The organism is Klebsiella sp. MPUS7, from assembly GCF_009905335.1.
Classification (GTDB): domain Bacteria; phylum Pseudomonadota; class Gammaproteobacteria; order Enterobacterales; family Enterobacteriaceae; genus Klebsiella; species Klebsiella grimontii.
On the sequence record NZ_CP047604.1, the window covers coordinates 3,272,963 to 3,330,148 of the forward strand.

54 protein-coding genes and 1 pseudogene (2 of these 55 only partly in view) are annotated in these 57,186 nt (G+C 56.8%); 26 read left to right on the forward strand and 29 right to left on the reverse strand.

The window, feature by feature from the left end; all coding sequences use genetic code 11:
- Positions 1-227, forward strand: partial view of a YmjA family protein gene (locus tag GUC22_RS15240; RefSeq protein WP_004139568.1) — the 3' portion only. It extends 19 nt beyond the left edge of the window; only the last 227 of its 246 coding nucleotides appear in the window; the start codon falls outside the window, past its left edge; the stop codon is at positions 225-227.
- 97 nt (positions 228-324) lie between these two features.
- Here GUC22_RS15240 and ompW read toward each other — a convergent pair whose 3' ends face one another.
- Positions 325-963 carry an outer membrane protein OmpW gene (gene ompW, locus GUC22_RS15245; RefSeq protein ID WP_160183610.1) on the reverse strand — a complete coding sequence of 213 codons (639 nt, stop codon included), beginning with the start codon at positions 961-963 and terminating at the stop codon, positions 325-327.
- Between the two features lie 313 nt (positions 964-1,276).
- Here ompW and GUC22_RS15250 point away from each other — a divergent pair, with 313 nt between their 5' ends.
- The 4 genes from GUC22_RS15250 to yciA all read left to right on the forward strand — a co-directional run bounded on the left by GUC22_RS15250 (position 1,277) and on the right by yciA (position 5,521).
- Positions 1,277-2,020 carry a YciC family protein gene (locus GUC22_RS15250; protein WP_004121298.1) on the forward strand — a complete coding sequence of 248 codons (744 nt, stop codon included), beginning with the start codon at positions 1,277-1,279 and terminating at the stop codon, positions 2,018-2,020.
- Between the two features lie 52 nt (positions 2,021-2,072).
- On the forward strand, positions 2,073-2,612 hold the full coding sequence (locus tag GUC22_RS15255) for a septation protein A (protein ID WP_004101360.1): 540 nt from the start codon (positions 2,073-2,075) through the stop codon (positions 2,610-2,612).
- 230 nt (positions 2,613-2,842) lie between these two features.
- A complete protein-coding gene (locus tag GUC22_RS15260; protein WP_160183611.1) occupies positions 2,843-5,023 on the forward strand; it encodes a TonB-dependent siderophore receptor in 2,181 nt (726 codons plus the stop codon).
- Positions 5,024-5,122: 99 nt separating this feature from the next.
- Positions 5,123-5,521, forward strand: coding sequence for an acyl-CoA thioester hydrolase YciA (gene yciA, locus GUC22_RS15265; protein ID WP_004121302.1), 399 nt, complete (start codon positions 5,123-5,125; stop codon positions 5,519-5,521).
- Positions 5,522-5,553: 32 nt separating this feature from the next.
- On the opposite strand, the gene GUC22_RS15270 is transcribed toward yciA, so the two are convergent.
- Complete coding sequence (locus GUC22_RS15270; RefSeq protein ID WP_004138185.1) at positions 5,554-6,090, reverse strand: YniB family protein; 537 nt, start codon at positions 6,088-6,090, stop codon at positions 5,554-5,556.
- Positions 6,091-6,220: 130 nt separating this feature from the next.
- Here GUC22_RS15270 and hxpB point away from each other — a divergent pair, with 130 nt between their 5' ends.
- From hxpB to GUC22_RS15290, 4 genes are all read left to right on the forward strand, one after another.
- Entirely contained in the window at positions 6,221-6,889 is a 669-nt protein-coding gene (gene hxpB / locus GUC22_RS15275) for a hexitol phosphatase HxpB (protein WP_024359438.1), read from the forward strand.
- Positions 6,890-7,037: 148 nt separating this feature from the next.
- Positions 7,038-7,799, forward strand: coding sequence for a 2-dehydro-3-deoxy-D-gluconate 5-dehydrogenase KduD (gene kduD / locus GUC22_RS15280; RefSeq protein WP_154929937.1), 762 nt, complete (start codon positions 7,038-7,040; stop codon positions 7,797-7,799).
- 91 nt (positions 7,800-7,890) lie between these two features.
- Positions 7,891-8,481, forward strand: a complete 591-nt coding sequence (locus GUC22_RS15285; RefSeq protein WP_004138197.1) for a metal-dependent hydrolase — start codon at positions 7,891-7,893, stop codon at positions 8,479-8,481.
- Positions 8,482-8,615: 134 nt separating this feature from the next.
- The gene (locus tag GUC22_RS15290) at positions 8,616-10,007 is read left to right on the forward strand and encodes an L-cystine transporter (protein WP_004138198.1); all 1,392 of its coding nucleotides are present in this window, start codon (positions 8,616-8,618) and stop codon (positions 10,005-10,007) included.
- 74 nt (positions 10,008-10,081) lie between these two features.
- Here GUC22_RS15290 and cedA read toward each other — a convergent pair whose 3' ends face one another.
- Positions 10,082-10,321: a cell division activator CedA gene (cedA, locus tag GUC22_RS15295; RefSeq protein WP_251883762.1), complete on the reverse strand. Its 240-nt coding sequence runs from the start codon at positions 10,319-10,321 to the stop codon at positions 10,082-10,084.
- Between the two features lie 196 nt (positions 10,322-10,517).
- On the opposite strand from cedA, the gene katE reads away from it, so the two are divergent.
- Complete coding sequence (gene katE, locus GUC22_RS15300; RefSeq protein ID WP_024359441.1) at positions 10,518-12,776, forward strand: catalase HPII; 2,259 nt, start codon at positions 10,518-10,520, stop codon at positions 12,774-12,776.
- Between the two features lie 40 nt (positions 12,777-12,816).
- Here katE and chbG read toward each other — a convergent pair whose 3' ends face one another.
- The 7 genes from chbG to osmE form a co-directional block, all read right to left on the reverse strand.
- Positions 12,817-13,575, reverse strand: coding sequence for a chitin disaccharide deacetylase (chbG, locus tag GUC22_RS15305; protein WP_004138201.1), 759 nt, complete (start codon positions 13,573-13,575; stop codon positions 12,817-12,819).
- 12 nt (positions 13,576-13,587) lie between these two features.
- Positions 13,588-14,934: a 6-phospho-beta-glucosidase gene (locus tag GUC22_RS15310; protein WP_004138202.1), complete on the reverse strand. Its 1,347-nt coding sequence runs from the start codon at positions 14,932-14,934 to the stop codon at positions 13,588-13,590.
- Positions 14,935-15,036: 102 nt separating this feature from the next.
- Positions 15,037-15,861, reverse strand: coding sequence for a transcriptional regulator ChbR (gene chbR, locus GUC22_RS15315; RefSeq protein WP_004138205.1), 825 nt, complete (start codon positions 15,859-15,861; stop codon positions 15,037-15,039).
- 27 nt (positions 15,862-15,888) lie between these two features.
- Positions 15,889-16,236: a PTS N,N'-diacetylchitobiose transporter subunit IIA gene (gene chbA, locus GUC22_RS15320; protein ID WP_004138207.1), complete on the reverse strand. Its 348-nt coding sequence runs from the start codon at positions 16,234-16,236 to the stop codon at positions 15,889-15,891.
- Between the two features lie 53 nt (positions 16,237-16,289).
- Positions 16,290-17,648 (reverse strand): PTS N,N'-diacetylchitobiose transporter subunit IIC, encoded by a 1,359-nt coding sequence (chbC, locus tag GUC22_RS15325; RefSeq protein WP_004121341.1) that lies wholly within the window; start codon positions 17,646-17,648, stop codon positions 16,290-16,292.
- Between the two features lie 168 nt (positions 17,649-17,816).
- The gene (gene chbB, locus GUC22_RS15330) at positions 17,817-18,137 is read right to left on the reverse strand and encodes a PTS N,N'-diacetylchitobiose transporter subunit IIB (protein WP_004101340.1); all 321 of its coding nucleotides are present in this window, start codon (positions 18,135-18,137) and stop codon (positions 17,817-17,819) included.
- Positions 18,138-18,422: 285 nt separating this feature from the next.
- The gene (gene osmE / locus GUC22_RS15335) at positions 18,423-18,761 is read right to left on the reverse strand and encodes an osmotically-inducible lipoprotein OsmE (protein ID WP_004121344.1); all 339 of its coding nucleotides are present in this window, start codon (positions 18,759-18,761) and stop codon (positions 18,423-18,425) included.
- A gap of 230 nt (positions 18,762-18,991) precedes the next feature.
- Here osmE and nadE point away from each other — a divergent pair, with 230 nt between their 5' ends.
- Positions 18,992-19,819 (forward strand): ammonia-dependent NAD(+) synthetase, encoded by an 828-nt coding sequence (gene nadE, locus GUC22_RS15340; protein ID WP_024359442.1) that lies wholly within the window; start codon positions 18,992-18,994, stop codon positions 19,817-19,819.
- A gap of 102 nt (positions 19,820-19,921) precedes the next feature.
- A pseudogene (cho, locus tag GUC22_RS15345) lies at positions 19,922-20,781 on the forward strand (excinuclease Cho).
- 34 nt (positions 20,782-20,815) lie between these two features.
- On the opposite strand, the gene GUC22_RS15350 reads toward cho, so the two are convergent.
- The 8 genes from GUC22_RS15350 to GUC22_RS15385 all read right to left on the reverse strand — a co-directional run bounded on the left by GUC22_RS15350 (position 20,816) and on the right by GUC22_RS15385 (position 30,472).
- On the reverse strand, positions 20,816-22,858 hold the full coding sequence (locus tag GUC22_RS15350; protein WP_160183613.1) for a DUF2207 domain-containing protein: 2,043 nt from the start codon (positions 22,856-22,858) through the stop codon (positions 20,816-20,818).
- A 4-nt stretch (positions 22,859-22,862) separates the two neighbouring features.
- Positions 22,863-23,405 (reverse strand): LemA family protein, encoded by a 543-nt coding sequence (locus GUC22_RS15355; RefSeq protein WP_004138218.1) that lies wholly within the window; start codon positions 23,403-23,405, stop codon positions 22,863-22,865.
- Between the two features lie 208 nt (positions 23,406-23,613).
- Complete coding sequence (gene spy / locus GUC22_RS15360; protein ID WP_004138219.1) at positions 23,614-24,096, reverse strand: ATP-independent periplasmic protein-refolding chaperone Spy; 483 nt, start codon at positions 24,094-24,096, stop codon at positions 23,614-23,616.
- A gap of 349 nt (positions 24,097-24,445) precedes the next feature.
- The gene (gene astE, locus GUC22_RS15365; RefSeq protein WP_131930792.1) at positions 24,446-25,411 is read right to left on the reverse strand and encodes a succinylglutamate desuccinylase; all 966 of its coding nucleotides are present in this window, start codon (positions 25,409-25,411) and stop codon (positions 24,446-24,448) included.
- Positions 25,412-25,423: 12 nt separating this feature from the next.
- Positions 25,424-26,749, reverse strand: coding sequence for an N-succinylarginine dihydrolase (astB, locus tag GUC22_RS15370; RefSeq protein WP_049090001.1), 1,326 nt, complete (start codon positions 26,747-26,749; stop codon positions 25,424-25,426).
- Positions 26,746-28,224 carry a succinylglutamate-semialdehyde dehydrogenase gene (gene astD / locus GUC22_RS15375; RefSeq protein WP_049131825.1) on the reverse strand — a complete coding sequence of 493 codons (1,479 nt, stop codon included), beginning with the start codon at positions 28,222-28,224 and terminating at the stop codon, positions 26,746-26,748. The genes astB and astD overlap by 4 nt, the downstream gene beginning before the upstream one ends.
- Positions 28,221-29,255: an arginine N-succinyltransferase gene (gene astA, locus GUC22_RS15380; RefSeq protein WP_024359447.1), complete on the reverse strand. Its 1,035-nt coding sequence runs from the start codon at positions 29,253-29,255 to the stop codon at positions 28,221-28,223. Before astA ends, astD begins: the two co-directional genes overlap by 4 nt.
- The gene (locus GUC22_RS15385) at positions 29,252-30,472 is read right to left on the reverse strand and encodes an aspartate aminotransferase family protein (protein ID WP_160183614.1); all 1,221 of its coding nucleotides are present in this window, start codon (positions 30,470-30,472) and stop codon (positions 29,252-29,254) included. Before GUC22_RS15385 ends, astA begins: the two co-directional genes overlap by 4 nt.
- A 444-nt stretch (positions 30,473-30,916) precedes the next feature.
- Between GUC22_RS15385 and xthA the strand changes: the two genes are divergently transcribed.
- The 8 genes from xthA to GUC22_RS15425 all read left to right on the forward strand — a co-directional run bounded on the left by xthA (position 30,917) and on the right by GUC22_RS15425 (position 38,500).
- The gene (gene xthA / locus GUC22_RS15390) at positions 30,917-31,723 is read left to right on the forward strand and encodes an exodeoxyribonuclease III (RefSeq protein WP_024359449.1); all 807 of its coding nucleotides are present in this window, start codon (positions 30,917-30,919) and stop codon (positions 31,721-31,723) included.
- Between the two features lie 191 nt (positions 31,724-31,914).
- A complete protein-coding gene (locus GUC22_RS15395) occupies positions 31,915-32,568 on the forward strand; it encodes a TVP38/TMEM64 family protein (RefSeq protein ID WP_024359450.1) in 654 nt (217 codons plus the stop codon).
- The gene (locus tag GUC22_RS15400; protein ID WP_004138228.1) at positions 32,558-33,256 is read left to right on the forward strand and encodes a TVP38/TMEM64 family protein; all 699 of its coding nucleotides are present in this window, start codon (positions 32,558-32,560) and stop codon (positions 33,254-33,256) included. Before GUC22_RS15395 ends, GUC22_RS15400 begins: the two co-directional genes overlap by 11 nt.
- Positions 33,253-33,804, forward strand: coding sequence for a carboxymuconolactone decarboxylase family protein (locus tag GUC22_RS15405; protein WP_049131827.1), 552 nt, complete (start codon positions 33,253-33,255; stop codon positions 33,802-33,804). The genes GUC22_RS15400 and GUC22_RS15405 overlap by 4 nt, the downstream gene beginning before the upstream one ends.
- 9 nt (positions 33,805-33,813) lie before the next feature.
- Positions 33,814-34,974 (forward strand): ABC transporter substrate-binding protein, encoded by a 1,161-nt coding sequence (locus GUC22_RS15410; RefSeq protein ID WP_160183615.1) that lies wholly within the window; start codon positions 33,814-33,816, stop codon positions 34,972-34,974.
- Positions 34,947-36,482 carry an ABC transporter permease subunit gene (locus tag GUC22_RS15415; RefSeq protein ID WP_024359453.1) on the forward strand — a complete coding sequence of 512 codons (1,536 nt, stop codon included), beginning with the start codon at positions 34,947-34,949 and terminating at the stop codon, positions 36,480-36,482. The genes GUC22_RS15410 and GUC22_RS15415 overlap by 28 nt, the downstream gene beginning before the upstream one ends.
- Positions 36,482-37,114, forward strand: coding sequence for an ATP-binding cassette domain-containing protein (locus GUC22_RS15420; RefSeq protein WP_049087347.1), 633 nt, complete (start codon positions 36,482-36,484; stop codon positions 37,112-37,114). Before GUC22_RS15415 ends, GUC22_RS15420 begins: the two co-directional genes overlap by 1 nt.
- Before the next feature lie 78 nt (positions 37,115-37,192).
- Positions 37,193-38,500 (forward strand): sulfurtransferase, encoded by a 1,308-nt coding sequence (locus GUC22_RS15425; protein ID WP_160183616.1) that lies wholly within the window; start codon positions 37,193-37,195, stop codon positions 38,498-38,500.
- 143 nt (positions 38,501-38,643) lie between these two features.
- Here the strand turns inward: GUC22_RS15425 and GUC22_RS15430 are convergent, their stop codons facing one another.
- Positions 38,644-39,261, reverse strand: coding sequence for a CDP-alcohol phosphatidyltransferase family protein (locus tag GUC22_RS15430; RefSeq protein ID WP_160183617.1), 618 nt, complete (start codon positions 39,259-39,261; stop codon positions 38,644-38,646).
- A gap of 86 nt (positions 39,262-39,347) precedes the next feature.
- Here GUC22_RS15430 and GUC22_RS15435 point away from each other — a divergent pair, with 86 nt between their 5' ends.
- Both GUC22_RS15435 and gdhA read left to right on the forward strand, forming a co-directional pair.
- The gene (locus tag GUC22_RS15435; RefSeq protein WP_024359456.1) at positions 39,348-39,758 is read left to right on the forward strand and encodes a pyrimidine (deoxy)nucleoside triphosphate diphosphatase; all 411 of its coding nucleotides are present in this window, start codon (positions 39,348-39,350) and stop codon (positions 39,756-39,758) included.
- A gap of 182 nt (positions 39,759-39,940) precedes the next feature.
- Positions 39,941-41,284 carry an NADP-specific glutamate dehydrogenase gene (gene gdhA, locus GUC22_RS15440; RefSeq protein WP_004138255.1) on the forward strand — a complete coding sequence of 448 codons (1,344 nt, stop codon included), beginning with the start codon at positions 39,941-39,943 and terminating at the stop codon, positions 41,282-41,284.
- Between the two features lie 70 nt (positions 41,285-41,354).
- Here gdhA and GUC22_RS15445 read toward each other — a convergent pair whose 3' ends face one another.
- Both GUC22_RS15445 and selD read right to left on the reverse strand, forming a co-directional pair.
- Positions 41,355-43,310 carry a DNA topoisomerase III gene (locus tag GUC22_RS15445; RefSeq protein WP_004121401.1) on the reverse strand — a complete coding sequence of 652 codons (1,956 nt, stop codon included), beginning with the start codon at positions 43,308-43,310 and terminating at the stop codon, positions 41,355-41,357.
- A gap of 4 nt (positions 43,311-43,314) precedes the next feature.
- Positions 43,315-44,358: a selenide, water dikinase SelD gene (gene selD, locus GUC22_RS15450; protein WP_024359457.1), complete on the reverse strand. Its 1,044-nt coding sequence runs from the start codon at positions 44,356-44,358 to the stop codon at positions 43,315-43,317.
- A 227-nt stretch (positions 44,359-44,585) separates the two neighbouring features.
- On the opposite strand from selD, the gene phoC reads away from it, so the two are divergent.
- Positions 44,586-45,332: an acid phosphatase PhoC gene (gene phoC / locus GUC22_RS15455; protein ID WP_004138262.1), complete on the forward strand. Its 747-nt coding sequence runs from the start codon at positions 44,586-44,588 to the stop codon at positions 45,330-45,332.
- Positions 45,333-45,496: 164 nt separating this feature from the next.
- Here phoC and GUC22_RS15460 read toward each other — a convergent pair whose 3' ends face one another.
- Positions 45,497-46,048, reverse strand: a complete 552-nt coding sequence (locus tag GUC22_RS15460) for an NAD(P)H nitroreductase (protein WP_049087343.1) — start codon at positions 46,046-46,048, stop codon at positions 45,497-45,499.
- Between the two features lie 166 nt (positions 46,049-46,214).
- On the opposite strand from GUC22_RS15460, the gene sppA reads away from it, so the two are divergent.
- From sppA to pncA, 3 genes are all read left to right on the forward strand, one after another.
- Positions 46,215-48,068, forward strand: coding sequence for a signal peptide peptidase SppA (gene sppA, locus GUC22_RS15465; RefSeq protein WP_064371693.1), 1,854 nt, complete (start codon positions 46,215-46,217; stop codon positions 48,066-48,068).
- Positions 48,069-48,162: 94 nt separating this feature from the next.
- Positions 48,163-49,179 carry an asparaginase gene (ansA, locus tag GUC22_RS15470; RefSeq protein WP_004138269.1) on the forward strand — a complete coding sequence of 339 codons (1,017 nt, stop codon included), beginning with the start codon at positions 48,163-48,165 and terminating at the stop codon, positions 49,177-49,179.
- Between the two features lie 10 nt (positions 49,180-49,189).
- Entirely contained in the window at positions 49,190-49,831 is a 642-nt protein-coding gene (gene pncA / locus GUC22_RS15475) for a bifunctional nicotinamidase/pyrazinamidase (RefSeq protein WP_004138271.1), read from the forward strand.
- A gap of 130 nt (positions 49,832-49,961) precedes the next feature.
- Here the strand turns inward: pncA and GUC22_RS15480 are convergent, their stop codons facing one another.
- The 7 genes from GUC22_RS15480 to GUC22_RS15510 all read right to left on the reverse strand — a co-directional run.
- On the reverse strand, positions 49,962-51,317 hold the full coding sequence (locus GUC22_RS15480) for an MFS transporter (protein ID WP_131930785.1): 1,356 nt from the start codon (positions 51,315-51,317) through the stop codon (positions 49,962-49,964).
- 142 nt (positions 51,318-51,459) lie between these two features.
- Complete coding sequence (locus GUC22_RS15485) at positions 51,460-52,218, reverse strand: DeoR/GlpR family DNA-binding transcription regulator (protein ID WP_160183618.1); 759 nt, start codon at positions 52,216-52,218, stop codon at positions 51,460-51,462.
- A gap of 136 nt (positions 52,219-52,354) precedes the next feature.
- On the reverse strand, positions 52,355-53,338 hold the full coding sequence (locus GUC22_RS15490) for an aldo/keto reductase (protein WP_004138276.1): 984 nt from the start codon (positions 53,336-53,338) through the stop codon (positions 52,355-52,357).
- 9 nt (positions 53,339-53,347) lie between these two features.
- Entirely contained in the window at positions 53,348-54,295 is a 948-nt protein-coding gene (locus tag GUC22_RS15495) for a carbohydrate kinase family protein (RefSeq protein WP_049099750.1), read from the reverse strand.
- Between the two features lie 4 nt (positions 54,296-54,299).
- Complete coding sequence (locus tag GUC22_RS15500) at positions 54,300-55,136, reverse strand: ketose-bisphosphate aldolase (protein ID WP_101868093.1); 837 nt, start codon at positions 55,134-55,136, stop codon at positions 54,300-54,302.
- Positions 55,137-55,160: 24 nt separating this feature from the next.
- Complete coding sequence (locus GUC22_RS15505; protein WP_024359461.1) at positions 55,161-56,204, reverse strand: NAD(P)-dependent alcohol dehydrogenase; 1,044 nt, start codon at positions 56,202-56,204, stop codon at positions 55,161-55,163.
- Positions 56,205-56,221: 17 nt separating this feature from the next.
- On the reverse strand, positions 56,222-57,186 hold the 3' portion of the coding sequence (locus GUC22_RS15510) for an MFS transporter (protein WP_004138283.1). Its footprint extends 415 nt past the window's final position; the window shows 965 of its 1,380 coding nt (coding positions 416-1,380); its start codon lies off the right edge, out of view; its stop codon occupies positions 56,222-56,224.

Here is a 57,186-nt window from a genome sequence, read left to right on the forward strand (position 1 = left end):
TGAAATATTACGACATTGCGGATGAGTATTCGACCGAGTCCGCTGAGCCCGTCAGCGAGTCGGAACGCGATCCTCTGGCGCGCTATTTCCAGCTGTTGATTACTCGCCTGATGAATAACGAAGAAATCAGCGAGCAAGCGCAGGGAGAGATGGCCGTACAAGCGGGCATCGATCGCCAGCGCATTGATGATATCGCGGTATTTCTGAATAAATGGGGTAATGAGTAGCCGTTACTGCAGCCGCTCCGGGGGAGGCTTAAGCAAATCCGCCACGCGTCAGAAAGCGTAATAAAGCTGGTCATTGCGACCAGCTTTATCCGGGACTTTAGAACCGGTATCCCGCGGAGAACATAAACACCCACGGATCCAGACGAATACTGTCGTGCTGCTGCGCGCCCGCCAGCTTATAGTTGGCGGTGGTGTCGATATCCATGTACCACACCGACATGTTAATCAGCCAGTCGCGGTTAATCAGATAGTCCATCCCCACCTGCCCTGCCGCTCCCCAGGAGTCTTTCAGGCTCAGGTCAGAGATACCGGTTTTTTTACCCGTATCGTTCATGCTCTCATCGAAGAAGGTCGTGTAGTTGATACCCGCGCCAATGTAAGGACGCAGTTTGCTGCTCGAATCGCCAAAGTACCACTGCGCCATTAACGTCGGCGGTAAATGGTGAACGGTCGCAATATTGCCGGTTGCCGCGGTCCCGACTTTATGCCGGAACGGCGTGGCGGCCAGCAGTTCAACGCCTATGTTATCGGTTGCCATATAGGTGAATGTCAGACCCAGTTGCGTATTGTTGCTGACGTTAAAGCCCCCCAGGCTGCCTAACGTACCGCCCGCGCCTTCGGTCGGCCTGACCGTGGCCGAACCCGCGCGAATAAAAAATTCACCGGCTTCATGCGCCCAGACGCTGCTGCCGGAAAGACTGCTCAGAATAACAACCGCCGCTGCTAACTTTTTCATACCCACTTCCTCATTATGGTTATTCAGCGCAAGAATATACATACAAAGAGGTATGTTTGATCCAACATAGATCACATTAAGTCGGCAAATTTAACATTTATTGATCCAGATTAATTTTCACTTTCTCAATACAATCAGTGATAAGCGTGTGGTATCAAGTTTCTTCCATTATGGTCCTCCAGACAGCGCTTCGCTGATTTCCTCTTCTATTTACAAAGATATACTTAGCGCGCAGCAGCAGAGACTGCTACCCAGCCGCGATTTGCGGTACAATCGCCGGCTAGTTAACACCTGCAATACTCAAGGAGAATGCATGTCTATCACGGCAAAGTCCGTCTACCGTGACACCGGGAACTTTTTCCGCAATCAGTTCGTTACTATCCTACTGATTGCGCTGCTATGCGCGTTCATTACGGTAGTACTTGGCCATGCCTTTTCACCCAGTGAAGAACAGCTGTCGATATTAAGCCAGGGCGATAGCCTGGCGGGTAGCGGCGGGCTGTTTGAACTGGTTCAGAGCATGACGCCTGAGCAGCAGCAAATCCTGCTGCGAGCCTCCGCGGCCTCCACTTTCTCCGGTCTTGTAGGCAACGCCATCCTTGCCGGCGGCGTTCTGCTCATGATTCAAATGATCTCCGCCGGTCAGCGGGTCAGCGCCCTTCGCGCGATCGGCGCTTCCGCGCCGGTGCTGCCAAAGCTGCTGCTGCTGATCCTGCTGACGACGTTTATCGTGCAGATGGGGATGATGCTGGTGGTGGTGCCTGGCGTCCTGCTGGCTATCGTGCTCTCTTTCGCACCGGTTATGCTGGTGCAGGATAAAATCGGCATTTTCAGCGCCATGCGTGGCAGTATGCGTCTGGCCTGGGCCAACGTGCGTCTGGTGGCGCCGGCGATTATCGGCTGGCTGCTGGCGAAAACGCTGCTGCTGCTGTTTGCATCGAGCTTCGCGGTCCTGACGCCGAACGTTGGCGCGGTGGTAATAAATACCCTCAGTAATCTGATCTCTGCATTGTTGCTGATCTATTTATTCCGCTTGTATATGCTTATTCGCAACTAACTTAATCCGGGGCGGGCTATTTCTGCCCCGATCTGAACGACGGAATCGATGTATGAAGCAGTTTCTGGATTTTTTACCGCTAGTAGTCTTCTTCGCATTCTACAAGCTATATGATATTTACGCCGCCACAACCGCGCTGATTATCGCCACCGCCATCGTGCTGATCTACAGCTGGGTACGCTATCGCAAAGTCGAAAAAATGGCGCTCATTACCTTCGTCCTGGTCGCCGTATTCGGCGGATTGACTATCTTCTTCCATAACGACGAGTTTATTAAATGGAAGGTAACGGTTATCTACGTGCTGTTCGCCAGCGCGCTGCTGTTTAGCCAGTGGGTGATGAAAAAACCGCTGATCCAGCGCATGCTGGGGAAAGAGCTGACGCTGCCGCAGCAGGTGTGGTCGCGGCTCAATCTGGCCTGGGCGGTATTTTTTATTCTTTGCGGGCTGGCGAATATCTACATCGCTTTCTGGCTGCCGCAGAATATCTGGGTCAACTTCAAGGTCTTCGGCCTGACCGCGCTGACGCTGGTCTTCACCCTGCTGAGCGGCGTTTATATCTATCGCCATATGCCGCAGGACGACAATCATTAAGCTGCCATTCTCCCGGCACGCAGCTCTGCGTGCCGTCTTCCCCCTTGATCTACTGTTATGCTCTCTGAACAGGATTAAAAAACCGTTTTCTTCATGATATCTGCCGGATCACGGAAAGTTGCGGCAAATGTGAGGATTTTGTGGAGATTAACGCAGTGTTATTGTAATGATAATTATTATCATTGATATTCTCGATCTCAATTTCACCCGCTTTTATAGGGATATTTATCATGAGACCGCAGAAACAGCACATAACCACTCCCCTCACTCTGGCCATCGCAGGCTTGTTCAGTCCGGCTGGCTTTGCCGAAGAAGTGGAGCAGGATACCGAAACCATGGTGGTACGGGGAACCGCCGAAGAGGCGCTGAAGCAGCAGCCGGGCGTCTCGATCATCACCGCGGAAGATATCGCCAAAGATCCGCCGGTTAACGACCTCTCAGAAATTATTCGTAAAATGCCCGGCGTAAACCTGACCGGCAACAGCGCCAGCGGCAGCCGCGGCAACAATCGTCAAATAGATATTCGCGGTATGGGGCCGGAAAACACGCTGATCCTTATTGATGGCGTGCCCGTCACTTCCCGCAATTCTGTGCGCTATAGCTGGCGCGGCGAGCGCGATACCCGCGGCGACAGCAACTGGGTGCCGCCGGAAATGGTGGAACGCATTGAAGTTCTGCGCGGCCCTGCCGCAGCGCGCTACGGCTCAGGCGCCGCGGGCGGCGTGGTCAATATCATCACCAAACGCCCCACCAACGACTGGCACGGCTCGCTCTCGCTCTATACCAATCAGCCGGAAAATAACAAAGAAGGCTCCACTAACCGGGCTAATTTCAACCTCAACGGACCGCTGGCCGGGGATGCCCTGACCATGCGTTTATACGGCAACATTAACAAAACCGAACCCGACGCCTGGGATATTAACCGCGCGCAAAATGGATCTTATGCCGCGGGCCGCGAAGGTGTGCGCAACAAAGATATTAACGCCCTGCTGTCGTGGAAAGTCACGCCGCAGCAGATTATCGATTTTAGCTACGCCTATAGCCGGCAGGGCAATATCTATGCCGGCGATACCCAGTATAGCAACAGTAATATGAGCCCCAATGGCCTGGTGGATACCCTCTACGGTCAGGAAACAAACCGGATGTATCGACAGACCTGGGGGCTGACCTATAACGGGATCTGGGACTGGGGCCAGTCGAAGGCGGGCGTCTACTACGAAAAAACCAACAATACCCGCCTGCAGGAGGGTACTACCGGTCGCGTGGAAGGGATGATCAATAGCGATGTTTATGACACCAGCCGCCTGGAGTCGTGGCGCTCAACCGCCGAGGTGAATCTCCCCTTCAACTGGCTCGCTGAACAGACCCTGACGCTGGGCATGGAGTGGAATCGCGATGAGCTGAACGATCCGGCGTCCATGCAGGCCACCACCACCACGGATGCGCTCCCCGGGGTGTCCGGCGATCCTTCACAACGCAGCCCCAAGAACAGCGCCACGCTGACCGGTATCTATCTCGAAGACAATATTGAGGCAACGCCGGGCACCAATATTATCCCGGGTCTGCGCTTCGACTACCATAACGACTTCGGCAGCAACTGGAGCCCGAGTCTGAACCTGTCGCAGGATCTGGGGGATATGTTTAAGGTCAAAGCAGGTATTGCCCGCGAGTTTAAAGCGCCGAATCTGTATCAGTCGAGCGAAGGCTACCTGCTTTCTACGCGCGGAAACGGCTGCCCGATAAGTATTGCCGATGGCAACTGCTATCTTTTGGGTAACCCGGATCTCGACCCGGAAATCAGTATCAATAAAGAGATTGGTCTTGAGTTTAATCTCAACGGTTACAACGCTGGCGTCACCTGGTTCCGCAACGATTACAAAAACAAGATTGTCTCCGGCACCGAGGTGCTGGGTAATACCGCCAGCGGAGCGAATATCCTGCAGTGGGAGAACGGCGGGAAAGCGGTCGTCGAAGGCCTTGAAGGCACGCTGCTGGTTCCGGTTATTGCCGATACGCTCAGCTGGCGCACCAACGCCACTTATATGATCAAATCGGAAAACAAAGATACCGGAAACCCGCTGTCCGTAATTCCGAAATACACCATCAATACCCTGCTTGACTGGCAGGTGACCAGTAAGTTTTCGGCGAACGTCAACTGGACCCTGTACGGTCGGCAGAAACCGCGCGAATATGCGGAAATTCGTAATGAAAACGGGGTGCTGGCCACCAATGAAGTCGGATCTTATTCCGTGGTGGGTATCGGCGGCAACTATCAGCTAATGAAAGACCTGCGCCTGAACGCCGGGATTAGCAACCTGTTCGATAAGCAAATTTATCGTGAAAACGAAGGGGCTTCGACCTATAACGAACCAGGCCGCGCCTACTACGCTGGCGTCACGATCTCCTTCTGACCCTTCACGCCCGCTATCGCGGGCGTATTCCCTATTCTCTCGACGCCATTTTCATAGTAGCATCGCGCCTGATCATCTTTGACTAGTACAGAGTATAGAATGACAACAACAGATCTTGCGCCGAAGGGCGAATTGGTTTTACGCACCCTGGCGATGCCGGCGGACACCAACGCTAACGGCGATATTTTCGGCGGCTGGCTGATGTCGCAGATGGATATTGGCGGCGCCATTATGGCCAAAGAGATTGCCCACGGCCGCGTCGTGACCGTCCGGGTCGACGGCATGACCTTTTTACGCCCGGTGGCGGTTGGCGATGTCGTATGCTGCTACGCCAACTGCGTGAAACGCGGCAACACGTCGATAACCATTAATATGGAAGTGTGGGTCAAGAAAGTATCGTCTGAGCCTATCGGCCAGCGCTATAAAGCGACCGAAGCGCTGTTTATCTACGTCGCGGTGGATAATCAGGGCAAGCCTCGCGCCCTGCCCGCCCTGTAATGCAGCCGGCCCGGCACAACCGGGCCGATCGTTTACAGAAAACCGAGTAAAGAGAAGAAGAAGTAGCCCAGTACAATAATGACCACCGGCAAAACGTAAAGCGGAAAATACTGCACCAGGATGGTATGACGCGGCACCACCACGCGTTCGGAGATTTGCTCACGCGTCAGCCCTTCGGCCCCTTTCGCCTGCTCCAGAATCAGCTGATCCTCCACGCCTTCGCGCAGAAATTTCGCCTGGCGCCCCATCCGCGCCCCGGACGCCTGCAGCGCCATGCCGACAAACACCAGAATATAGATGATCCAGAAGCCAATGTTCATACCGTGCTTAAAGTCCGGCAGCGGCGAGTTGTACCAGAAGAAATTGAGGAACGGCGTATTAAAACGCATCATCTCAATCATCACATGAGCGAAGTCCATCATCACCGCGTCAATGCCCGGTTTTTTCTCACTGTGCTCGTACATAAACTTCAGCACGGAAATCAGCGTCGAGATAACCGCCGGGATAAATACCACCCACCCCAAAATACGTTTAAGTACTGCAACGCGTCCAGCTTGTTGATACGTCATGGGTTCCCCTTGTTAAGACGCCTATCCACTCTAAGTCTACCTTCGTCGGCGAATTTCGCCCAATAATGCGCGGTATGATATACCATGAGTGCCGATTCGTTATCTATTTACGCTACAAGGAGAGGGACTTATGTCAGCCAGGCGCCAGATTCACGCCGCGATTTTTGATATGGATGGTTTACTGATTGATTCCGAGCCGCTGTGGGATAAAGCAGAGCTGGAGGTGATGGCAAGCCTGGGGGTGGATATCAGCCGCCGCCATGAAATGCCGGATATTCTGGGGCTGCGCATCGATTTAGTCGTCGACCTGTGGTTTGCCCAGCAGCCGTGGAAAGGCCCGGATCGCGCGGAAGTCACCGCGCGGATCATCAATCGCGCCATCCAGCTGGTGGAAGAAGCGCGTCCGCTTCTTCCCGGCGCGCGCCAGGCGGTAGCATTGTGCAAAGCCCAGGGGCTAAAAATCGGCCTCGCGTCGGCATCGCCGCTGCGGATGCTGGAAAAAGTCCTCACCATGTTTGAACTGCGCGACCAGTTTGACGCCCTCGCTTCCGCCGAAATGCTGCCGTTCAGCAAACCGCATCCGCAGGTGTATCTGAACTGCGCCGCCAGTCTTGGCGTCAGCCCAATGAACTGCGTGGCGCTGGAAGACTCGGTCAACGGTATGATTGCCAGCAAAGCAGCGCGGATGCGGTCTATCGTGGTACCGGAAGCGGAAAACAGCCGCGACCCGCGCTTCGTGCTGGCTGACGTGAAGCTTGCTACGCTTGAGTCCCTCACGCCGGGCGACCTGCTCGGTTAATCCTGCCGGTGATGATGGGAGAGCGGCATCATCCCATCACCACAAAAATAAAACACCGTTTCATTTTTAATTGTTTTTTCCTCTTCCGCCCTCTATGCTTATCTCAACGGCGTTATTTGACGCATGAAATCAGCATACAGAGGTGCATATGGTACTGAACGCCTTTGACCTTGCGGGCAAGGTCGCCATCGTGACGGGTTGTGATACCGGGCTGGGCCAGGGAATGACGTTAGGCCTTGCGCAGGCCGGGTGCGATATCGTCGGCGTGAATCGCCGGATCCCCCATGAAACCGCAGAAAAGGTGCAGACGCTGGGCCGCCGCTTTACCGCTATCCAGGCCGATCTGAGCCGGCAGGATGAGATTGAAGACATAGTGACTCAGGCCGTGGCCGTCATGGGCCGGGTCGATATTCTGGTCAACAATGCGGGAACCATCCGTCGCGCCGATGCGCTCTCCTTTAGCGAAAAGGACTGGGACGACGTGATGAATCTGAATCTGAAGTCGGTGTTCTTCCTTTCGCAGGCGGTCGCCCGGCAGTTTATCCAGCAGGGTGACGGCGGGAAAATCGTGAACATTGCCTCAATGCTCTCGTTTCAGGGCGGTATTCGGGTGCCATCCTACACTGCGTCAAAAAGCGGCGTACTGGGCATCACCCGCCTGATGGCCAACGAATGGGCCGGGCATCGCATCAACGTTAACGCGATTGCGCCGGGGTATATGGCGACCAATAATACCCAACAGCTGCGCGATGACGCCGAGCGTAGCAAAGCGATCCTCGACCGTATTCCGGCCGGGCGCTGGGGGGTTGCGGATGATCTCCAGGGGCCGGTCGTCTTCCTCGCCTCCAGGGCGGCGGATTACATCAGCGGCTATACCCTGGCGGTGGATGGCGGCTGGCTGGCGCGCTGATGATTTTGTGACAAAGAGTTACACCGTCACCTCTTTCGCACACTGTATAAAAACCCTATACTGTATGAATTGACAGTTTAGGGTTTTTATCATGACGGCGGAAGGCCACCTCCTCTTTTCTATCGCCTGCGCGGTATTTGCGAAAAATGCGGAATTAACGCCCGTGCTGGCCCAGGGCGACTGGTGGCATATTGTTCCTTCCGCCATCCTGACCTGTCTGCTGCCGGATATCGATCACCCGAAGTCATTTCTCGGCCAGCGCTTAAGCTGGATATCAAAACCGATAGCGCGCGCCTTCGGCCATCGCGGCTTCACCCATAGCCTGCTGGTGGTTTTTGGCGCGGTCGCGATTTTCTCATTGAAAGTGCCGGAAAGCTGGATAGTTCCGGCAGATGCGGTTCAGGGTCTGGTTCTGGGCTATCTCAGCCATATTCTCGCCGACATGCTCACCCCAGCGGGCGTTCCGCTGCTCTGGCCCTGCCGCTGGCGTTTTCGTCTGCCCCTCCTCGCGCCGCGCAAGGGCAACCAGCTGGAGCGCGCGCTGTGCATGGCGCTGTTCATCTATGCCGTGTGGATGCCGCAAAACGTTGCCGAAAACAGCGCCGTTCGCTGGTCATCGGATATGATTAATTCGCTGCAAACTACCTTTAATCGCTTTATTAGCCACCAGTCTGGGCGATAAACCAGCGAATTAATCAATTAGTTATAATCAATTCCATTTGAATATAAGTAACGAATTACGCCTTCTGCTACCCTTGCCGTCATAAGAGTTGGTTATTGACCAACCTGGTTATAAAAGTTATCAGGAGAACGGGGATGAACTTTCCATTAATAGCGAACGTTGTCGTGTTCGCGGTTTTACTGTTGGCGCTGGCCCAAACCCGGCATAAACAGTGGAGCCTCGCTAAAAAAGTGCTGGTCGGTCTGGTTATCGGCGTGGTTTTCGGCCTGGCGCTACAGCTTATCTATGGTTCCGACAGCCAGGTGCTGAAGGACTCTATCCAGTGGTTCAATATCGTCGGTAACGGCTATGTTCAGCTGCTACAGATGATCGTCATGCCGCTGGTTTTCGCCTCGATTTTGAGCGCGGTGGCCCGTCTGCACAATGCTTCGCAGCTGGGTAAAATCAGCTTCCTCAGCATCGGTACCCTGCTGTTCACTACGCTGATTGCGGCGCTGGTCGGGGTACTGGTGACCAATATGTTTGGCCTCACCGCCGAAGGTCTGGTTCAGGGCAGCGCGGAAACCGCCCGCCTCAACGCCATTCAGAGCAACTACGCCGGTAAAGTCGCGGACCTGAGCGTCCCGCAGCTGATCCTCTCTTTTGTGCCGAAAAACCCGTTTGCCGATCTGACCGGCGCGAACCCGACATCGATTATCAGCGTCGTTATCTTCGCTGCGTTCCTCGGCGTCGCGGCGCTGAAGCTGCTGAAAGATGACGTAGCGAAAGGCCAGCGCGTACTCACCGCCATCGACACGCTGCAGAGCTGGGTGATGAAGCTGGTACGCCTGGTGATGCAGTTAACGCCGTACGGCGTACTAGCGCTGATGACCAAGGTGGTTGCGGGCTCTAACCTGCAGGACATCATCAAGCTCGGCAGCTTCGTTATCGCCTCTTATATTGGTCTGGGCATCATGTTCGTGGTGCACGGTCTGCTGCTGGCGGTGAACGGCGTGAGCCCGCTGAAGTACTTCCGTAAAGTCTGGCCGGTGCTGACCTTCGCCTTTACCAGCCGCTCCAGCGCCGCGTCGATTCCGCTGAACGTGGAAGCGCAAACGCGTCGTCTGGGCGTGCCGGAGTCTATCGCCAGCTTCTCCGCCTCGTTCGGCGCCACCATCGGCCAGAACGGCTGCGCGGGTCTTTATCCGGCGATGCTGGCGGTAATGGTCGCGCCAACCGTCGGTATCAACCCGCTCGATCCGCTGTGGATTGCAACGCTGGTAGGCATCGTGACCGTCAGCTCCGCCGGCGTCGCGGGCGTAGGCGGCGGCGCGACCTTTGCCGCCCTGATCGTCCTGCCAGCGATGGGCCTGCCTGTCACGCTGGTGGCGCTGCTGATCTCGGTGGAGCCGCTCATCGATATGGGCCGTACCGCGCTGAACGTGAGCGGGTCTATGACCGCCGGTACCCTGACCAGCCAGTGGCTGCGTCAAACCGATAAAACTATTCTCGATAGCGAAGAAGATGCCGAGCTGGCGCACCGCTAAGCTGATGCCATCTTCAGGTTATCAAAACAAAAAACCGCTGAAATATCAGCGGTTTTTTTATTTCCCCTGCAGCCTCAGTCGTCAATTTCGCCTTCCTGCCTCATTTGCGTCGCCCAGCGCTGCGCCGCTTCCGGCACGTTAAACGGTGGGGAACGGCGAAAGTGTTCATCGATCAGCACAAAGGCAACGTACTTACCCCGCAGAGCCCAGACGTCGCGAAAACCATCCATTTTGACGGCGTGTTCCGGCGGCGCAGGCTCCACTCGAGGCACGTAGCTAATGACCTGACGATTTTGTTGGCGAAGTGGTTTCATCACAAATAGATTCACTAAACACAGCGGGAAACGGAAACCCTTATCATAGCCGAAAGCGCCCCCCTTCGTCGCCCCCTGCTTGCGGCCCTTTAGTAGCAAAACTCTCATAAAAATATGTTCTTGAAATGATGTTCTACAATTAGAAGGGTTTTGGTTTAGCAATGACCATTTTCAGTAATGAAAGCAGGAGCACGCAATGTCTGATAAACACCCTAACCCACAACCCCATCAATCACCGGTTCACGATGACCGGGAAGCAAAACCTGGTCTGGATGCCCTGGCCCCCGAAGACCAGAACTGGCGGCCCACGCCGCATCCCACTGCTCCAGGCGAAGAGCCGACCGCGCCGGGCAGTATGAAAGCCCCGGATACGCACAGCGAAAAGCTTGATGCCCTCGAAAAACATCGCAAAGGCGGTGAGGATTTTGCCCTCACCACCAACCAGGGCGTTCGCATCGCTGACGATCAAAACTCGCTGCGCGCGGGTAAACGCGGCCCCACGCTGCTGGAAGATTTTATCCTGCGTGAAAAAATCACCCACTTCGACCACGAGCGCATTCCGGAAAGGATCGTCCATGCCCGCGGCTCCGCTGCGCACGGCTATTTCCAGGCGTACAGCGATTTAAGCGACATCACCAAAGCCGATTTCCTCTCCAGCCCGGAGAAAAAAACGCCGGTCTTCGTCCGCTTTTCAACCGTTCAGGGCGGCGCAGGCTCCGCCGATACGGTCCGCGACATCCGCGGTTTTGCCACCAAGTTTTATACCGACGAAGGGATTTTCGACCTGGTCGGCAACAATACGCCGATCTTTTTTATCCAGGATGCGCTCAAATTCCCTGATTTTGTTCATGCGGTGAAACCTGAGCCACACTGGGCCGTCCCGCAGGGGCAAAGCGCGCACGACACATTCTGGGATTATGTCTCGCTACAGCCGGAAACGCTGCATAACGTGATGTGGGCGATGTCCGACCGCGGACTGCCCCGCAGCTACCGCACGATGGAGGGCTTCGGCATCCACACCTTCCGCCTGATTAACGCGCAAGGCAAAGCCACCTTCGTACGTTTTCACTGGAAGCCCGTGGCAGGCAAAGCGTCTCTGGTTTGGGACGAGTCGCAAAAGCTGACCGGTCGCGATCCTGATTTCCACCGCCGTGATTTATGGGAAGCAATTGAAGCCGGCGATTATCCTGAGTACGAACTGGGCTTACAGCTGATCCCGGAAGAGGACGAGTTTGCTTTTGATTTCGATCTGCTGGATCCCACCAAGCTGATTCCGGAAGCGCTGGTCCCGGTGCAGCGCGTCGGTAAGATGGTCCTCAATCGCAACCCGGATAACTTTTTTGCCGAAAACGAACAGGCGGCGTTCCATCCTGGGCATATCGTTCCGGGGATAGACTTCAGCAACGACCCGCTGCTTCAGGGCCGACTCTTCTCCTATACCGATACGCAGATTAGTCGCCTCGGCGGGCCGAATTTCCATGAAATCCCGATCAATAAGCCCACCTGCCCGTACCATAACTTCCAGCGCGACGGCATGCACCGGATGGATATTGATACCAACCCGGCAAACTACGAGCCCAACTCCATTAACGATAACTGGCCGCGGGAGACGCCGCCGGCCGCCAAACGCGGCGGCTTTGAATCCTATGCCGAGCGGGTTGACGGAGAAAAAATTCGCCAGCGCAGCCCCTCGTTTGGCGAGTACTACTCTCATCCCCTGCTGTTCTGGCGTAGCCAGACGCCTATTGAGCAGCAGCATATTATCGACGGCTTTAGTTTCGAACTGAGCAAGGTCGTCAGGGAGTGGATCCGCGAGCGGGTGGTCGATCAGCTGGCGCATATCGACCTGCAGCTGGCTCAGGCGGTGGGCAAAAATCTGGGGATTGAGCTCACCGACGAGCAGCGCAGCATCACCCCGCCGCCGGATGTTAACGGCCTGAAGAAAGATCCGACCTTAAGCCTGTACGCCATTCCCAGCGGCGACGTTAAAGGCCGGGTGGTAGCGGTACTGCTTAACGATCGGCCGGTCGCGAAAGAGCTGCTGGCGCTGCTGAAGACGCTGAAGGCGCACGGAGTACATGCCAAACTGCTCTATTCCCGAATGGGTAAAGTGAAGGCCGATGACGGTAGCGAGCTTCCGGTGGCCGGAACCTTTGCCGGGTCGCCCTCGTTAACCGTCGATGCGGTTATCGTTCCCGGCGGCGATCTGCAAAGCCTGAGCAACAACGGCGATTTCCACTATTACCTGCTGGAAGCCTACAAACACCTGAAACCGATTCTTCTGGCAGGCGATGCCCGGCAGTGTAAAGCGCCACTGCAGATTGCCAGCCAGGGTGAAGAAGGCGTTGTTGAGACGGATGCCATTGATAGCCAGGCGCTGGATGAGCTGATTACCCTGATGGCGGCGCATCGGGTGTGGTCAAGAAGCGCCAAAATCGCCGCGATCCCGGCATAAAAAAGATGCCCGGCAGAAATGCCGGGCTTTTGACTTGCCTTTATACATCGCGATAGGTTCCGAGCCGGTAACCGCGCTCGGTAATCGCCGATTTTAGCGACTCGCTCGTCAGCACATCCAGCTCGGTCAGACGCGGATAGCAATAGGCGCTGCCCATAATCGTGTTATCCACGAACGCCGGATGGCACATTACCTCCAGCGACGTCTCACCGCGGCGGATAGAGGCATCCAGGGTTTGCAGAAACAGCGCTTCCGAAACCCCTTCCCCGTAAAACTCGCTGGCGAACCCTTCGCTGCTGCGCGCCGCATCCTGCGCCAGGCCTGACAGCGTCGCCAGCTGACGGTCGATCCGCAGCGCCACGCCCTTCTCGCGGGCGAACGCCGCGACGATGGGGTAGATCTGCGCGATCATATGCACATGGTGATGGCTGTCGATATGCGTCGGTTCATGGCCAAACAGCTCGACAAAGCGCTGATACTGCTGCTCCAGTTCGTGGGCGATTTCGTCCAGCGGCAGGCTGTCCTCTTCCGCCATCTGCCAAATCCACTTACCGAGGCGCCCTTCGCGGGTTAGCCCCGGCATCGCCGATAGCGGTTCGCCCAGCGTCAGGACAAAATGCATCCCCACCGCCAGTTCGGGGACGCAGCGGCTAAGCTGGGCAGCGTGGCTAATCGCCGCGCCGTTGACCAGCGCCGTCGTGGAGGTGACCACACCGTTCTTGCAAGCTTCGATAATGCCGTAGTTTTGCCCCCTGCTGAGGCCAAAATCATCAGCATTGACGATTAACACGCGTTCCATGAGCCGCTCCCGTTACTGTTTCAGTTTTTCGATAGTCGCCGCAAAGTTTGGCAGCCACTGCTCGTGCGCGAGGATCATCTCCCGCGCCAGCTTTTCAGCATCGCGATCGGAGTGGATCAGCGGGCTTAGATTAAGCGCCAGCAGCACATCGTCCAGTTTACCGCTGATAGCCGCTTCGCTTGCCGCGACTTCAAAACCTTTAATGGTGTAAATCAGACCCAGCACCTTCTCATCGAAGTGCGTAATGCGCGGCGTCGGTTTGGCGCCATCGCGACCCAGCGTACAGGTCATCTCTACCGCCCAGTCGGCCGGGATATTATCGACGTGGCCGTGATGCGGCACGTTAACGTAATGCTCGGCCTGCTTATCATTGTAAATGGCGTTAATCACTTCACAGGCGGCGTCGGAGTAATAGGCCCCGCCGCGCTGCTCCAGCTCTTTCGGTTTCACGTTAAGATCCGGATCCTTATAGAGCTCGAAAAGCTGTTTCTCAACTTTCTGCACTACCTGCGCGCGCGCGCCGCCTTTGTAGTACTCGCCCATTTCAATCGCCAGCATCTCTTTTGGCTTAAAGTAGTAGAGCAGATAGGAGCAAGGGATCAGGCGCAGCGACCGGAGCAGCCCTTCGCTAAACGGCAAATCAAAGATATTTTTCACCGAGTTTGCGCTCAATCGACCCGACGCTACGCCGTCAAGCAGCTCGTCAAAGCGTGAAACGCCGTTGACCAGCACATCGCGAACAAACACCAGATGGTTCAGACCAAACAGATCGATATTGAGCTCATCGCTCGGAGCCAGCTTCAGCACGTCGGTGATAAACATCTTCATGCCGATAGGAATATTGCACACGCCGATAAAGCGCTTAAAGCCAGTATGACGATACACCGCTTCGGTTACCATGCCCGCCGGGTTGGTAAAGTTAATCACCCAGGCGTTCGGACAGACTTCCTGAACATCTTTCACAATGTCAAAAATGACCGGAATGGTGCGCAGACCTTTAAACAATCCGCCCGCGCCGTTGGTTTCCTGGCCTAAATAGCCGTGGCTCAGCGGGATACGCTCGTCCTTCTCGCGCGCCTTAAGCTGGCCAACGCGCAGCTGGGTGGTGACGAAATCGGCGCCTTCCAGCGCCGCGCGGCGATCCAGGGTCTTATAGACTTTCATCGGAACGCCGGCTTTTTCCACCATGCGCTGGCACAGCGCGTGGATAATATCGAGCTTTTCCTGCCCTTCCGCGACATCCACCAGCCACAGTTCGCTAATTGGCAGTTCATGATAACGCTTCAGGAATCCTTCCAGTAATTCCGGGGTATAGCTGCTGCCGCCGCCGATTGTCACTACTTTCAATTTCTGGCTCATTATTTTCTCCCTTGCGGATAGCGCATATGCGGCACCCGCTCTCCGCGTAAATACGGACAGTTAATTTGAATATTTAGACCGCGCGGACTATTCCGCGCCCGGTTAATTAATACTGGTGAGGTGTTTCCGATAGCTGCTGGGGGTAAAGGAAGTCAGCTTCTTGAATGTTTTAATAAACAGACTTGGGCTACTGTACCCCGACTCATAGGCGATATCGGTCACCGAGTAGTTGGTTATCTCTAACTGTTTCTTCGCGAAGTTGATGCGAATATCGTTAATCATCTGCATCGGCGTTTTGCCATAATATCGCTGGGTTGCGCGGGTTAAGTACTCCTGCGTTTTACCGGAAAGCTCAACCATATTTTCCAGCGCCCCCTCGCCAAATTTAAGCTTATCGTGCATACCCTCGACGGTATTTTTCAACCACTGCGGAATAACATCTTCGGTAGGCTCTTCACGATAGTGCCGCAAACGATTCAGGGTGTAAAAAGACACCAGTTCGATAAATTCGTCAAATTCAGTTTCGCGAAAATTCAGTGATGCAATAACCGACTCAATATAACTGAGAAAAGTACTTTTAACGGCATAGACCTGAGAGGCGACGAGACCAAACGGCAGCAGCGGCAGATAGTGTTTCTCAAAGAAACTTTTGCTGATACCGACGTTAAGAATGCGCGTCGCGCCAAATTCATAAAAACTCTGGTGATGCGACCCCATTGGGATAAAGACAAAATCCCCGCGCTCCAGCAGCACCCGCTTGCCATTAATAACCTGATAATAGCGCCCGGTTAAAACGATGGTGTATTCGTAGTAATCATGCTGGTGAAGCCCGCTTACGCTCTCCGTTTTGTTGTAGATGACCACATGAAAGTTCTTGCCGTTAAAGAGTTGTTGCTCCCGGGCGGTACTGATTTCAGTGGTCATCATCTTTGGCTGCCTCATCGTGTCGATGACCTATTGTACCTTCTCGTGCAGCTCAATCAATTCGGCAACCAGCTCACGAGCCAGCATTGAGGTCATCAGATGATCCTGCGCATGAACCAGCACCAGACTCACCTTCATTTTGCCCTCGCCCTCATCGCTCTCAATCAGCTGCGTCTGCACAAGGTGCGCTTCGCTCAGCGCCATGCGCGACTGTTCCATCATCGCTTTGGCCGCCGCGAAATCTCCCTGCTTTGCCTGCTTCAGCGCGGCATAAGCCAGGCTACGCGCTTGTCCGGAGTTGATAATCAGCCCCATCACCACCTCTTCGAGGTCGTTTACCGCGCTCTCTTCTGCTGCGATGTTATCCAGATCAAACATAATGACTCCCTTATTTCCTGGACGGTACGGGAAACCTCCCGTACCGCTTAATATTAGAATTTCAGTGCGTTAGCGATATCTTCTTCGCTCTCTTCCTGCTCAATAACGCCCTGCGCTTTGTTAGAAATCACCACAAACGGCAGGTAGACCAGGGTGGATACGGCAAGGTTGAACAGGGCCAGCAGCAGGGCCGCGACGCTACCGTTGGTGTTAAAGAAGGCGCCTAAACCGGTCGGCATGGTCCACGGCGCGATATTGGTAATCGGCGGGATGATGCCCAGGGTGTAAGCCGTCATGGTGATAGCCGCCAGCAGAGGCTGAATCAGAATGAACGGGATAAACATCACCGGGTTCATAATAATCGGCAGGCCGAACAGGATGGGTTCGTTAATCTGGAAGATGCCTGACGGCAGCGCCAGTTTGGCCACCTGACGATGATCCTCACGACGTGAAGCGATAAAGATGGCGATGATTAAGCCCAGAGTCGCGCCGGTACCACCAAGGAAGATGTAGGAATCAAGCATCGGCTTGGCCCACATATGGAAGCTCTTACCCGCGGCCAGCGCGGCCTCGACGGAACCGTACTGCTGGTAGGTTGCGATGTTTTCCAGCGCCCACGGCGTCATGATCCCGCTATCCAGCGCCGACAGCGCCAGCGACCCGTGTACGCCGAAGAACCACAGCAGCGAGGTGAAAATAACGTATGCCCAGCCTACGACGGCGCCCATTGAGGCCAGCGGCGTGGAGATCGTGTCCATGATGATCTGGTGGAAGTTAGTCCCCCAGTGGGTCAACGCCCAGGAGATAATCCCCATTATCGAGAGGATAATGAATGCCGGGATAACCGCCGAGAATGAACGGGAAACCGAAGCCGGCACGCTGGACGGCAGCGTAATCACCCAATTGCGATGTACGATAAAGGTGAACATCTCGGCAACGACCAGACCGATCACAATACCGGAAATAATATTGGCGCCGCCTAACCAGTTAGCGCCAACGGCGTAGGCTTCACCGACGCTATAAGGCGTGACGGTCATAAATGCCGCCACGGCCAATAAACCGGCGGCCATCGGGTCCACTTTACGCTCTTCAGCTAACGCGGAACCGATGAAGAAAGGCGCCATTAGCGACATAATGCCGAGCGTACCGTTATAAACGTTACCGCCAATAGCTTTAAAACCGTTGAGCGTTTCTATGGTGGAGGCATCCAGACGGATACCCATTGAATAAAAGAAGGAGCCGTCGCCGAAACTCAAAAATACGTTGTTAATTAAAACAAACATTGCCCCAGCTAGCGTCAATGGCATTAACTTAATAAAGCCGTTTTTAATTGCGTTGACGTGGGGCTGCCTTCCTATTTTGACGGCAAAAGGAAGGAGTACCTTTTCAAGCGAGTCAATCACTTTACTCATAATAAATACCCTTTAAGGCCGCAATATAATCATTGCGGCAATGATAGATGAAATTACTCTTTGACGGGAAAATAAACTCTGGGTATTTCGGACAGCAAACAGCTAAAACACACCCTCACGAAATTTTAACCGCTGCTATCCGAAATATGTCGAGTTTTAAAATAAAAATTATTGTGCAGCAGCTTTCTTAATGGCCGCAACGGCCGCTTTCAGAACACCTAATCCATCGATCTTACCGTACAAAACAGAATCAATGACTTCTACGGGTTTATTGGGTAGTAAACGCTGAATATCCGGCAACATATAGGAAATTTGTGGGCCTAATAATACGACATCGGCATCAGGACCTTTTTCACCGGCCAGGGTCTCCGGAAATGCTTCAATAATCACCGGCACTTCATACTTCTCGGCCTGGGCGCGCATTTTCGATACCAGCAGTGATGTCGACATCCCAGCAGAACAGAACAGGTAGATATGTTTCTTTTCCATGAACGCTTCCTCAATTTGTGTGACCCGGTCCTCCCGGCATCATGGATGCCTGAGAGGCGGTAAGAGATGTTTCTTTGAATTAGTATTGTTTATGCATTGAGTATACGGCATCGTTCAGCGCCAGGATAATTCCTCCTTGAACAGAATTGTCTCTCATTGACCTCGCGTTTTGACTGCCTTCACATTTCCCTCAAATAATTCGCGCAATTAAATAAGCATCAGAGTTCACAAAAAAGCCCGACCAATGGTCGGGCTTACGTAGAAATCAGCGTTACGGCTGGGGTATTACTTACTGTTGCGCGGATCGGTATCGTACTCGGCGCAGGTCTGATAACCGGAATTTATCACGTGGCCAGTATCGTCCAGGGCGACAAAGTAGGTTTCAATTTTACCATCGCGTTGACCCAGGATGTATGTCTGGCAGGTACCGCGCGCGTGGATCATGGTAACTTCTGATGAAGGTTTACCAGCAATCTGCGCAACCTGGGCGCGGCTCATGCCTTTTTTAACGTCTTTGACCACCGGCTGAGTGAACTGATCTTTGGTACGGTCATAGGCCGTACAGCCTGCCAGCATGGTCAATACAGCTGCTGCGCCCAGAAATCCTGCAAAATGCTTGTTCATGTTCCGTCCTCTTTTTTTTGGCGTGTTAATAAGCCTGGAATAAATATCGTTATTTTTCAAGCCGAAGGTGGAAATGAAACGAAATTAAGAGCTTTCCAATAATAAATCCCCTCTTGTTGCGGTTGCCTGCTTTTGCTTCACTCAAAATTGTGATCCTTGTCGTTTTACCGGCAAAGAGGTAGGTTAAACCTCTGCTGATTGGCAAACAGATTTACTTCCCGGAGGGCGCAATGACGCTACAACAAGAGATTATTCAGGCGCTGGGCGCAAAACCCCAGATCGATGTCGAAGCCGAGATACGCCGCAGCGTAGATTTTTTGAAGTCCTACCTGCAAAAATACCCCTTTATTAAATCGCTGGTCCTCGGCATCAGCGGCGGCCAGGACTCTACGCTCACCGGTAAATTGTGTCAGTTGGCCATCAACGAACTGCGCGCCGAAACCGGCGACAGCAGCCTGCAGTTTATTGCCGTGCGCCTCCCGTACGGCGTGCAGGCGGATGAACAGGACTGCCAGGACGCTATCGCATTTATTCAGCCGGATCGCGTATTAACGGTCAATATTAAGGGCGCCGTGCTGGCCAGCGAGCAGGCGCTGCGCGAGGCCGGGATCGAACTTAGCGACTTTGTTCGCGGTAATGAAAAAGCCCGCGAACGCATGAAGGCGCAGTACAGCATCGCCGGAATGACCCACGGCGTAGTGGTAGGCACCGACCATGCGGCGGAAGCGATCACCGGGTTCTTCACCAAATACGGCGACGGCGGTACCGATATTAACCCCATCTTTCGCCTCAACAAACGCCAGGGCAAACAGCTGCTGGCCCATTTAGGCTGTCCGGAGCATCTGTATAAAAAGCTGCCGACCGCCGATCTGGAGGACGACCGCCCTTCACTGCCCGACGAAGTGGCGCTGGGCGTGACCTACGAAAATATCGATGACTATCTGGAAGGCAAAACGCTGGACGAGAAAATCGCGAAAACGATTGAGGGCTGGTATCTGAAAACCGAACATAAACGCAGACCGCCGATTACCGTCTTCGACGACTTCTGGAAAAAGTAATCCCCTTCTCCCCTCGCCCCGACGCCTCGGGGCGATTTTTTATCCTTTTCGCCTCTCCCTCCGGCTGCTATACTGGATAAATAAACAGCATCAGGAGCAAAAGTGGCAAGAAGGCAATCCGCCCCGCGTCTCGAATTTGAAGCGGCGGCAATTTATGCGTATCCCGAACATCTGCGTCCGTGGCTTGAGGCGCTGCCTAAACAGCCGGGCGTCTATCTCTTCCACGGCGAAAGCGACACCCTGCCGCTGTATATTGGTAAAAGCGTGAACATCCGCAGCCGGGTGCTGTCGCATCTGCGCACGCCCGACGAAGCGGCCATGCTGCGCCAGGCGCGGCGTATTACCTGGCAGCGGACGGCTGGCGAACTCGGCGCGCTGTTATTAGAAGCGCAGCTGATTAAAGAACAGCAGCCGCTATTCAATAAACGACTGCGGCAAAACAGGCAGCTGTGCTCATTACGCCTTGCTGACGACCGTCCTCAGGTGGTTTACGCCAGCGAGCTGGATTTCTCACAGCAAAGCGATCTCTATGGCCTGTTTGCAAATCGCCGCGCGGCGCTGCAGGCGCTGCAAAAAATCGCCGATGAGCATCGCCTTTGTTACGGATTAATGGGCCTTGAACCGCTCAACCGCGGGCGCGCCTGCTTTCGCTCCGCCCTGGGCCGCTGCGCGGGGGCCTGTTGCGGGAAAGAGAGCGTTGAAACGCACCATCAGCGGCTGCGCGAGAACATGCAAAAGATGCAGCTGGTGTGCTGGCCGTGGGCCGGAGCGATCGCGCTGGAAGAGAGCAGCGATGATATGACGCAATACCACATTATTCAAAACTGGCTGTGGCTCGGCGCGGTAGCGTCCCTGTCACAGGCATCATCGCTCACGCGCCTGTCGGCCAAATTTGACCATGACGGTTATAAAATATTGTGCAAGCCGCGCTCAGCGGCCGCTATAAGCTCCATCCCCTGTGAAGCGAATGTAAGCCCCGATTCGCTATCGGGGCAATTACCAGCCGCCCCCGCCGCCCCCGCCCGAGCCGCCTCCGGATGAACCACCTCCAGAGGAACCGGATCCGCTATAACCTGAACCTGATGATGAACCGCTCCCTGAACCGCTATCCGGCGTTGACATAGAGGCGGTTCGGCAGGCTTCGCTGAAGTGTTCGACGCTTCCCCAGTCGGCGGCGGCAAACGCATGCGACATGGCGCCTGTACTACTCAGGTAGTGGGCAAAGGTATTTGCCCATGTTTTCCCTACGTCCAGCGCCAGGGCAACCGGCAGCAGCGCTTCAAAATGGGAAATCATCTGCTCAGGCGGATAGATAATCTGATAACGATGCTTTTCGGCGGTGCCCAGATAGAGCATCAATCCTTTCGCGATAGCCAGTTCATCAAGCCCGTGCTGCGTATAGCGAGGCGTTTTCAAGGCAACGAAAACGCACAGCGCGAACGCAGCCATAAGCGCGCCAATGTATCCTGACGGAAGCTGGGTGATGGGCAGTATACCAAAGAGAAAAATCCCGCCACCCAGCGTCGCGAAGGGGCCGAAGAACGCCAATAAAAAGAGCGGTACCGGCCCCCAGGCACGCCACATTTCCCGCGGGCGGCATATAAAGCGCAGCAAACAGGTGAGCATCGCTCCGCCAATCAGCATAAAAACCGCGGCCGGTATCGTCAGCAGCGCGGCCTGCGTATTAACCCAAATGCCGCAGACCACCGGCACCAGCAGTGCGATATAGATGCAGCGCCGCAGCGGCTGCCCCCACTTGCGAAACACCTTAGTCCGCTGCGCCACACAACGTTTCTCCAGCTGTTCACGCGCGTTTTGCATGGGGCGTTGATGGGCCTTGCTGAGATCGATATTCTTTTGTTTATCTTTAAAAAGCGTGCTTAACAGCTTCAGGTCATCACTGTTTAATCGCCTGTTTCCCTCAACGGGCAAACGGGTTAACCGCTGTTTTACGCCGGAGTCAGCAAGCCACGGGTTATGAGTGTGATGACTGTCCCCGCTGACCGCCATTCCGCGTTTAGCCACCAGCGCTAATAAATCGCTACTAAAAGCCACATCATCATATTTACGCCGGGTGATAAAACGCAGGTATCCCGGAGACATGCCGGGGGGCAGCGAATAAAGCGCAACGACCGGCGGCATTTTTAGCCCGGCTTTGGTTACGTTTTTTCGCCACCACATCAGGTAATAAGCGGCCATAAGCAGCAAGGGTAGCCAGACCACGCCGGTTTTTAAGGTGGGGATAAGGAGATGCACCAGCGGCAAAGCGGCCTCCGGCGCCGGAGCGTCGGCAAGGATCGACCGAGGCCAGGTATAGACCACGGTCAGTCCCTCCCCCCGCGCCAGAGGCCGCAGGGTGCGGACGCTACCGTCAGGAAGAACTTGCGCATTGTGTTCTTTCGCCCCTGCGACACCGGTATAAACATCAAGCGATCGCAGTCTGGCGTCCTTAGCGTCAGCGTTGAGATTTCCAACGGCGTCCGGGAGTTCAAGATGAAAGCTGGCCTTGCTGATAGGCCACGCCCAGTCGTTGCCCGTCACGTTCCAGTAAAGCTCATCCCACTCGGGGAAGCGGCTGAAATGGTTGCTGATTTGATAGCGAATTTCGTAGTTATAGATCCCGGGTTTCAGGACCCGTTCGCCGCTGCCAATGCGTACCGTCAGTTTTTTTTCTGCTTCGTCAAGGCTAAAAGGCTCAGGCACGCCATCGCGCGACACCGACTCGATCGCGTAATACACGCGAAAGATCTTGCCGTCCTGACGGTTCCAGATCAGCGGCAGCGTACGGAAAATCCCCCGCCGAATCTGCCTGCCCAGAGAAAGTACTTTGATATTTTCTCGCATCTCCATACTACCGTCCGGGTTAAAGCGCGCCCGGGCATCGAAAGAGAGGATATGTTCATACGCTGGAATAGCGTCAGCGGGAAGCTGGGAGGCATCCTTGATGATGATCATGTCGTCGGCGGCAAAAGCCGCACTGATGTTCAAAAGCAGCAGCAGGACGAGGGTGCGCCCCCCCTGAAAAAGTAAATTCGCCATTTAATCACGCCATCCGTGGTGATTTAGCTTCTTCCGGTGAGTCCAGTTCAAAGAAGGCTTCTGCTTTAAAATTAAATAACCGCGCCAGCAGCAGGCTAGGGAAAGACTCGACCAGAATATTGAAATCGCGCACCGTGCCGTTGAAGTAGCGGCGAGCCATCTGCAGCTGCTCTTCTATTTCATTGAGCGATTGTTGTAAGGCAAGGTAGTTTTCGCTGGCTTTAAGTTCCGGGTACGCTTCGCCAAGCGCGAAAACGCGCCCTAGCGTGCCAGAGTACTGGCGCTCGTTGTCGGCGATCTGTCGGGTACTGCCGACCAGTTCGCCACGCTGGCGGGAAATCTCTTCCAGCAGTTCTTTTTCATGCTGCGCGTAGCGTTTCACCAGGCTCAGCAGATTCGGCGCCAGGTCGTGGCGACGCTTAAGCTGTACGGCAATGCCGCTCCAGGCTTCGTCTTTGAAACGTCGCAGGGAGATAAAGCGGTTATAGGTCATTACGACCCAGATGAGGACGACAACGAGGACGGCGAGGCCGATATACATTTCCATATGCAAGATCCATGAGCAGAATAGGCTTTACACCAGGACACTTGAGTCCGTGGCGATCGTTAAGGCATTCATACTGGCACATTCGCCCCTGCCGGGTAAATCAGGTTTCACGATGGATTTTTAGCAGACAAAGAAAAAACCGCCGGCCCTGCCCAAAGCCTGTTGGCGTTATTGGGCAAGACCGGCGGTCTTAAGTCAGCGCGCTGAGTTATTCAGCTGGTGCAGGCATTTTACCTTCCGGCGCTTTACGATCTGTCAGATGCTTCTCAAAATTCGCATTGAACTGTTTTTTCTGTTCCGGCGTCAGGATGTTGTAAATCTTGTTCTGGGTTTCCAGACGCGCCAGCGCCATCTCTTTATGCTGGGCCTCCATCTTATCAATCTGCGCTTCCGCTTTCGCCTTATCGAAGGTATCGCTGGCTACCAGTTCATGCATCGCGCGGCGCTCATCCAGGGATGGACGTTTCATATTGTCGCGCTGGCTCTTCATGATGTCGCGGATTTGCGTTTTCTGCGCCTCGGTCAGGTTCAGACCTTTAAACATCATTTCGTGTGGGCCGCCAGGTCCGCGCTTATGATGCATCATCGGAGCGTTATCGGTTGGGGTAGCCGTAGCATCAGCCGCGTGGGCCAGGTTAGCCGCGCCCAGAGCCAGAGTAGAGGCAACAAACAGTGCTGTAATCTTCTTCATCGTTCAATCCTTACTTTGCGTTATTCTTACGGCGCGTTGCCGTGTTGACGAGATTAACTTTACGACGTTTATCGTCAATTAATCAGAGCAAGCGTAAAACATTGAAAGTGTAAAAAACAATTTCTCGCCAATTATGGAGAAAATAAGGAAAATGAGAAGATAAATGCAAGGAAAAATAAATAAGCAACTGTTTTAGCGGGAAATTATGAAGATTATAAATCAGCAGAGATTAAAAACAAAGCATTTAACCAGGAATAATCTGCAATCAAAGAACAGAGCACGAAAAAATAAGATGGCAGCGGAAAAATAAACGCCGAAATAAACGCCGCCGCCCGGACGGGCGACGGATTCACTGGAAGCGCTGCAGCATCAGCCCGGCGCGCTGGCCGAAAGCGACGCTGGGATTGGGAAACAAAACGTACTCTTGCTCCCCTTCCACCACGTAGCGGGTGTCGCCATCCTCGGCAAGCAACGTTCCGGACGAAAACGGCGTAAAGTTCAGCGTCTGCGCCGACATATGCAGCTGGAACCTGTCGCTGCTGCGGGTGATTTGCTGTACCACCCTGTAGCGCAGCGGCGTGTGCTCATCCTCCAGCGTCAACTCCCCCGCCAGCAGCAGCGACAGCGCGCGTTGGGTGGCCGCAAACAGGCGCAGATCGTTATCGCCAAAAGGTAGCGCCTTGCCGAGCTCCAGCGTGCAGGAGAGCGCGCCGAAACGTTCGCTGCTGAAATGGGTAAAGGTCCCGCCAGGCTGCTGATGAAACACCAGCGCTTCCAGCCCTGCCGCCCCCAGCCAACGCAAAAAACCTTCATCCCATGGTTTTTCTCTCGCCGGAAGAACACCAAAGCGGGTATGCAGCGAACCGCGTATGGCGGTATGTAAATCCAGGTGCCAGCGCTCGCCAGCCGTCGCGGCATAAAACCGCGCCAGGGCATGCTCCAGCTGCCGGGCGCGAACGGTTTCATCGCTGGCGCTAAAGGCCCGCCAGCGCTCGCCAAACATCCGGTTGATATCGCTATGCAGATAACGCTTGTTGGCCCTTAACGCCTGAGGGTTACCGAAGATAACCAGCAGCCGCCAGCGGAGCGGCGTTTCCCCACGAAACAGCTGACGCAGCAGGAGATCGGTGATTTCGACCGGCGCGGTTTCATTGCCGTGAAGCCCGGATGACAAAACCAGCGACCGATCGCAGGGCTCATGGGGAACGAGCTGCAGAATGCCGCAGTCAATCCAGTGCCAGCGGAACTGCGCGTTTTGGCCATGAAAATGGTGGGGCAAACGCCCCGCCAGAGTGAGTGCCAGAAAGTCGTCCACGACGCCTCCTTATTATTGCTGGAACGGATACACTGAGCCCAGGCGCAAGATCTGCGTTAAACGGTCGAGCGCTTCGCGGCCTTCGCGCAGCAGCTGCGGATCCGCGAGATCGGCCTGGGTCAGACGATCGCGGTAGTAGCGGTCCACCCAGTCATTCAGGGTGGCGAACAGCGCATCGTTCATCATTACCGCCGGGTTCACCGCCCGTCGCTCATTTTCATTCAGCACCACCCGCAGACGCAGGCAGGCCGGTCCGCCACCGTTGGCCATGCTTTCGCGCAGATCGTAAACCTGCAGCTCATCGATCGGGTTATCGCCTTCCACCAGCCGGTTCAGGTAGCGCCAGACGCCCGGATGCTCCTGCGCCTCCAGCGGCAGAATCAGCCGCATCCCGCCCTCCCGTTTGCTCAACAGCTGACTGTTGAACAGATAGGTCGCCACCGCGTCTTCTACCGAAACCTGGCTTGCCGGTACGACGAGCGGCGTAAATCCGGGAACCTGCTGCGCCAGCTGCTGCAGGAGCTGCGGCTGGTCAACAAACGCCTGCTCGTGACAAAACAGCACCTGCTGATTACTTACCGCAATGACATCGTTATGAAACACGCCTTTATCAATCACCGCCGGGTTTTGACGGGCGAAAATCACCTGCCGGGGATTGACCTGATTTAGCCGGGCGACCGCCTGGCTGGCCTCCAGCGTCTGCCGCGCCGGGTAGCGCTGCGGGTTATCCTCGCCTCCCTGCTGGCGACCGTAAATAAACAGCTGCACGCCAGGGGCGCCGTAGTCGCCGCCGAGACGGTTATGGTTTGCCGCCCCTTCGTCGCCGAACAGCGATACCTGGGGCAGCGCGCCGTGGACGGCAAACCGCTGCGCATCGGGGAAAATCGCCTTCAGCAGCGCTTCAGTGGTCGGCGCTTCGCTGGCGCGGTGGAATTTATCGTTCAGGTTGGCGACGGTCAGATGCACCCGGCCGTCCAGCGAATCCGCCGATGGCGAGACCGTAGCGGCGTTGGCCACCCACATTGATGAGGCTGAACTGGCCGCCGAGAGGAGCTCCGGCGCCTGGCGCGCCGCCTTTTCCAGTACCTGCTCATCGCTGCCGTCAAAACCAATCTGGCGCAACAGCGGAATGTTTGGCCGCTCCTGCGGCGGGATCAGCGCCTGCGGATAGCCCGCATCCGCCAGGGCTTTCATTTTCTTCAGCCCCTGCTTTGCCGCCAGCTGCGGGTTCGACACCCGATAGCGGTGTTTTGTCGAGGCTTCGTTGCCGAAGGATAATCCCGCATAGTGGTGGGTCAGGCCCGGCAGCCCGTCAAAGTTCACTTCCCAGGCTTTCATTGGGATGTCTCCTGACGAAAATTCAGCCCCGGGCTGAGGGTAGCCGGTAGCGACAGCTCCGGCGATTCCAGGCTGGCCATCGGCCAGGCGCAATAGTCCGCGGCGTACCAGGCCCCCGGGCGATGGTTGCCGGAAGCGCCGGTACCGCCGAACGGCGCGGTGCTGGCGGCGCCGGTCAACGGTTTATTCCAGTTAACGATACCGGCCCGCGCCTCCAGCAGCAGCTGGTCGAACTTATCGCGTTCGGCGGAGATCAGCCCGCAGGACAGCCCGAAACGGGTCGCGTTAGCGAGGGCAATCGCCTCATCGAAATGGTCATAGCGCCAGACGCAGAGCAGCGGGCCGAAGACCTCTTCGTCAGCCACCTGCGCCACCGCGCTCATCTCGATAATGCCCGGCGTCAGCAGCGAGGTTCCGGCCTGCAGCAGGCGCGGCTCCAGCAGCGTTTTGCCGCCGCTGGCCACGTGGGCCAGCCAGGCCTGATGCACCTTTTGCGCGGCCTGCGCTGAAATTAACCCACCGATGAACGGCTGAGGCTCAGCGTCCCACGCCGCGGGAATCAGCGTTTGTGACACCGTCACAAGACGTTGAAGAAAGGCATCGCCCGCCTCGCCCCGTTTTACCAGCAGCCGGCGCGCGCAGGTACAGCGCTGTCCGGCGGTAATAAAGGCCGACTGAATTGTCAGATGCACGGCGGCATCAATATCCTGAGGATCATCAACGATCAGCGGGTTGTTGCCGCCCATCTCGAGGGCGAGAATTTTTTCCGGCTGCCCGGCAAGCTGACGATGTAGCTGAAAACCGGTGGCAGAGCTGCCGGTAAACAGCAGGCCGTCGATATCCGCCTGGCCGCTCAGCGCCTCGCCGGTTTCCCGCCCGCCCTGGAGCAGGTTAAGCACGCCCGGCGGCAGGCCGGCTTCAGCCCATAGCTTCACTACCGCCTCGCCGCTTTGCGGCGTCAGCTCGCTGGGTTTGAATACCACGGTATTCCCCGCCAGCAGCGCCGGAACGATATGACCGTTAGGCAGGTGCCCGGGAAAATTGTAGGGACCGAATACCGCCAGCACGCCGTGCGGCCGGTGGCGTAGCGTCGCCTCACCGTCCGCCATCGCGGTCTGCGCTTCTCCGGTACGACTATGGTAAGCGTTCACCGAAATGGCGATTTTATTGATCATCGCGGTAATTTCCGTTGCCGCTTCCCAGCGCGGTTTGCCGGTCTCCCGGGCGATAACCGCGGTTAATTCGCTTTTGTTCGCTTCCAGTAAAGAAGCAAACTTTTCCGCGATCGCTTTCCGGGCGGCAAACGGCTGACGCGCCCAGGCGGGAAACGCCGCGCGCGCCGCGCTGACCGCCAGCGCAACCTGATCGGCATCGGCATCGTTGCCCTGCCACAGCAGCGTCTGGCTTACCGGGTTATGTTTACTACGGGCCGGTCCGCGACCGCTTTGCCAGTCGCCGTTAATCCATAAACTCATGATTTTTTCTCCTCGGGGCACAGGCGCACCAGGCGGATTTGGTCGCCGGGGTGGCATTTCAGGGCATCCAGCTCGCGCGCGCTTAGCACCAGGCGGTCGCTCTCCGGGTCGGCGTGAACGAGCATGGCGCGAAACTGCTGGTACTGCTCATTGGCAACCAGGCACGCCGGCCACTCGCCCTGGACGGGCTGGCCTTCGGCGACGGTGACCAGCCGGCTTTTGCGAATAGCCCGCACCCGGTCAATTTCGCACTCCAGCGTCGGGCCGCCGTCAAAAATATCGACGTAGTTGAGATAGCGGAACCCCTCTTTCTCCAGCACCGCGCGGGCCGGGGCGGTTTGCGGATGGACCTCGCCAATGACCGCTCGCGCCTCGTCGCTTAAAAAGTCGATATACAGCGGATGCTTCGGCATCAGGGCGGCGATAAACGCTTTTTGCCCGGTACCGCACAGATAGTCGGCGCGGGAGAACTCCATCGCGAAAAAGCGTTTCCCGAGACTCTCCCAGAACGGCGAGTAGCCGTGTTCGTCGATGACGCCGCGCATTTCTGCCACCACCTTTTCGTTGAAACGTTCGCGAAAGGCGGCCATAAACAGAAAGCGCGACTTCGACAGCAGATAGCCGTTGCCCTCTTTACGCCATTTCGGATCGAGGAACAGCGTGCATAGCTCGCTGCTGCCGGTATGATCGTTACTCAGGAACAGCGTCGGCAGGGCGTTGTAGACGTTAAGCTCTTTCGACGCGTGTACCTGGGTACCGACGCGATAGTTGTACCAGGGGTCGTTAAGCCCCACGGCCACCTCAATGGCGCAAATTCCCGCCACCGCGCCGCTGGCGCAGTCTTCAAGCACGAACACATACCCCTGCTCGCTTTTCGGCAGCTCGCCGCGCCAGGTCATCTGCGAACGTTCAATGCGCGCGGCCAGCGTGGCTTCATCGGCCGGCAGCGACGTCAGGCCGCCGCCGGTCTCGCCCGCCAGGGTCAGTAGCCCCGGCAGATCGCCTTTTTCTACCGGACGGATCACCATCATGATGAGACCCCCGCGAGAAAGCGTTTGCAGGCCAGCTCGAAGCGATCCAGCCCGCTGTTGACCTCGTCTTCGCTGATAATCAGCGCCGGAGCGAAGCGCACCACGTTGGCGCCGGCAATCAAAATCATCAGTCCCTCTTCCGCCGCCTGATTGCTGATAGCCTTAGCCTTGCCAGCATATTCATCCTTCAGCACGCAGCCAATGAGCAGCCCCAGGCCGCGGATCTCTTTAAACAGGCCGTACCGGGCGTTGATCGCGTTGAGCCGTTCGCAGAACCACTGATGGCGCTGCTTAACGCCGTTGAGAACCTCGCGGGTGTTGATGGTGGCAAACACTTCCCCCGCCACCGCGCAGGCCAGCGGGTTACCGCCGTAGGTGGTGCCGTGGGTACCGACGGTCATCACGCTGGCGCAGCGCTCGCTTGCCAGCAGCGCGCCGATCGGGAAACCGCCGCCCAGCGCTTTGGCGGTGGAAAGCAGGTCTGGCGTCACGCCGTAGTGCATATAGGCGTACAGCTCGCCGGTACGGCCGACGCCGGTCTGGACTTCGTCGAAAATCAGCAGCGCGTTGTGCGCATCGCACATTTCGCGCAGGCCGCGCAGGAAGTCCGCATCCGCAGGCACCACGCCGCCTTCACCCTGCATCGGTTCCACGATCACCGCGCAGGTATTGTCGTCGATCAGCGCCTTTGCCGAGTCGAGATCGTTAAAGATAGCATGCTGAATCTGCGGCGGCAGCGGCGCAAAATCCTGCGAATAGGCCGGCTGGCCGCCCGCGGAAACGGTAAACAGCGTGCGGCCGTGGAAGGCATTCTTGAACGCCACGATGCCGCTTTTCTCACTGCCGAAACGATCGTGGGCATATTTGCGCGCCAGTTTTAACGCCGCTTCGTTGGCTTCCGCTCCCGAGTTACAGAAAAAGACCCGGTCAGCGAAAGTGGCGTCAATCAGTTGCTTCGCCAGACGCAGTACCGGTTCGTTGGTGTAGCCGTTGCCGGTATGCCAAAATTTCCCCGCCTGTTCGGTCAGCGCCTTAACCAGCCGCGGGTGCGCATGGCCGAGGGCGTTCACCGCTATGCCCCCCGCAAAGTCGATATACTCTTTTCCCTGCTGATCCCACAGGCGTGAACCCTCGCCGCGTACCGGAATAAAAGCCGCTGGCGCGTATACAGGCATCATCCATTCATCAAAGTTGCTACGCGTAATTGACTGAGACATATCGACCTCTTCCGGTAAATAAAAAGTTTAAATAATGTTAATGAATATGGTTATTACGCTGTAAATGTAGATTGCACGGTTCGTGCCAGCCAGAGGTAAAAATGCATAAATCGAGGTCGATAACGAAATATCAATAAGTTACGAAAGGCCACTATTCACATAAAATGCATAGAAAGTGAATAAAAACGCTAAAAGCGGCTTTGACAGTCGAATAAAAAGAAAGGTTATGCAGAGGTAAGATATAATTCTGTAATTGTGATCCTTGACGAAATTTATCGGCAATAAGCGCCCTTTTTTGGCGCAGCGCGTTGCATAATGGTGCACAGTTTGTGCAAACAGGCTACCAACCGCTGCAATCGGCAGAATAAACCGCCTTACCGCAGCCAGCCCGGCGAATTTCTGCTACCATCCCTGCACTATTCACCTTGCACAGTGGCAGCGACTATGAAATTTGTCTCTTTTAATATCAACGGCCTGCGTGCCCGCCCGCATCAGCTGGCCGCCATCATCGATAAACACCAGCCCGACGTCATCGGCCTACAGGAAACCAAAGTCCACGACGACATGTTTCCCCTCGAAGAGGTGGCGAAGCTGGGCTATAACGTCTTTTATCACGGGCAGAAAGGCCACTACGGTGTCGCGCTGCTGACCAAAGAGACGCCGATCGCCGTGCGTCGCGGTTTCCCGAACGATGGGGAAGAGGCCCAGCGCCGCATCATTATGGCGGAAATCCCTTCTCCGTTTGGCAACCTGACGGTGATTAACGGCTATTTCCCGCAGGGCGAAAGCCGCGATCATGAAACCAAATTCCCGGCGAAGGCGGCGTTTTACCAGAACCTGCAAAACTACCTCGAGACCGAACTGAATAAAGAGAATCCGGTGCTGATCATGGGCGACATGAATATCAGCCCCACCGACCTTGATATCGGCATCGGCGAAGAGAACCGCAAGCGCTGGCTGCGTACCGGCAAATGCTCATTCCTGCCGGAAGAGCGCGAATGGATGGAGCGCCTGCTGGGCTGGGGCCTGGTGGATACTTACCGCCATGCGAACCCGCAGGATAACGAGCATTTCTCGTGGTTCGATTATCGTTCTAAGGGCTTTGACGATAACCGCGGGCTGCGCATCGACCTGCTGCTGGCAAGCACCCCGCTGGCGCAGCGCTGCGTCGAAACCGGCATCGACTACGAAATTCGTGGAATGGAAAAACCCTCCGACCACGCGCCGGTATGGGCGAGCTTTAAGGCCTAAACCGCCCCGCCATCAGGCTCTCTGGCCCGCAGAGCCTGAGCCATATCAAAAAAGCCGCCGTCAGAGATTGTGAACGGCGGCAAACTATTATACTGTCGCGCGCACTTTTGACCGCCGCGCAATACAGGAGAACCCAATGCAAAAGAAGCCGTCATAAAGCAGAGTATAAGCTGCTTTTTGTTGTCGTCGTATTGAGCATTGTCGCCTGTATTATTCAGCAGTCGGGTTTTGCCGAGCTGGTTACCCATTTTGATCGTCTGCGCGAGGCCATCCGCCAGAGCGGCACCTTCGGCTATACGCTCTATATTCTGCTGTTTATTGTCGCCACCCTGTTTTTAATACCGGGCTCTATTTTGGTGATTGCCGGCGGCGTCATTTTTGGTCCGCTCGCGGGGACCTTGCTGTCGCTGCTGGCGGCGACGTTCGCCTCTTCCCTGTCGTTTCTGTTCGCCCGCTGGCTGGGCCGCGAGCTGCTGATCAAATACGTCGGGCAGACGGCGATATTTCAGACTATTGAACACGGTATCGCCCGTAGCGGCAGCGATTTTTTAATTCTGACCCGGCTCATCCCGCTGTTTCCCTATAATATCCAGAATTACGCCTATGGCCTGACAGCGATTCCGTTCTGGACGTTTACCTTTATTTCCGCCCTCACCACCTTACCCGGCATATTTATTTACACGCTGCTGGCCAGTGAGCTTATTCGCGACGGGATCACCTCTCTGTTTATGCTCAAGCTGACGCTCGCGGGGCTGGCCTTATTTGCCCTGATTCAGGCGGCGAAAAGATATGCCCGCTATCGGCGGATCGCGACGCCACGGTTACTGTCTAACGATGAAAAATAGCCACGCGCGCTCGCGGATAGCCATTGGCATTACGCTGCTTGCGCTTTTGCTGGCATGGTGGCTGATACCCGGCGTACATGGGTTTATGCAGCGCAGCCTCGCGGCCTTCGCTACGCTCGATCAGCAGGCTGTTGAGCGTTTCATCGATTCCTGGGGCCCGCAGGCGGCGCTGGTCTCCTTCGCGCTGATGATTCTGCAGGCGATTATCGCCCCGCTTCCCGCCTTTTTGATCACCTTTGCCAACGCCTCCCTGTTCGGGGCTTTCTGGGGCGGCGCGCTGTCGTGGGTAAGCGCCATGGCCGGGGCGGCGCTGTGCTTTTTTATCGCCAGAGCGCTCGGCCGAGACGCGGTGGAAAAACTCACCGGCAAAAGCGTATTGCAGAGTATGGATGGCTTTTTTACCCGCTACGGCAAACACACCCTATTAATCTGCCGCCTGCTGCCCTTCGTGCCATTCGATCCGGTGAGCTACGCCGCCGGACTGACGTCAATGCGCTTTCGCCACTTTATGCTGGCCACCGGCCTCGGCCAGCTGCCGGCGACGATAGTCTATTCGTGGACCGGCAGCCTGCTGACCGGCGGCACCTTCTGGCTGGTCACCGGTTTATCGATCCTGTTTGCGCTGGCCATTGTGGTGGCGGTCGCGAAAGCGCTCTATCTTGAACAACAAAAGAGGCGTTCACGATGAGTTTACCCCCTCTGAAGTCCATTCCGCTGATTCTTCGCCCGCAGGCCTGGCTGCATCGCCGCCACTACGGCGAGGTGCTCAGCCCTATCCGCTGGTGGGGGCGTATTCCGCTGGTGTTTTACCTGGTGTCGATGTTCGTCGGCTATCTGGAGCGCAAGCGTTCGCCCCTCGATCCGGTGCTGCGCTCGCTGGTCAGCGCCCGCGTCGCGCAGCTGTGCTTATGCGAGTTTTGCATTGATATCACCAATATGAAGCTGGCGAAACGCAGCGGCGGCAGCGATAAGCTACTGGCGGTCGCCGAATGGCGGGACAGCGCGTTATTCAGCGAACGCGAGCGGCTGGCGCTGGAGTATGCCGAAGCGGCCAGCATGACGCCGCCGATGGTCGACGACGCGCTGCGCGACAGGCTGGCAGGTCAGTTTGACGCCCGCGCGCTCACCGAACTCACGGCGCTGATCGGTTTACAAAACCTGTCGGCGCGCTTTAATTCAGCCATGGCGATCCCCGCCCAGGGATTGTGCCGGATCCCAACCGATTCAAAACCATAAGGAGCGGTTATGCGCAGTATGTTGGTCTTCGCTTTACTGCTGCTCTCCCCGCTGGCCGCCAGCGCGGGATGGCAATCCACGCAACAAGAAGCCCGCGACCAGACGGTGTGGTTCAACGCCTGGGGCGGCGACCCGGCGGTTAACCGCTATCTCGACTGGGTCAGCGACGAGGTGAAGCGCGACTACGCTATCGACCTGCGCATCGTGCATATTGCCGATGCCGCCGATGCGGTCAAGCGTATCCAGAGCGAAGCCCGCGCCGGACGCAGTCAAGGTGGTTCCATCGACCTGCTGTGGGTGAACGGCGAAAACTTCCGCACCCTGAAAAACGCCAGGCTGCTGCAAACCCGCTGGGCGGAAACCCTGCCTAACTGGCGCTTCGTCGATACGCAAAAGCCGGTGCGCGAGGATTTCTCCCTTCCGACCGACGGCGCGGAGTCTCCGTGGGGCGGCGCGCAGCTCACCTTTATCGCCCGTCGTTCACAAACGCCCGACGCGCCGCAAAATCCGCAGGCGCTGCTGGCTTTCGCCGCCGCGCATCCCGGCAGCGTCACCTATCCGCGTCCGCCGGATTTTACCGGTACTGCGTTTATTGAACAGCTGCTGCTGACGCTGACCCCGCAGCCCGACGCCCTGCGCCAGGCGCCTGAGGAGGCCACCTTCGCCGCCGTGACCGAGCCGCTGTGGCGCTATCTTGACCAGCTTCACCCTCTGCTGTGGCGACAGGGCCGCGACTTCCCGGCTTCGCCCGCCCGCATGGATGCCATGCTGAAGAGTGGAACCCTCAGGCTTTCCATCACCTTTAATCCATTGCACGCGCAGCAAAAAGCGGCCAGCGGCGAGCTGCCGAAAGACAGCTACGGCTTCGGCTTCAGCGAGGGGATGCTCGGCAACGTCCATTTTGTGGCGATCCCGGCCAATGCCCGGGCGACGGCGGGAGCGAAAGTAGTCGCTAATTTCCTGCTCTCGCCGCAGGCCCAGCTGCACAAGGCCGACCCGACGGTATGGGGCGACCCCAGCGTGCTGGATCCGGCGAAATTAACGGAGAAGGAGCGGCAGGCCTTTAATGCCGTTGTGCCGCAGGATATACCGCCGATGCTGGGTGAACCGCACGCGGCCTGGGTTGACGCGCTGGAGCAGGAATGGCTGCGCCGCTACGGCACGCACTAAGGCTGCTGACCTGGGCCGCCGTCGCGCTGATCTATCTGCCGCTGCTGCCGTCCGCGGCGCTGATGGCGCTTCCGGCTCTTCGCCTCTCCCTCTGGCAATCGCTATTTGCCGACCCGCAGTTTGGCCAGGCGCTGGCGGCGACTCTCGTCTCAACCCTGCTGTCGGTGGGCGGCGCGCTGATCATCACGCTCACCGTCGTGGCCGCGCTCTGGCCGTCGGGCGGCTGGCGACGGCTGGCGGCCAGGCTTCCGCTGCTGCTGGCGGTGCCCCACGTGGCCTTCGCTACCGCCGCTCTGCTGCTGTTTGCCGAAAGCGGCTGGCTCTCTCGCCTTTTCCCACTCTTTTCCCCGCCGATCGACCGCTACGGCATCGGCCTGGGCCTGACTATGGCGATGAAAGAGAGCGCGTTCCTGCTGTGGGTGGTTTACGGTCTGCTGGGTGAAAAACGCCTGGCCGAACAGGCAACGGTATTAAAAAGCCTCGGCTACGGACGCTGGCAGTGCCTGACGTGGTTGGTGTTACCCACCCTGCTTCCGGCGCTGTCGGTAGTGCTGCTGGCGACTGCCGCCTGGAGCCTTTCGGCGGTCGACGTCGCGCTGGTGATCGGGCCCGGCAACCCGCCGACCCTGGCGGTGCTGGCCTGGCAATGGTTAAGCCAGGGCGATGAGCGCCAGCAGGCGAAAGGCGCCCTCGCCAGTCTGATACTGCTGCTGGCCCTCGCCATGATGGCGCTGGCGGCATGGGGAGTCTGGCGTCTCTGGCGACGACGGATCCCGCCGGTTGAGGGGATCCGTCGCCCGCAGCCGCGGGCGCTCGCCGGGAAAAGCTTCGCCCTTCTTCTGCCGCTGTGCGGGGTGGCCTGCGCCCTGCTGCTTGCCGCGGCGGCGCAGAATAGCCAGCCGGTCCACGATAGCGTCGGCAACAGCCTGTGGCTTGGGCTATGCTCAGCAGCGATCGGCGCGGTCATCTGTCTGCTATGGCTGGCGCTGGGCCCCTCCCGCTTCGGCGAATGGATCTGGCTGCCGCTGATTTTACCGGCGCTGCCGCTGGTGGACGGCCAATATCAGCTGGCGCTGTATACGTGGCTGGACGGCGAGCGGCTCACCGTTTTATGGGGGCATCTGCTGTGGGTCGTACCGTGGATGCTGTTTATTCTGCGTCCCGCGTGGCGCGCTCGCGATCCGCGCGCGGAGCTGGTCGCCCGCACCCTCGGCTGGCAACGAGGCCGCATCTTCTGGCTGGTCACCTTACCTGCCCTGACCCGTCCGCTGCTGACGGCGCTGGCGGTGGGCTTTTCGGTAAGCATCGCACAATATCTGCCGACGTTATGGCTGGGAGGCGGACGGGTTGCGACCCTGACCAGCGAAGCGGTGGCGCTGAGCAGCGGCGGCGATACCTCCACCCTCGCCGCGCAGGCGCTGTGGCAGCTGCTGTTACCGGCGCTGTTTTTTGCCGCCACCGCGCTGTTGGCCTGGCTGATCGGCCGCTATCGACAAGGATTACGCTAATGTTGATCGTCAAAAACCTCACCCTGCGCCTCAACGGAGAGCCGCTGCTGCGCAACGTCGATTTTTCCGTTGCTCCCGGCGAGGTCCTGACCCTGATGGGGCCATCCGGTAGCGGCAAATCAACGCTCTTCTCCTGGATGGTCGGTGCGCTGGAAGAGAGTTTCTGCGCCGCCGGCGAGCTGTGGCTGGATAACCAGCGCTGCGACAGTTTACCCACCGAGCGGCGGCGCATCGGCATTCTGTTGCAGGACGCGCTGCTGTTCGACCACTTCAGCGTCGGGCAAAATCTGCTGCTGGCGCTGCCCGCTGACGTCCAGCGTTCCCAGCGTAAACCCCGGGTAGAACAGGCGCTGGAGCGTGCCGGGTTAGCGGGGTTCTACAGGCGAGATCCGGCAACCCTTTCCGGCGGCCAGCGGGCGCGAGTCAGCCTGCTGCGCGCCCTGCTGGCCCGGCCGCGGGCGCTGCTGCTGGATGAGCCGTTTAATCGTCTCGACGTGGCGCTGCGCGCCGATTTTCGCCGCTGGGTGTTCAACGAACTGGCGCGGCAGGCGATCCCCGCGGTGCTGGTCACGCATGATGACCAGGATACGCCCGTCGGAGGACGCTGCTTGCATATGAGGCTCTGGCAATGAAATCCTGCGCTATCGCAAAGAATTATCCGCTAATAACGCGGAGAATTGCCGCTCAATTTTCTACTGCCGGGCATTTCGATGAAACGTGTTTCTCAACTGACCGCACTCGCCCTGCTGATGGGGCTTGCTGCCGCTGCCACCTCCGCCGCTGACGCCATGCCGACGCTAACGCTCTCCACGCTGCAACAGCACAACGGCGTCGCCATTGATACGCGTCTTAGCGCTTTCTATAACGGTTGGCCGCAAGGCGCCAACGGCCCTCAGGGCCATGAACCGCAGGCGCTCAACCTCGCCGCCGGCTGGCTTGGCGCGATGACCGACGAACAGCTGGGCGCCTGGGCTAAGCTGCACAATCTGCAGGCCTCAACGCCGATTGCGCTGTACGGCGACGCCGACGACAACGCGAAAGTCGCGGCGCGCCTTAAGGCCGCAGGTTTCACTCATCTCAGCTCGCTTGGCGATGCCCTGAGCCAGGCGGAGCGCCTGCAGAAGCTGCCGCATTTTGAGCAGCTGGTGTATCCGCAGTGGTTGCACGATCTTCAGCAAGGTAAAGCGGTGGCCGCCGCCCCTGCCGGGAAATGGAAAGTGTTTGAAGCCGCCTGGGGCGCGCCGAAGCTGTATCTGCTGAGCCATATTCCGGGCGCCGGGTATATCGATACCAACGAGGTGGAGAGCGAGCCGCTGTGGAATAAAGTCTCCGACGCGCAGCTTAAAGCGATGCTGGCAAAACACGGTATTCGCCACGATACCACGGTGATTTTGTACGGTCGCGACGTGTATGCCGCCGCCCGCGTGGCGCAGATCATGCTTTACGCCGGAGTGAAGGATGTGCGCCTGCTCGACGGCGGCTGGCAAACCTGGTCCGACGCCGGACTGCCGGTCGAGCGCGGAACGCCGCCGAAGCAAAAACCCGAGCCGGAGTTCGGCGCGGCGATCCCGGGCCAGCCGCAGCTGATGCTCAATACCGAGCAGGCTCGCGCCCTGCTGCACCGTCAGGACGCCTCGCTGGTAAGCATTCGTTCCTGGCCGGAGTTTATCGGCACCACCAGCGGCTACAGCTATATCAAGCCGATGGGGGAAATTGCCGGCGCCCGCTGGGGCCATGCCGGAAGCGACGCCACCCATATGGAAGATTTCCATAATCCGGACGGCACCATGCGCAGCGCAGATGATATCGCCACGATGTGGAAATCATGGAATATTCTGCCGAGCCAGCAGGTCGCTTTCTACTGCGGTACCGGCTGGCGCGCTTCAGAAACCTTTATGTACGCCCGGGCGATGGGCTGGAACAACGTCTCGGTCTACGACGGCGGCTGGTACGAGTGGAGCAGCAACCCGAAAAACCCGGTCTCTCGTGGCGAACGCGGCCCGGAGAGCAGCAAGTAATTCGCTAATTGGCAACATGCGCTACGTGGAAGCATCAGGCCCGGCGCGTTTCCCGGAGGCGGCGCGCGGGCTACCGCGTTCCGCAGACGGCTGTGACCCCGTAGCCCGGCTAAGCGCAGCGCGAGCCGGGAAAAACCGGCTCATCAATCTCTGACCTGCTTCAGTGTCAGGTATCCGCTCCACACCCGTGTAAAGGTCGTCAGCCAGCACAGCGCGCCAAACATCCACGCCAGCCACGCAAAGCACGCCGGGAACAGACAGCTCAGCACAAACAGCGCGATAGTTTCCGTCCCTTCCGTCAGCCCGCCAAGGTAATAAAACGATTTGTGGGCGTAGCCCGGGTTATCGATCTGATGCTTTGCCGCCAGCGCGGCAAAGGCAAGAAAGCTGCTGCCGGTGCCGATAAAAGCGAACAGCAGCCAACCGCCCGCCAGCGCGTTGTGGGCCGGATCGGCTAGAATAAAACCAAACGGCACCAGGGCGTAAAACAGAAAATCGAGCGAAATATCGAGAAAACCGCCCGCATCGGTCAATCCGCGTCGCCGGGCCAGCGCGCCGTCTAAGCCGTCCAGCAGGCGATTGAGCACAATCGCCGCCAGGGCCGCCTGATACCAGCCCAGGGCTAAAAACGGCAGCGCCAGCACGCCAGTCGCAAAGCCAAATAGCGTCAGGCCGTCGGGGGAAATAGCCGGACGATCCAGCAGGGCGGCGGCGGCGTTGAGGACAGGTTTTAGACGAGGATGCAAATGACGGTCAAGCACAAAGTCTCTCCAGCGGATTCAGGGTTGTTTGATGGGGACAAGGACGGTGATAATAGGCCATTATCCCGTACAGAACGATGATTCACATGCCAAAAACCCTTGATGTTGTTGCCGCCATTATCGAACGCGATGGGCACATTCTGCTGGCGCAGCGGCCGCCCCACGCGGATCAGCCGGGAATGTGGGAGTTTGCCGGCGGAAAAGTCGAACCTGGCGAAACCCAGGCCCAGGCGCTGGCGCGTGAGCTGCAGGAGGAGCTGGCGATCGACGCCCGGCCGGAATGCTACATCGCCAGCCACCTGCGCGAAGTGTCCGCCCGCCTGATTCATCTTCACGCCTGGTGGGTTCCACATTTTCACGGCGAACCCATCGCCCGCTACCACAGCCAGCTGCGCTGGTGTTCACCCCAGGAGGCGTTTACCTTCAACCTTGCGCCAGCCGATATTCCCCTGCTCGAAGCCTTTATCGCCCGGCGCGCCGCTCTCCCTTCCCGCTAATTTTGTCTGGCGGCAGTCATCGCTTTTGATTATGAGCACCGCCAGATTATAAATTTTGCTTTCTGAACAATTTTTCCTTGCTTAACTAACGATTTCCGATGGTATAGTCGGAAAATCGGCTTTTTCAAGGGCCGAATCATAATAAATAGACGCAACCACAACCATAAGGGGAACTTATATCTATGGATCAGACGTGCACTCTGGAAGGTTTTCTCGCCCGCGTTCAACAGCGCGATCCAAATCAAACTGAATTTGCTCAGGCGGTCCGCGAGGTGATGACCACCCTGTGGCCATTTCTTGAGGAAAATCCGCGCTATCGTCAGATGAATTTGCTGGAACGTCTGGTTGAACCGGAGCGTGCTATCCAGTTCCGCGTCGTTTGGGTTGATGACCGCAATCAGGTTCAGGTTAACCGCGCCTGGCGCGTGCAGTTCAACTCCGCCATCGGCCCTTATAAGGGCGGTATGCGTTTCCACCCCTCCGTAAACCTGTCGATTCTGAAATTCCTCGGTTTTGAACAAACCTTCAAAAACGCTCTGACCACCCTGCCAATGGGCGGCGGTAAAGGCGGCAGCGACTTCGATCCTAAAGGCAAAAGCGATGGCGAAGTGATGCGTTTCTGCCAGGCGCTGATGACCGAACTGTATCGCCACCTCGGCCCGGATACCGACGTGCCGGCCGGTGATATCGGCGTAGGCGGGCGTGAAGTGGGCTTTATGGCCGGGATGATGCGTAAGCTCTCCAACAACAGCGCCTGCGTATTCACCGGTAAAGGCCTCTCCTTCGGCGGCAGCCTGATTCGTCCGGAAGCCACCGGTTACGGTCTGATTTACTTCACCGAAGCGATGCTTAAGCGCCACGGTTTAGGATTTGAAGGGGCTCGCGTCGCGGTGTCCGGCTCGGGCAACGTGGCGCAGTACGCGATTGAAAAAGCTATGGAGCTCGGCGCGCGGGTGATTACGGCTTCCGACTCAAACGGTACCGTGGTTGACGAAGCCGGCTTCACCAAAGAAAAACTGGCGCGCCTGATCGACATTAAAGAGCGCAGCCACGGCCGCGTGGCGGATTACGCGCGCGAGTTCGGCCTGACCTATCTTGAAGGCAAACAGCCGTGGTCCGTGCCGGTGGATATCGCTCTGCCGTGCGCCACGCAAAACGAGCTGGACGTCGACGCTGCCCGTCAGCTGATCGCCAACGGCGTGAAGGCCGTCGCCGAAGGCGCCAATATGCCAACCACTATCGCAGCGACCGATCTGTTCCTCGAAGCGGGCGTGCTTTTTGCGCCGGGTAAAGCGGCGAACGCCGGCGGCGTAGCCACCTCGGGCCTGGAAATGGCGCAGAACGCCGCGCGCATGGGCTGGAAAGCGGAGAAAGTGGACGCTCGTCTGCACCACATCATGCTGGATATCCACCACGCCTGCGTTGAGTACGGCGGCGAAGCGAAGCAGACCAACTACGTACGCGGCGCGAACATCGCCGGTTTCGTGAAGGTCGCCGACGCGATGCTGGCGCAGGGCGTGATTTAAGACGGATATTTCTTCGAACCCGGCGCAGGTTCGGATGATATCGAGATAAACCCCGGTTTCCCGGGGTTTTTTATTGCGGGCTTTCCGCCGCGGGGCCGGAGGCGGATTTTTTATCTTTCGCTTTGGCTCGGCCTTTCCCCTTACTAAAGCTTTTCTTGCCGTCGCCCGGCGCCACAATTCCGCGGAAGCGGCGTACCGGCGTGCTCCTGGCCTGGTCGATAAGCTGGAACAGGGTACCGACCAGCGGCTGCATAAAGTCCTGATAGCGGCACTGCTTCTCGCTGATTTGCGTCAGAATCGACTCCCAGTGGGCGGTCATATCCGGGCGCGTCGCCATTTCAGGCAGCGAATGGAACAGCGCCTTCCCGGCGTCGGTTGAGTGGATATAGCGCCCTTTCTTGGTTAAGAAGCCGCGCTTGAACAACAGTTCGATAATGCCGGCGCGGGTCGCCTCCGTACCGAGGCCGTCCGTTGCGCGCAGGATCTTCTTCAGATCTTTATCCTGCACAAAGCGGGCGATGCCGGTCATCGCCGACAGCAGCGTGGCGTCGGTAAAGTGACGCGGCGGCTGGGTCTGCCGCTCCACCACTTCGCCTTTTTCGCACAGCAGCTCGTCATCTTTTGCCACCACCGGCAGCGGCATGCCGTCGTTCTCTTCGTCGCGCTCTTTATTGCCCAGCAGGGTTCGCCAGCCCGCTTCCGCCAGAAAACGCGCTTTGGCAACGAACTTGCCGTTGGCGATGTCGAGATCGATCTGACATTTGCGGAACACCGCATCCGGGCAGAACTGCATCAGATACTGGCGGGCAATCAGGCCGTAAACCTTCTCTTCGTTGTCGCTGAGCTTCACCTGCGAGCTGCGGGCGGTCGGAATAATCGCGTGGTGGGCATCGACCTTTTTATCGTCCCAGCAGCGGTTGCGGATCTCCGGATCCACCACCGGCTGCGGCAGCAGATCCGCCGCGTGCACGCTGATGGCGTTCAGCACCGCATGGCGCCCGGCAAAATGCTCTTCCGGCAGGTAGCGGCTATCCGAACGCGGATAGGTAATCAGTTTATGGGTTTCATACAGCTTCTGGCAGATATCCAGCACGTTCTGCGCGCTAAAGCCGAAGCGCTTCGCGGCTTCAATCTGCAGCGCCGAGAGGGAGAACGGCAGCGGCGCTGGCTCAGAGTCCCGCTTATCGTTATAAGCGGTGACCGTCGCCGGCTGGCCCTCAATGCGCTTGACGACGTGCTCGGCAAGCGAGCGATGCAGCAGCCGTCCCTCTTCATCCTGATACGGTTCACAGGCCTCGCTGGGCACCCAGGTGGCGACAAAACGTTCATCCTTGGGGGTAACGATATGCGCCTTTACGTCGAAGAAATCTTTAGCGACGAAGTTTTCAATCTCTTCATCGCGGCGTACCACCAGCCCCAGCACCGGCGTTTGCACGCGTCCGACCGATAGCACCCCTTGATAACCGGCGTTACGGCCAAGGATGGTGTACGCGCGGGTCATATTGATCCCGTACAACCAGTCGGCGCGGGCGCGGGCCAGCGCCGAGACGCACAGGGGTACAAATTCGCTGTTGGCGCGTAGGCGGTTAATCGCCCGCTCCACCGCCTGCGGGTTAAGATCGTTGATCAGACAGCGCTGCACCTGCTGACGCTTTTCCGGCGCCAGCTGCAGATAGTCAAGTACCTCATCCACCAGCAGTTGACCCTCTCTGTCCGGGTCACCGGCATGAATGACTTCCTGCGCATCGCCGAGCAGACGCTTAATCACGTTAAGCTGTTTGGTCACCGATGGCTTAGGCTGGAGCTGCCACTTTTCCGGCACGATCGGCAGGTCGAGCAGGTTCCAGCGCGCATAGCGCGCATCATAGACATCGGGCTGGGCCTGCTCCAGCAGGTGACCGATGCACCAGGTGACCACCTGCCCGTTACCGCACTCAATATAGCCGTCGCCTTTGCGATGCGGTTTTGGCAGCACCTCGGCGATGGCGCGGCCGAGACTCGGTTTTTCTGCAATAAACAGCCGCATGAAATCAACGGATCTCAATCATGGGGCGTCCGCCGCGGGCGGTTACCAGCTCGCCGATAGCGCTAAGCGTGATACCAAACTCAGCGGCGGCTGCCTGCACCTCAGCCTCGGCCTCCGGCGCTACCGCCAGCAGCAGACCGCCGGAAGTTTGCGGATCGCACAGCAGATCGCGCCACTCTGGCGGCATATCGCCCATCAGATGACCGTAGCTGGCGAAATTACGCCCGGTACCGCCCGGCACCGCGCCCGCCGCGATGTAGGCTTCCACGCCGGGCAGTTTCGGGATATCTGCATAGGTAAGCTGCGCCTGTACGCCCGCGCCGCGGCACACTTCGCTGAGATGGCCCAGCAGCCCGAAGCCGGTCACATCAGTCATCGCCTTCACGCCGTCGATATGGGCAAATGCCGAGCCAACGAGGTTCATCTGGCACATGGTTTCCGTCGCCAGCCCCTGGTGCTCTGGCTTCAGCAGCGACTTTTTCTCCGCGGTGGTCAGCACGCCAATACCCAGCGGTTTAGTGAGATACAGCTTGCAGCCGGCCTGCGCGGTGCTGTTTTTCTTCACCCGCTCGGTCGGAACCACGCCGGTCACCGCAAGACCGAAGATGGGTTCAGGCGCATCAATCGAGTGGCCCCCGGCCAGCGCGATCCCCGCCTGCTGGCAGGCAAAACGACCGCCCTCAACCACCTGACGGGCAATTTCCGGCGCCAGGGTATTGATGGGCCAGCCGAGAATAGCGATCGCCATAATCGGCTTACCGCCCATGGCGAAAATATCGCTGATGGCGTTGGTCGCCGCGATGCGCCCAAAGTCGAACGGATTGTCGACGATCGGCATAAAAAAGTCGGTGGTGCTGACGATCGACGTACCGTTGCCGAGATCGTAGACGGCGGCATCATCGCTGGTTTCGTTGCCCACCAGCAGATTTGGGTCGATAAATTTGGCCTGGTCGCTTTGCAGGATAGTTTCCAGCACTTTAGGGGAAATTTTACACCCGCAACCGGCTCCGTGGCTGTATTGCGTTAAACGAATGGTTTGCTCGCTCATGGACATCTCCTGTCATTGCAATCCCGCTATGGTAGCGCCCAAACGGCGGAGTGGTAAGTGCGACAGTCCGAAATCGCGTATGGTTGCTCATTAAGCAGACAAAAAACCGATTTTGCGATGCGGGCCCGCTTTTTCAACGTGATTTTACCCTTTACTAAAAAATGACAGAAATATGACAAGCATAAATTCTGTTTTCTCTGGACATATAACAACGTAAGGAAATTTTAATGAAAAAGCGTGTTCTCGCCGTTTGCCTGGCCAGTTTCTTCTCCATCAACGCTTTCGCCCTGGTTCCCGCCGGTAACGACGTCACCACCAAGCCCGATCTCTACTATCTGACCAATGCGCAGGCTATCGACAGCCTCGCGCTGCTACCGCCGCCGCCGGAGGTGGGCAGTATCGCGTTTTTAAACGATCAGGCAATGTATGAGAAAGGACGCCTGCTGCGCGGCACCGAGCGCGGCAAACTGGCGGCGGAAGACGCAAACCTGAGCGGCGGCGGCGTCGCCAACGCCTTCTCCGGTGCCTTCGGCTCGCCTATTACCGCCAAAGATGCGCCGGAGCTGCACAAGCTGCTCACCAACATGATTGAAGATGCCGGCGACCTGGCGACGCGAGGAGCGAAGGAGAAATACATGCGCATTCGCCCCTTTGCGTTTTATGGCGTCGCCACCTGTAACACCAAGGAACAGGATACGCTATCGAAAAACGGCTCCTACCCCTCCGGCCACACCTCTATCGGCTGGGCCACCGCGCTGGTGCTGGCTGAGATTAATCCCCAGCGGCAAAACGAAATCCTTAAGCGCGGCTTTGAGCTGGGCGAAAGCCGGGTGATCTGCGGCTATCACTGGCAGAGCGACGTCGACGCGGCGCGTATCGTCGGTTCGGCGGTCGTCGCCACGCTGCATACCAACCCGGCCTTCCAGCAGCAGCTGCAGAAAGCGAAAGACGAATTCGCGAAACGACAGAAGTAACGTCGTCCGCGGTTTGGTAGCCCGGACAGGCGCGCCAGCACCGCCTCCGGGAAAGGCGTCGAGTCTGATACGCTGGCACTACTTCCAGCCGGCTCGCGCCGCGCTTAGCCGGGCTACAACCCGAGGCGGCGATGAGCCGGGCCCGTCCGGCATAAAGAACGAACTCAGAAGCGCGTCACGAACGGCGCGGTATCCGGCAAAGCGATCGTTGTTGAAGCTTTGAGCTGCGGGGTCCCCAGATAGAGAAATCCCACGATTTTATCCTGCTCGCGGCAGGCAAACCCTTCGCGTACAACCGGGCTTTCGGTTAACGCGCCGCTGCGCCAGATGCCGTTATACCCCTGCGCCACGGCCGCCATCTGCATGGCCATCACCGCGCAGCCTGCCGACATCTCCTGTTCCCATTTGGGTACTTTCGGATGTTCTTCACAGCGCGCCACCACCGCAATGATCAGCGGCGCGCGAAACGGCGCGCTGCGGGCTTTTTCAATCGCTTTTTCATCTCCGCCTGCCGCCACCGCGCCTTTTTCCAGCAGTTGGCTGAAGCGCTCGCGCCCTTCATCAGCGATAATGAAGAAGCGCCACGGCTGTAGCGTCCCGTGGTCCGGCGCGCGCAGGCCGGCGCGCAGGATGTTTTCCAGCTGTTCGCCCGCCGGCGCCGGGTCGGTCAGACGTGAAGCGCTGCGGCGATTAACCAGTAGTTCGAGAGCATCCATCTGTATAACTCCTGTGATGTGATTTTTCACAAAATTAACATGAGCAAGGATTTTGTTACAGCCCAACGGGTGATTCCTGCTGACAACCGACGGCACTCTCATTAGGATAGCCAGACGCGGCGGCCCCTGCGGCTCGCCCATTTTTGATTATGGTTAGGGAGAATACATGCGAACTCTTTGGCGACTGCTCGCCGGATTTTTTAAATGGACATGGCGCGTGCTCAATTTCATTCGCCAGCTCGCACTGAACGTGGTTTTCCTGGTGCTGGTGCTGGCCTGCGTCGGCATCTGGGCCCAGTTCAGCAGCACAACGACAGAGCACAGTACCCGCGGCGCGCTGCTGCTGGATATCACCGGCGTGGTGGTCGATAAACCCTCGGCCAGCAGCAAGCTTGGCGTAATTGGCCGCCAGCTGTTTGGCGCCAGCTCCGATCGCCTACAGGAAAACTCGCTGTTCGATATTGTGCAGACCATTCGCCAGGCGAAAGACGACCGCAATATCACCGGTATCGTGCTGGATCTGAAGAACTTTGCCGGCGGCGATCAGCCATCGATGCAGTATATCGGTAAAGCGCTGCGCGAATTCCGCGATAGCGGCAAGCCGGTATATGCCATCGGCAGCAGCTACAGCCAGGGTCAGTACTATCTCGCCAGCTTCGCCAATAAGATCTGGCTTTCGCCGCAGGGCGAAGTAGACCTGCATGGCTTCGCGACCAACGGCCTGTACTATAAATCGCTGCTCGACAAGCTCAAGGTATCGACCCATGTGTTCCGCGTCGGCACCTATAAGTCAGCGGTAGAACCGTTTATCCGCGACGATATGTCCCCGGCGGCGCGCGAAGCGGATAGCCGCTGGATCGGCGAGCTGTGGCAAAACTACCTCAACACCATTGCCGCCAACCGCCAGATCACCGCACAGCAGCTGTTCCCCGGCGCTCAGGGCGTGATTGACGGGCTGCGTAAAGTCGATGGCGACACGGCTAAATACGCGCTGGATAACAAGCTGGTTGACGAGCTGGGCACCTCCACCGAGGTCGAGAAAGCGCTGACTAAGCAGTTTGGCTGGAGTAAAGCGGATAACAACTACAGCGCGATCAGCTATTACGATTACAGCGTCAAAACGCCTGCCGACCAGGGTTCCGCGATTGCGGTTATCTTTGCTAACGGCGCGATTATGGATGGCGAAGAAACGCCGGGTAACGTCGGCGGCGACACCACCGCCGCGCAGATCCGCGACGCGCGCCTCGATCCGAAAGTGAAAGCGATCGTGCTGCGGGTAAACAGCCCGGGCGGCAGCGTCAGCGCCTCAGAAATGATTCGCGAAGAGCTGGCGGCAGCGAAAGCGGCCGGAAAACCGGTTGTGGTATCGATGGGCGGCATGGCGGCCTCCGGCGGTTACTGGATCTCCACCCCGGCGAATTATATCGTCGCGAACCCCAGCACCCTTACCGGCTCTATCGGTATCTTTGGGGTGATCAATACCGTCGAAAATACCCTCGGCTCGATTGGCGTCCATACCGACGGCGTGGCCACCTCGCCGCTGGCCGATGTCTCCACCACCAAAGCACTACCGCCGGAAGTGCAGCAGCTGATGCAGCTCAGCATCGAAAACGGCTACAAGCGCTTTATCACCCTGGTGGCGAACGCGCGTAAGAGCACGCCGGAGAAAGTCGACCAAATCGCTCAGGGCCACGTCTGGACCGGTGAAGATGCGAAAGCGAACGGCCTGGTCGACAGCCTTGGCGACTTTGACGACGCGGTGGCAAAAGCCGCCGAGCTGGCTAAGCTGAAACAGTGGCATATCAACTACTATCAGGAAGAGCCGACTTTCTTCTCGATGGTCGTCGATAGCCTGACGGGTTCCGTTCGCGCGGCGCTGCCGGCAGCGGTACAGGCGTATCTGCCCGCACCGGTCGCCGCGGCGGCCAATGCGGTGAAAACCGAGAGCGATAAGCTGGCGGCATTCAACGATCCGCAGAACCGCTACGCGTTCTGCTTAACCTGCGCCAATATTCGTTAATCCTCTGCCGCCCCATCCCGTGGGGCGGCATTTACTTTATTTTTTCTTCCGCCCCTCTATACTGCGCCTGTCTACGTTTAACCTAAGCGATGCTATGCAGAAGAAATCTATTTACGTTGCCTATACCGGCGGCACCATTGGTATGCAGCGTTCTGAACACGGCTATATCCCCGTTTCCGGCCATTTACAGCGCCAGCTGGCGTTGATGCCCGAGTTTCACCGCCCAGAGATGCCGGACTTCACCATTCATGAATACGCCCCGTTAATGGACTCTTCCGATATGACGCCGGAAGACTGGCAGCATATCGCCGACGATATTCGCGATCATTATGACCAGTACGACGGTTTCGTGATCCTCCACGGCACGGATACCATGGCGTTTACCGCCTCGGCGCTCTCCTTCATGCTGGAAAATCTGGGGAAACCGGTTATTGTGACAGGGTCACAAATTCCGCTCGCCGAGCTGCGCTCTGATGGCCAGATTAACCTGCTCAACGCGCTGTACGTCGCCGCCAACTACCCGATTAACGAAGTGTCGCTGTTCTTCAATAACCGCCTCTACCGCGGCAACCGCACGACGAAGGCCCATGCCGATGGCTTTAACGCCTTCGCCTCGCCCAACCTGGCGCCGCTGCTGGAAGCCGGCATCCACATTCGCCGGCTCGGCACGCCTCCCGCTCCGCACGGTAGCGGCGAACTGGTGGTTCATCCCATTACGCCGCAGCCGATTGGCGTGGTGACGATTTATCCCGGCATTTCCGCCGACGTGGTGCGCAACTTCCTGCGCCAGCCGGTCAAAGCGCTGATCCTGCGCTCCTATGGCGTTGGCAACGCGCCGCAGAACGGCGAATTTATTCAGGTCCTGACCGAGGCCAGCCAGCGCGGTATCGTGGTGGTTAATTTGACCCAGTGTATGTCTGGCAAGGTCAATATGGGCGGCTACGCCACCGGTAACGCGCTGGCGCAGGCTGGCGTAATTAGCGGTTTTGACATGACCGTCGAAGCCACGCTGACCAAGCTACACTATTTGCTGAGCCAGGATCTGGACGTGGCGGCTATCCGTCACGCCATGCAGGAGAATCTGCGCGGCGAACTGACACCCGATGAGTAAGGAGAAGCACATGACCCAGCGCGCGCTGCTACTGGTCGACTTACAAAATGATTTTTGCGCCGGCGGCGCACTTGCCGTCCCGCAGGGCGACAGTACGGTGGACGTCGCCAACCGGCTTATCGACTGGAGCCTGCAACGAGGCGAAACGGTGGTTGCCAGCCAGGACTGGCATCCGGCGAATCACGGCAGCTTTGCCAGCCAGCATCAGGTTGAGCCCTATACCCAGGGCGAGCTTGACGGCCTGAAGCAAACGTTCTGGCCGGATCACTGCGTGCAAAATAGCGAAGGCGCGGCGCTGCATCCGCTGCTCAAACAGCAAGATATTGCCGCCGTATTCCATAAAGGCGAAAATCCGTCCATTGACAGCTACAGCGCCTTTTTCGATAACGGTCACCGGCAGAAAACGCGGCTCGATGCGTGGCTGCGCGAGCGCGGCATTAACGAGCTAACGGTGCTGGGGCTCGCCACCGACTACTGCGTCAAGTTTACCGTGCTCGACGCCCTCAATCTGGGCTATACCGTCAACGTGATTACCGACGGCTGCCGCGGGGTGAATATTCAGCCGCAGGATAGCAATCTGGCGTTTATGGAGATGGCCGCCGCGGGGGCAACGCTGTATACGTTGGCGGACTGGGAAGAAACCCAGGTGTAAAATCCGCCGACAGGACGCCGTGCGGTCTTCCTCCCTGGGCGGCATAAAACGCCTTGCCCGGGCGACAGGTCCGCGCGGTTTCGTATCCTGGACAGACGCGCAGCATCGCCTCCGGGACTCCGCAAAAGTATCACCCAAGGCTTGAAATCTCTTCCAGCGAAACTTTGCGCGTTTCGATGCCAAAGCAAAACAGAATCAGCGCGCAAAGTACCAGCATGACGCCCAGGACGATAAAAACGCTAATTGAACCGTAGCGCGTCAGCAGGAGCGCGACGCCGTAAGGGGTAAAAACCGCGACAATTCTTCCTATCGCGTTAACAAATCCCGAACCGCGTAGCCTGAGGTGCGTTGGCCACAGCTCCGGTACATACACCGCGGAAGCAAAGCAGACGTACATATACAGGAAAAAGATCATCACCAGACCATAGCTTAGAATGGCCCACTCCGCGGTCTGAATAGAGTAGACGTAACCGAGCAGTGCGATAATCATCAGCAGTGAGGAGCCAAATAATCGGCGCGGAAAACGATCGATAATCAGCGCGGCGATAAATATCCCCACCGGCGCGCCAATCATAATAATCGCGGTCATCAAGATAGATTTCGTCACGTCGATCCCCGAGTTGACGAAAATCGTTGGGATCCACACCGTGATGGTATAGAGCGAAATGTTCATAGCGATAAGGACCGTGATCGCCACCAGCGTCCGCCGCAGCATCTGGCCTTTAAAAAGTAGCCAGAACGAACCGCTCTCCGCGCACGGCTCCGCCGGGCCAGCCCCCTGCCAGGGCGGTAAGGTGATGCTTTTCTCTTTCTCGATTTGCAACTCCACCTGCAGGAGATGTTTTTCAGCGGCGTTTCGTTGCCCCTTGCCTGCGAGCCAGCGGGGCGACTCAATAAAATATTTCCCCGACAGATACCATGCCAGCAGCATTGCCGCGCCGCCGAGCAGAAACATCATCCGCCAGCTTAAAAAGGCGATCACCACGACGCCGATGGCCGCCGACAGCATGGGCGACCAGTTGCCGACAAACGACAGCCGGGCGGACCATTTTCCGCGCACCGCGGGCGGAATAAATTCGGTAAATGAGGCATAGCCCACCATGATCAGCGCTCCCATTCCGCAGCCCATCAGACAGCGGAAAAAGATAAGCCAGTACATGTTGGGGACAAATGTCGCCGCACAGGCAGAGATTCCAACGATAAGTAAATTCACGCGAAAGGCTTTGCGACGGCCAAGATAATCGCCCATAAAACCGCCGGTCAGCGATCCGATGAAGTAGCCAAACATCAGCGCTGAGGTGAATGTCGCATTGAGGTAATTATTTGACCAGCCGTTACTGACTAATTTTGCCAATACTATGTTGCCGGAATAGCTGAGAAAACCGGTGATTAATAAGCTGAAACTAATAATGCCGAAAATACGAAAATGAAATCGTGATAAGGGTAAGCGATCTAATCTTGCGCCGATAGGGTCACATTGTTCCATCTGGATGCCTCAAATTCAGCTAAAATTATTAAGTATGGCGTTCGCGGCAGAGTTAATTTTGCCGCGCGATCCATCATCATTAATTTTTTATGGCATTGCCCAGGTGCAAACTAAAACAATATCGACACGACCAACGGTGACGTTAATAAACGAGTTGAATATTATTTTTTTTACAGAATGCAATCCACTGTGCACCCGGCGCCTTATTGGTAATAAGGTAATTAATATGACTAAAATCCACGAGCTGGACGAAAGCTTTACGATCGAACTTTGAATGGTCGACCAGCAGCGCCACTTCCGTTGCCTGGCGGATCATGGTTTTCTTGATTTCCGCTTCCGCTTCGTTAGAGTCCAGCGCCCCGCTTTGCATATCGAGACCCTTGCAGCTCATCACCATAATATCAACATGATAACGACTGATAATTTCCTTGGTGATCCGCCCCTGCAGCGACAGCGTATTTTTATTCAGCTCTCCGCCGGTGGAAACAACGTTTATTTCCGACTGCGCCAGTTCATGGAAGGCTTCCGCGGAATTGGTCAGCAGCGTGAGATCATTTCTTTCCTTCAGCAGTTTTAATAACTCCATCGCGGTACTGCTGGAATCAGCGGCCATAGTGGTCTTATTTTTAATAAACGGCAAGGCGTTACGGGCAATGACCTGTTTCTCTTCAAAATGAGACTTTGCGCGTTTATAAAAATGAACATTATCGGACAACGCGCTGGTATTTAATACTGCGCCGCCGTACGTGCGAGTCAAAAAACCTTCATCTTCAAGCTTTTCCAGATCGCGGCGAATCGTTTCCTCTGTGACCTGAAAAATTGCGCTTAAATTAGAAACCGCTACTTTCTTATCATTAGCCACCATTTGCTTAATGGCCTGAATTCTGTCTTTTGCCGCCACGGTAACACCTCTGTTTCCTGCAAAGTCATAATAAACCCCTGGTATCCGCCAGGTCATGTTTGTTTTAAAAATAACATGTCCGAATCACAGATTCCAATATTCTTTTACACAGAAACAGAGGTCAGTCACGCCGCGCTTATTGGGTCTCCAGCGCTTGCGCCATTTGTCTCATCAGTAATGAATCATCATCCGTCAGAGCGATGGTCAGCGCGTCGATATTCTCGCGCACCTGTTCGGGCGCCGTAGCGCCGCTAAGTAAGGTGATTAAATCGCTTTGCTTTAGGATCCACGCCAGCGCCAGGGCGGGGATGGCGCAGCGATATTTCTCGCACAGCGGCTGCCACTGCTCGAGCATATCAATCACGCGCAGCATATTTTCCCGCTGGAACCAGACTTTGTTGGCCCGCGCGCCGCCGGGAACATAATCCCGTGTGATAGTACCGGACAGCAGCCCCTGCTCGAGCGGCGAGTAGACCTGCACCACGATGCCGTTCTGCTGGCACAACGGCAGCAGCTCGGCTTCCAGCGCCCGGTCAAGGATGCTGTATTTGGCCTGCACGATATCCAGCTCGCCGTGTTTGAGATATTCCCTGATATGTCCGGCATCGACGTTCGCTGCGCCGATAGCGCGGATCTTTCCCTCTTTCTTTAGCGCGTTCAGCGTCGCTACGGTCTCCGCAATTGGCGTAAAGCAGGGTTCGACTGACTGCCAGTGGGTCATATAGATATCAATGGTGTCGATACCCAGCCTTTGCAGGCTGGCATCCACCTCTTCGCGAATCGACTCGGGCGTCAGGTTTTTATACAGCTGGCGATCCCCCACTTTATTAAACAGGCTTCCCGTCCGCTCCCAGACGATGCCGCATTTGGTCTCAACCACTATATCGCGGCGCGGCAGCTGCTTTAGCGCCTGACCAACAATCACTTCGCTATTGCCGAAGTTGTAGCCCGGCGCGGTATCAATCAGATTAATTCCGCAGCGATGCGCCTCAATAATGGTGTCGATGCAAATCCGCAGGTCGAGATCACCGTTCCATGCCGGGCCGCCGCCGATGGCCCATGTTCCTAATCCCATGCGGGAAAGCCTAATATCCGTACTGCCTAAAGGAATCATTTTCATCTGTCGCTATTACCCTTCGTATTCATCAAGAAGTTGTTCAACCAGCTTTCTGTTTTTTACGCCCGTCGTGGCGCCCACGCTGAGGACCGATATCGCCGCCGTGGCGTTTGCAAACAGCGCGCATTCGCGCAGCGGCTTGCCTTCAAGCAGCGCGGAGATAAATCCCGCGGCAAAATTATCCCCGGCGCCGATGGTATCGATGGCGGTAATCCCTGAAACCGCCGGAACCGCCATCTTCATATCGGCCCGCTTAATAAAACAGCCCCTCTTGCCGGTCTTAATGACGACCGTTTTCACGCCGCAGTTCAGGAAACTATCGGCAATCTCATCCAGCGTCTCTTTCCCGGTGAGCAGTTTTGCCTCGGCAAAATTGGGAAACAGATAATCGACATAGCCCAGCGCCTCACGAATATCCTCCAGGGTTTCGTTAAGCCGCGGCTTAATCATATCGGCGCAAATCATCAGCCCGTACGCTTGCGCCTGAGAGAAAATCTCCACTAACGCTTTGCCGTCGAGCAGCGGACTATTAAAAATACTCGCCAGCGACAGCAGTCTTGCCTGTGAGAAGCGCTTAAAATCGACATCGTTAATATTCAGCTGCCACAGGCTGCCGTTGCGATTAGTGACGAAAGTACGTTCGCCATCAGCGGTCACTAAACCTACGTTGATGGAGGTATCTATATTGGCATCCTGCTTCAGGCTCAGAATATCAATCTTCTCTCGACGACAGTGGTCGAGAATAAAATGACCCGCCGCGTCATTCCCTACTCGACTGATTAATGCCGTCCGATGTCCAAGGCGAGAAATAATCGTCGCCTCATTAATTGCATCCCCCCCAGTGGTCATCGCAATGCGTTCTAATGGATAAGAGTCGACATCAAAGATATTTTTACTCACCGGCTGCAGGGGAATATCCACGATGGCCGCCCCCAGACAAATAACCTCGATATTATCCATAGTGTCATTCCGCTTTCCCGTCAGAGCCAAACAGTTTGATTTTCTCCAGCGCGCGGGCTTTTACCGCATTGCGGACTTCACGCTCAACGTGCAGGAACGGCTGATTCTGGTTCTCCTGGACCGCCGCCATCGCCGCCTGGCACAGTTCGGTGTGGATATTGATTTTCGCAATGCCTAATGAAATGGCCTTCTTGATATCCGCATCGCTAATGCCGGACGCGCCGTGCAGCACCAGCGGAACGGCCACCGCCTCGCGCACGCGCTTAACCACGTCAAAATTCAGTTTCGGTTCTGAGGTATAGACACCATGCTGGTTGCCAATCGCCACCGCCAGCGAATCACAGCCGGTACGTTCGACGAATTCCGCCGCCTGATCCGGATCGGTATAGTGATAGTCGGCCAGCGCTTCTTCGTAGACCGTTTCGTTCCCCACGTGCCCCAACTCCGCCTCAACCGGAATACCCAGCGGATGGAAGAAATCCACCGCCTCTTTGGTCAGGCAAATATTCTCTTCGAAGTCAAAGGCCGAGGCGTCGCGCATCAGCGAATTCATGCCGTGGACCCAGGCGTTATGGATAATCTCCATGCTGCGGCCATGATCCCAGTGAGCAATCACCGGTACCGATGCCTTTTTCGCCATCGAAACCATCATATGCGAAAAATCTTCAAACGAGGTATTGCCCACAAATCCGGTACCGAAAGAGATAATCACCGGCGACTTAGCCTCTTCCGCCGCATCAATCACCCCCATTAACATTTCCGCATTCCACACGTTAAAGTGGGCAATCGCATAATGTTTATTCCGGGCATCATTTTCCCAATATTTAATATCTGCCAGCATGGTTGTTTCTCCCTTTGCAATAAATTAATGGTTAACTTTAATAACGCCTTTAATGATTTCACGTTTGTTATTAACGGATTCGTCAAACGCGCGCTGAACATCCTCAAAATCGTAAATATGCGTCACCATCGACTTCACATCGAAACGCCCGGAGGAAATAGCTTCAATGGTGACCGGATAGCGGTTGGCATAGCGGAAAACGGTCTGAATCGACACTTCACGGTTAATCTTGAGGAAATTGATCGCTGAATCCCCGGGAACCGTACCGACGATCATGATTTTCCCTCCGCGCATGACCAGATACGGAGCCTGCTTAACGGTGACAGCCGAACCGGCGGTTTCGAATACGATATCGGCCCCCATATCACCGGAGAACTGCTGGCAGCGCGCGACGGTGTCCTCTTTCGCGCCGTTGATAACGACGTTGGCGCCAAGCTTCCCGGCCATGGCAAGGCGTTTTTCCAGCACATCCACCACAGCAATGTTGGTTGCCCCCAGGCAAAGGCATGCCTGCAGGGTCATTAAACCAATACAGCCTGCGCCAAGAATGACGATTTTCTTGCCCGGCTTGACGTCCGCCAGCATCGCGGCATGCATGCCGACCGCCGCAGGCTCCACCAGCGCGCCTTCCATCGTGTCCATATTGTCGGGCAGCTTATAGGTGAAGCTCTCCGGATGGCACAGATAGTGGGTTAACGCGCCGCGATAATTTGGCTGCGTGGCCATGAAATCAACGTCAGGACAGATATTGTATTTTCCCTCCAGGCAGTAGCGGCAGTGGCCGCACGGCACGCCGGGCTCAATATTCACCCGGTCGCCGGGTTTAAATTTGCTCACGCGGTTGCCCACCGCCACTACCGTACCGGCGCATTCGTGCCCCAGACCAATTTCCTGATTGGGATCTTTCGGCGGAATAAAGGGGCCCGATTCAAAACCGTGGACGTCTGAGCCGCAAATACCGACGTATTCAATTTTTATCAGCACTTCATGCTCTTTCGGCACCGGGATATCGGCGGCAATAATTTTCATCGTGCCCGGCGTTTTTAATATCGCTTTTACATTCTTCATATTATTTCCCGTCAATATTATTTGCTGGTAACGGCATCAATACCGAGGCTTTCGACAGAGACGCCTTTAGTTTCAATTCCGATTGTGGCAATAGCGACCGCAACAATAATGGAGACGGCCCCCAGCAGCACAAATACCCCAGTCACGCCGTAACCGTTAAGCAGTACCGCCACCGCATAAGGCGCCGCGATGCCGCTGATGCGCCCCACAGCGTTCGCCAGGCCTGAACCGCGAAGCTTCGCTTCGGTCGGCCATATTTCCGGCACATATACCGCTGAGGCATAGCACACGTACATATAGACAAACGTAATCAGGAAGAAGCCAATTAAGGTAATCAGCAGCATGCTGGTTTGCAGCGAATAGATATATCCCAGTACGGCAATTAACACTAACAGGCCTACGCCCATCGTCTTTCTGGGAATTTTATCCATCACCAGCATGGCGATAAAAATCCCGAACGGCGCGCCGAACATACTCATGGTATTTAAAACAATCGAGTCTTTCAGATTAATTCCCTGGGTCATAAATATCGTCGGCAGCCAGTTAATTAAGGTGTACTGGACGACATTCATGGCTATCAGCACGAAGGAGCCTAAAATTACCCGCTTCAGTAATACACCCGTTAATAACGCTGAATAGGGCACGGCGCGCGGCGCTTTACCATCATCTTCTATTACCACTGGCGGCAATGGCTTACCGGTTTGCAGCACGACCCTCTCTTCAATGGCCCGCATCACCTCTTCGGCTTCCTCATAGCGTCCACGAGACTCCAGCCAGCGGGGCGATTCAGGGAAACTGCGCCAGGCAATCACGGTGGCTATCAGCGACAGCACGGCGGGGATCAGCAGTTGAACGCGCCAGTTCCATTCCGCACTAATTAACGGTGTTAATCCCATCGCGATCAGCGAACAGAGCGGATAGGACCAATTGCCGATAAACGAGACCCGGCTGGACCAGGTGCCGCGATTTCTGCCGGGCATAT

Bases quoted from the DNA above. Each gene is read 5' to 3' on its own strand.
- ompW (WP_160183610.1), bottom strand. From the start codon at position 963: ATGAAAAAGTTAGCAGCGGCGGTTGTTATTCTGAGCAGTCTTTCCGGC.
- GUC22_RS15250 (WP_004121298.1), top strand. From the start codon at position 1,277: ATGTCTATCACGGCAAAGTCCGTCTACCGTGACACCGGGAACTTTTTC.
- GUC22_RS15255 (WP_004101360.1), top strand. From the start codon at position 2,073: ATGAAGCAGTTTCTGGATTTTTTACCGCTAGTAGTCTTCTTCGCATTC.
- GUC22_RS15260 (WP_160183611.1), top strand. From the start codon at position 2,843: ATGAGACCGCAGAAACAGCACATAACCACTCCCCTCACTCTGGCCATC.
- yciA (WP_004121302.1), top strand. From the start codon at position 5,123: ATGACAACAACAGATCTTGCGCCGAAGGGCGAATTGGTTTTACGCACC.
- GUC22_RS15270 (WP_004138185.1), bottom strand. From the start codon at position 6,090: ATGACGTATCAACAAGCTGGACGCGTTGCAGTACTTAAACGTATTTTG.
- hxpB (WP_024359438.1), top strand. From the start codon at position 6,221: ATGTCAGCCAGGCGCCAGATTCACGCCGCGATTTTTGATATGGATGGT.
- kduD (WP_154929937.1), top strand. From the start codon at position 7,038: ATGGTACTGAACGCCTTTGACCTTGCGGGCAAGGTCGCCATCGTGACG.
- GUC22_RS15285 (WP_004138197.1), top strand. From the start codon at position 7,891: ATGACGGCGGAAGGCCACCTCCTCTTTTCTATCGCCTGCGCGGTATTT.
- GUC22_RS15290 (WP_004138198.1), top strand. From the start codon at position 8,616: ATGAACTTTCCATTAATAGCGAACGTTGTCGTGTTCGCGGTTTTACTG.
- cedA (WP_251883762.1), bottom strand. From the start codon at position 10,321: ATGAAACCACTTCGCCAACAAAATCGTCAGGTCATTAGCTACGTGCCT.
- katE (WP_024359441.1), top strand. From the start codon at position 10,518: ATGTCTGATAAACACCCTAACCCACAACCCCATCAATCACCGGTTCAC.
- chbG (WP_004138201.1), bottom strand. From the start codon at position 13,575: ATGGAACGCGTGTTAATCGTCAATGCTGATGATTTTGGCCTCAGCAGG.
- GUC22_RS15310 (WP_004138202.1), bottom strand. From the start codon at position 14,934: ATGAGCCAGAAATTGAAAGTAGTGACAATCGGCGGCGGCAGCAGCTAT.
- chbR (WP_004138205.1), bottom strand. From the start codon at position 15,861: ATGATGACCACTGAAATCAGTACCGCCCGGGAGCAACAACTCTTTAAC.
- chbA (WP_004138207.1), bottom strand. From the start codon at position 16,236: ATGTTTGATCTGGATAACATCGCAGCAGAAGAGAGCGCGGTAAACGAC.
- chbC (WP_004121341.1), bottom strand. From the start codon at position 17,648: ATGAGTAAAGTGATTGACTCGCTTGAAAAGGTACTCCTTCCTTTTGCC.
- chbB (WP_004101340.1), bottom strand. From the start codon at position 18,137: ATGGAAAAGAAACATATCTACCTGTTCTGTTCTGCTGGGATGTCGACA.
- osmE (WP_004121344.1), bottom strand. From the start codon at position 18,761: ATGAACAAGCATTTTGCAGGATTTCTGGGCGCAGCAGCTGTATTGACC.
- nadE (WP_024359442.1), top strand. From the start codon at position 18,992: ATGACGCTACAACAAGAGATTATTCAGGCGCTGGGCGCAAAACCCCAG.
- GUC22_RS15350 (WP_160183613.1), bottom strand. From the start codon at position 22,858: ATGGCGAATTTACTTTTTCAGGGGGGGCGCACCCTCGTCCTGCTGCTG.
- GUC22_RS15355 (WP_004138218.1), bottom strand. From the start codon at position 23,405: ATGGAAATGTATATCGGCCTCGCCGTCCTCGTTGTCGTCCTCATCTGG.
- spy (WP_004138219.1), bottom strand. From the start codon at position 24,096: ATGAAGAAGATTACAGCACTGTTTGTTGCCTCTACTCTGGCTCTGGGC.
- astB (WP_049090001.1), bottom strand. From the start codon at position 26,749: ATGAAAGCCTGGGAAGTGAACTTTGACGGGCTGCCGGGCCTGACCCAC.
- astD (WP_049131825.1), bottom strand. From the start codon at position 28,224: ATGAGTTTATGGATTAACGGCGACTGGCAAAGCGGTCGCGGACCGGCC.
- astA (WP_024359447.1), bottom strand. From the start codon at position 29,255: ATGATGGTGATCCGTCCGGTAGAAAAAGGCGATCTGCCGGGGCTACTG.
- GUC22_RS15385 (WP_160183614.1), bottom strand. From the start codon at position 30,472: ATGTCTCAGTCAATTACGCGTAGCAACTTTGATGAATGGATGATGCCT.
- xthA (WP_024359449.1), top strand. From the start codon at position 30,917: ATGAAATTTGTCTCTTTTAATATCAACGGCCTGCGTGCCCGCCCGCAT.
- GUC22_RS15400 (WP_004138228.1), top strand. From the start codon at position 32,558: ATGAAAAATAGCCACGCGCGCTCGCGGATAGCCATTGGCATTACGCTG.
- GUC22_RS15405 (WP_049131827.1), top strand. From the start codon at position 33,253: ATGAGTTTACCCCCTCTGAAGTCCATTCCGCTGATTCTTCGCCCGCAG.
- GUC22_RS15410 (WP_160183615.1), top strand. From the start codon at position 33,814: ATGCGCAGTATGTTGGTCTTCGCTTTACTGCTGCTCTCCCCGCTGGCC.
- GUC22_RS15415 (WP_024359453.1), top strand. From the start codon at position 34,947: ATGGCTGCGCCGCTACGGCACGCACTAAGGCTGCTGACCTGGGCCGCC.
- GUC22_RS15420 (WP_049087347.1), top strand. From the start codon at position 36,482: ATGTTGATCGTCAAAAACCTCACCCTGCGCCTCAACGGAGAGCCGCTG.
- GUC22_RS15425 (WP_160183616.1), top strand. From the start codon at position 37,193: ATGAAACGTGTTTCTCAACTGACCGCACTCGCCCTGCTGATGGGGCTT.
- GUC22_RS15435 (WP_024359456.1), top strand. From the start codon at position 39,348: ATGCCAAAAACCCTTGATGTTGTTGCCGCCATTATCGAACGCGATGGG.
- gdhA (WP_004138255.1), top strand. From the start codon at position 39,941: ATGGATCAGACGTGCACTCTGGAAGGTTTTCTCGCCCGCGTTCAACAG.
- GUC22_RS15445 (WP_004121401.1), bottom strand. From the start codon at position 43,310: ATGCGGCTGTTTATTGCAGAAAAACCGAGTCTCGGCCGCGCCATCGCC.
- selD (WP_024359457.1), bottom strand. From the start codon at position 44,358: ATGAGCGAGCAAACCATTCGTTTAACGCAATACAGCCACGGAGCCGGT.
- phoC (WP_004138262.1), top strand. From the start codon at position 44,586: ATGAAAAAGCGTGTTCTCGCCGTTTGCCTGGCCAGTTTCTTCTCCATC.
- GUC22_RS15460 (WP_049087343.1), bottom strand. From the start codon at position 46,048: ATGGATGCTCTCGAACTACTGGTTAATCGCCGCAGCGCTTCACGTCTG.
- sppA (WP_064371693.1), top strand. From the start codon at position 46,215: ATGCGAACTCTTTGGCGACTGCTCGCCGGATTTTTTAAATGGACATGG.
- ansA (WP_004138269.1), top strand. From the start codon at position 48,163: ATGCAGAAGAAATCTATTTACGTTGCCTATACCGGCGGCACCATTGGT.
- pncA (WP_004138271.1), top strand. From the start codon at position 49,190: ATGACCCAGCGCGCGCTGCTACTGGTCGACTTACAAAATGATTTTTGC.
- GUC22_RS15480 (WP_131930785.1), bottom strand. From the start codon at position 51,317: ATGGAACAATGTGACCCTATCGGCGCAAGATTAGATCGCTTACCCTTA.
- GUC22_RS15490 (WP_004138276.1), bottom strand. From the start codon at position 53,338: ATGAAAATGATTCCTTTAGGCAGTACGGATATTAGGCTTTCCCGCATG.
- GUC22_RS15495 (WP_049099750.1), bottom strand. From the start codon at position 54,295: ATGGATAATATCGAGGTTATTTGTCTGGGGGCGGCCATCGTGGATATT.
- GUC22_RS15500 (WP_101868093.1), bottom strand. From the start codon at position 55,136: ATGCTGGCAGATATTAAATATTGGGAAAATGATGCCCGGAATAAACAT.
- GUC22_RS15505 (WP_024359461.1), bottom strand. From the start codon at position 56,204: ATGAAGAATGTAAAAGCGATATTAAAAACGCCGGGCACGATGAAAATT.